This is a genomic window from Vreelandella profundi (assembly GCF_019722725.1).
GTDB lineage: Bacteria > Pseudomonadota > Gammaproteobacteria > Pseudomonadales > Halomonadaceae > Vreelandella > Vreelandella profundi.
Genome location: NZ_CP077941.1, coordinates 2,011,508 through 2,066,963 on the forward strand (window position 1 = coordinate 2,011,508; position 55,456 = coordinate 2,066,963).

General features: G+C 55.7%; 58 protein-coding genes, 1 pseudogene and 1 riboswitch (2 of these 60 cut by a window edge). Of the genes and pseudogenes, 21 read left to right on the forward strand and 38 right to left on the reverse strand.

Annotated features, from left to right (window positions below):
- A protein-coding gene (locus tag KUO20_RS09220) for a phosphodiesterase (RefSeq protein ID WP_235039587.1) crosses the window boundary here: on the forward strand, positions 1-529 show its 3' portion. Its footprint begins 338 nt before the window's first position; 529 of the gene's 867 nt are visible here — the last part of the coding sequence; its start codon lies off the left edge, out of view; its stop codon occupies positions 527-529.
- On the opposite strand, the gene KUO20_RS09225 is transcribed toward KUO20_RS09220, so the two are convergent.
- Positions 526-1,410 carry a bifunctional transcriptional activator/DNA repair enzyme AdaA gene (locus KUO20_RS09225; RefSeq protein WP_235039588.1) on the reverse strand — a complete coding sequence of 295 codons (885 nt, stop codon included), beginning with the start codon at positions 1,408-1,410 and terminating at the stop codon, positions 526-528. The two genes, KUO20_RS09220 and KUO20_RS09225, sit on opposite strands and share 4 nt — an antisense overlap.
- Before the next feature lie 202 nt (positions 1,411-1,612).
- Between KUO20_RS09225 and KUO20_RS09230 the strand changes: the two genes are divergently transcribed.
- Both KUO20_RS09230 and KUO20_RS09235 read left to right on the forward strand, forming a co-directional pair.
- The gene (locus tag KUO20_RS09230) at positions 1,613-2,533 is read left to right on the forward strand and encodes a glutaminase (RefSeq protein WP_235039589.1); all 921 of its coding nucleotides are present in this window, start codon (positions 1,613-1,615) and stop codon (positions 2,531-2,533) included.
- Positions 2,534-2,620: 87 nt separating this feature from the next.
- On the forward strand, positions 2,621-3,226 hold the full coding sequence (locus KUO20_RS09235) for a LysE family translocator (RefSeq protein ID WP_235039590.1): 606 nt from the start codon (positions 2,621-2,623) through the stop codon (positions 3,224-3,226).
- 6 nt (positions 3,227-3,232) lie between these two features.
- Here the strand turns inward: KUO20_RS09235 and KUO20_RS09240 are convergent, their stop codons facing one another.
- Positions 3,233-4,108: an AraC family transcriptional regulator gene (locus KUO20_RS09240; protein ID WP_235039591.1), complete on the reverse strand. Its 876-nt coding sequence runs from the start codon at positions 4,106-4,108 to the stop codon at positions 3,233-3,235.
- A gap of 157 nt (positions 4,109-4,265) precedes the next feature.
- Between KUO20_RS09240 and KUO20_RS09245 the strand changes: the two genes are divergently transcribed.
- Both KUO20_RS09245 and KUO20_RS09250 read left to right on the forward strand, forming a co-directional pair.
- Positions 4,266-5,084, forward strand: a complete 819-nt coding sequence (locus KUO20_RS09245; RefSeq protein ID WP_235039592.1) for a DUF1206 domain-containing protein — start codon at positions 4,266-4,268, stop codon at positions 5,082-5,084.
- 8 nt (positions 5,085-5,092) lie between these two features.
- Positions 5,093-5,695 (forward strand): YqaA family protein, encoded by a 603-nt coding sequence (locus KUO20_RS09250; RefSeq protein WP_235039593.1) that lies wholly within the window; start codon positions 5,093-5,095, stop codon positions 5,693-5,695.
- 52 nt (positions 5,696-5,747) lie between these two features.
- On the opposite strand, the gene KUO20_RS09255 is transcribed toward KUO20_RS09250, so the two are convergent.
- Together KUO20_RS09255 and KUO20_RS09260 are read right to left on the reverse strand one after the other, a co-directional pair.
- Positions 5,748-6,155, reverse strand: coding sequence for a DUF4019 domain-containing protein (locus KUO20_RS09255; protein ID WP_235039594.1), 408 nt, complete (start codon positions 6,153-6,155; stop codon positions 5,748-5,750).
- Positions 6,156-6,267: 112 nt separating this feature from the next.
- The gene (locus KUO20_RS09260) at positions 6,268-6,597 is read right to left on the reverse strand and encodes a DHCW motif cupin fold protein (protein ID WP_235039595.1); all 330 of its coding nucleotides are present in this window, start codon (positions 6,595-6,597) and stop codon (positions 6,268-6,270) included.
- Positions 6,598-6,753: 156 nt separating this feature from the next.
- Here KUO20_RS09260 and KUO20_RS09265 point away from each other — a divergent pair, with 156 nt between their 5' ends.
- Complete coding sequence (locus KUO20_RS09265) at positions 6,754-7,497, forward strand: class I SAM-dependent DNA methyltransferase (protein ID WP_235039596.1); 744 nt, start codon at positions 6,754-6,756, stop codon at positions 7,495-7,497.
- Between the two features lie 70 nt (positions 7,498-7,567).
- Here the strand turns inward: KUO20_RS09265 and KUO20_RS09270 are convergent, their stop codons facing one another.
- The 4 genes from KUO20_RS09270 to KUO20_RS09285 all read right to left on the reverse strand — a co-directional run bounded on the left by KUO20_RS09270 (position 7,568) and on the right by KUO20_RS09285 (position 9,863).
- Positions 7,568-8,047 (reverse strand): YehS family protein, encoded by a 480-nt coding sequence (locus KUO20_RS09270; RefSeq protein WP_235039597.1) that lies wholly within the window; start codon positions 8,045-8,047, stop codon positions 7,568-7,570.
- 93 nt (positions 8,048-8,140) lie between these two features.
- Complete coding sequence (locus KUO20_RS09275; protein ID WP_235039598.1) at positions 8,141-8,563, reverse strand: tetratricopeptide repeat protein; 423 nt, start codon at positions 8,561-8,563, stop codon at positions 8,141-8,143.
- A gap of 335 nt (positions 8,564-8,898) precedes the next feature.
- Entirely contained in the window at positions 8,899-9,321 is a 423-nt protein-coding gene (locus KUO20_RS09280; RefSeq protein WP_235039599.1) for a VOC family protein, read from the reverse strand.
- Positions 9,322-9,437: 116 nt separating this feature from the next.
- Complete coding sequence (locus KUO20_RS09285; protein ID WP_235039600.1) at positions 9,438-9,863, reverse strand: VOC family protein; 426 nt, start codon at positions 9,861-9,863, stop codon at positions 9,438-9,440.
- Positions 9,864-10,018: 155 nt separating this feature from the next.
- Between KUO20_RS09285 and KUO20_RS09290 the strand changes: the two genes are divergently transcribed.
- Positions 10,019-11,206, forward strand: a complete 1,188-nt coding sequence (locus KUO20_RS09290; RefSeq protein WP_235039601.1) for a DEAD/DEAH box helicase — start codon at positions 10,019-10,021, stop codon at positions 11,204-11,206.
- Between the two features lie 55 nt (positions 11,207-11,261).
- Here KUO20_RS09290 and rho read toward each other — a convergent pair whose 3' ends face one another.
- Positions 11,262-12,215 carry a transcription termination factor Rho gene (rho, locus tag KUO20_RS09295; protein WP_235039602.1) on the reverse strand — a complete coding sequence of 318 codons (954 nt, stop codon included), beginning with the start codon at positions 12,213-12,215 and terminating at the stop codon, positions 11,262-11,264.
- A 168-nt stretch (positions 12,216-12,383) separates the two neighbouring features.
- Here rho and KUO20_RS09300 point away from each other — a divergent pair, with 168 nt between their 5' ends.
- Together KUO20_RS09300 and KUO20_RS09305 are read left to right on the forward strand one after the other, a co-directional pair.
- Entirely contained in the window at positions 12,384-12,725 is a 342-nt protein-coding gene (locus KUO20_RS09300) for a type II toxin-antitoxin system RelB/DinJ family antitoxin (RefSeq protein WP_235039603.1), read from the forward strand.
- Positions 12,712-12,981 carry a type II toxin-antitoxin system RelE/ParE family toxin gene (locus KUO20_RS09305; RefSeq protein WP_235039604.1) on the forward strand — a complete coding sequence of 90 codons (270 nt, stop codon included), beginning with the start codon at positions 12,712-12,714 and terminating at the stop codon, positions 12,979-12,981. The genes KUO20_RS09300 and KUO20_RS09305 overlap by 14 nt, the downstream gene beginning before the upstream one ends.
- 93 nt (positions 12,982-13,074) lie before the next feature.
- Here the strand turns inward: KUO20_RS09305 and KUO20_RS09310 are convergent.
- The 7 genes and pseudogenes from KUO20_RS09310 to cbiE all read right to left on the reverse strand — a co-directional run.
- Positions 13,075-13,386 (reverse strand): annotated as a pseudogene (locus KUO20_RS09310) (transposase); the annotation flags it as partial.
- A gap of 181 nt (positions 13,387-13,567) precedes the next feature.
- Positions 13,568-14,476, reverse strand: coding sequence for a hypothetical protein (locus KUO20_RS09315; protein WP_235039606.1), 909 nt, complete (start codon positions 14,474-14,476; stop codon positions 13,568-13,570).
- A gap of 437 nt (positions 14,477-14,913) precedes the next feature.
- Positions 14,914-15,354 carry a YtoQ family protein gene (locus KUO20_RS09320; RefSeq protein WP_235039607.1) on the reverse strand — a complete coding sequence of 147 codons (441 nt, stop codon included), beginning with the start codon at positions 15,352-15,354 and terminating at the stop codon, positions 14,914-14,916.
- A 78-nt stretch (positions 15,355-15,432) separates the two neighbouring features.
- Positions 15,433-16,197, reverse strand: coding sequence for a precorrin-6A synthase (deacetylating) (gene cobF / locus KUO20_RS09325; protein WP_235039608.1), 765 nt, complete (start codon positions 16,195-16,197; stop codon positions 15,433-15,435).
- Positions 16,194-16,997, reverse strand: a complete 804-nt coding sequence (gene cobM / locus KUO20_RS09330; protein WP_235039609.1) for a precorrin-4 C(11)-methyltransferase — start codon at positions 16,995-16,997, stop codon at positions 16,194-16,196. The genes cobF and cobM overlap by 4 nt, the downstream gene beginning before the upstream one ends.
- On the reverse strand, positions 16,994-17,386 hold the full coding sequence (locus tag KUO20_RS09335) for a cobalamin biosynthesis protein (protein ID WP_235039610.1): 393 nt from the start codon (positions 17,384-17,386) through the stop codon (positions 16,994-16,996). Before KUO20_RS09335 ends, cobM begins: the two co-directional genes overlap by 4 nt.
- A 28-nt stretch (positions 17,387-17,414) precedes the next feature.
- Entirely contained in the window at positions 17,415-18,623 is a 1,209-nt protein-coding gene (cbiE, locus tag KUO20_RS09340; RefSeq protein ID WP_235039611.1) for a precorrin-6y C5,15-methyltransferase (decarboxylating) subunit CbiE, read from the reverse strand.
- On the opposite strand from cbiE, the gene KUO20_RS09345 reads away from it, so the two are divergent.
- Entirely contained in the window at positions 18,622-19,362 is a 741-nt protein-coding gene (locus tag KUO20_RS09345) for a cobalt-precorrin-6A reductase (RefSeq protein WP_235039612.1), read from the forward strand. The genes cbiE and KUO20_RS09345 overlap by 2 nt on opposite strands.
- On the opposite strand, the gene cobJ is transcribed toward KUO20_RS09345, so the two are convergent.
- From cobJ to KUO20_RS09390, 9 genes are read right to left on the reverse strand one after another with little or no spacing between them, the layout of a single operon-like run.
- Positions 19,351-20,124: a precorrin-3B C(17)-methyltransferase gene (gene cobJ / locus KUO20_RS09350; RefSeq protein ID WP_235039613.1), complete on the reverse strand. Its 774-nt coding sequence runs from the start codon at positions 20,122-20,124 to the stop codon at positions 19,351-19,353. The genes KUO20_RS09345 and cobJ overlap by 12 nt on opposite strands.
- Positions 20,121-20,882, reverse strand: coding sequence for a precorrin-2 C(20)-methyltransferase (locus tag KUO20_RS09355; protein ID WP_235039614.1), 762 nt, complete (start codon positions 20,880-20,882; stop codon positions 20,121-20,123). The genes cobJ and KUO20_RS09355 overlap by 4 nt, the downstream gene beginning before the upstream one ends.
- Positions 20,879-21,508: a precorrin-8X methylmutase gene (locus KUO20_RS09360; protein WP_235039615.1), complete on the reverse strand. Its 630-nt coding sequence runs from the start codon at positions 21,506-21,508 to the stop codon at positions 20,879-20,881. The genes KUO20_RS09355 and KUO20_RS09360 overlap by 4 nt, the downstream gene beginning before the upstream one ends.
- Positions 21,498-22,679: a cobalamin biosynthesis protein CobG gene (locus tag KUO20_RS09365; protein ID WP_235039616.1), complete on the reverse strand. Its 1,182-nt coding sequence runs from the start codon at positions 22,677-22,679 to the stop codon at positions 21,498-21,500. The genes KUO20_RS09360 and KUO20_RS09365 overlap by 11 nt, the downstream gene beginning before the upstream one ends.
- A complete protein-coding gene (gene cobN, locus KUO20_RS09370; protein WP_235039617.1) occupies positions 22,669-26,526 on the reverse strand; it encodes a cobaltochelatase subunit CobN in 3,858 nt (1,285 codons plus the stop codon). The genes KUO20_RS09365 and cobN overlap by 11 nt, the downstream gene beginning before the upstream one ends.
- Positions 26,526-27,623 (reverse strand): cobalamin biosynthesis protein CobW, encoded by a 1,098-nt coding sequence (cobW, locus tag KUO20_RS09375; RefSeq protein WP_235039618.1) that lies wholly within the window; start codon positions 27,621-27,623, stop codon positions 26,526-26,528. Before cobW ends, cobN begins: the two co-directional genes overlap by 1 nt.
- On the reverse strand, positions 27,614-28,987 hold the full coding sequence (locus KUO20_RS09380) for a cobyrinic acid a,c-diamide synthase CobB (RefSeq protein WP_235039619.1): 1,374 nt from the start codon (positions 28,985-28,987) through the stop codon (positions 27,614-27,616). Before KUO20_RS09380 ends, cobW begins: the two co-directional genes overlap by 10 nt.
- A complete protein-coding gene (gene cobO / locus KUO20_RS09385) occupies positions 28,987-29,580 on the reverse strand; it encodes a cob(I)yrinic acid a,c-diamide adenosyltransferase (RefSeq protein ID WP_235039620.1) in 594 nt (197 codons plus the stop codon). The genes KUO20_RS09380 and cobO overlap by 1 nt, the downstream gene beginning before the upstream one ends.
- A complete protein-coding gene (locus KUO20_RS09390; protein WP_235042457.1) occupies positions 29,577-31,328 on the reverse strand; it encodes an AAA family ATPase in 1,752 nt (583 codons plus the stop codon). Before KUO20_RS09390 ends, cobO begins: the two co-directional genes overlap by 4 nt.
- A 272-nt stretch (positions 31,329-31,600) precedes the next feature.
- Between KUO20_RS09390 and KUO20_RS09395 the strand changes: the two genes are divergently transcribed.
- From KUO20_RS09395 to KUO20_RS09405, 3 genes are read left to right on the forward strand one after another with little or no spacing between them, the layout of a single operon-like run.
- Positions 31,601-32,614 (forward strand): ABC transporter substrate-binding protein, encoded by a 1,014-nt coding sequence (locus KUO20_RS09395; RefSeq protein WP_235039621.1) that lies wholly within the window; start codon positions 31,601-31,603, stop codon positions 32,612-32,614.
- Positions 32,614-33,681, forward strand: a complete 1,068-nt coding sequence (locus KUO20_RS09400; protein WP_235039622.1) for a FecCD family ABC transporter permease — start codon at positions 32,614-32,616, stop codon at positions 33,679-33,681. The genes KUO20_RS09395 and KUO20_RS09400 overlap by 1 nt, the downstream gene beginning before the upstream one ends.
- Positions 33,678-34,445 (forward strand): ABC transporter ATP-binding protein, encoded by a 768-nt coding sequence (locus KUO20_RS09405; RefSeq protein ID WP_235039623.1) that lies wholly within the window; start codon positions 33,678-33,680, stop codon positions 34,443-34,445. The genes KUO20_RS09400 and KUO20_RS09405 overlap by 4 nt, the downstream gene beginning before the upstream one ends.
- Before the next feature lie 18 nt (positions 34,446-34,463).
- Here the strand turns inward: KUO20_RS09405 and KUO20_RS09410 are convergent, their stop codons facing one another.
- The 12 genes from KUO20_RS09410 to cobT form a co-directional block, all read right to left on the reverse strand.
- Positions 34,464-35,075, reverse strand: coding sequence for a Yip1 family protein (locus tag KUO20_RS09410; RefSeq protein ID WP_235039624.1), 612 nt, complete (start codon positions 35,073-35,075; stop codon positions 34,464-34,466).
- 139 nt (positions 35,076-35,214) lie between these two features.
- The gene (locus KUO20_RS09415) at positions 35,215-35,985 is read right to left on the reverse strand and encodes an ABC transporter ATP-binding protein (protein WP_235039625.1); all 771 of its coding nucleotides are present in this window, start codon (positions 35,983-35,985) and stop codon (positions 35,215-35,217) included.
- Complete coding sequence (locus KUO20_RS09420; protein WP_235039626.1) at positions 35,985-36,965, reverse strand: FecCD family ABC transporter permease; 981 nt, start codon at positions 36,963-36,965, stop codon at positions 35,985-35,987. The genes KUO20_RS09415 and KUO20_RS09420 overlap by 1 nt, the downstream gene beginning before the upstream one ends.
- Positions 36,965-37,888, reverse strand: a complete 924-nt coding sequence (locus KUO20_RS09425; protein ID WP_235039627.1) for a cobalamin-binding protein — start codon at positions 37,886-37,888, stop codon at positions 36,965-36,967. Before KUO20_RS09425 ends, KUO20_RS09420 begins: the two co-directional genes overlap by 1 nt.
- Positions 37,869-39,680, reverse strand: a complete 1,812-nt coding sequence (locus KUO20_RS09430; RefSeq protein ID WP_235039628.1) for a TonB-dependent receptor domain-containing protein — start codon at positions 39,678-39,680, stop codon at positions 37,869-37,871. The genes KUO20_RS09425 and KUO20_RS09430 overlap by 20 nt, the downstream gene beginning before the upstream one ends.
- 176 nt (positions 39,681-39,856) lie before the next feature.
- Positions 39,857-40,087: riboswitch (cobalamin riboswitch) on the reverse strand.
- Between the two features lie 83 nt (positions 40,088-40,170).
- Positions 40,171-40,596: a bifunctional adenosylcobinamide kinase/adenosylcobinamide-phosphate guanylyltransferase gene (locus KUO20_RS09435; RefSeq protein ID WP_235039629.1), complete on the reverse strand. Its 426-nt coding sequence runs from the start codon at positions 40,594-40,596 to the stop codon at positions 40,171-40,173.
- Positions 40,548-41,201, reverse strand: a complete 654-nt coding sequence (locus tag KUO20_RS09440) for a histidine phosphatase family protein (RefSeq protein WP_235039630.1) — start codon at positions 41,199-41,201, stop codon at positions 40,548-40,550. Before KUO20_RS09440 ends, KUO20_RS09435 begins: the two co-directional genes overlap by 49 nt.
- Positions 41,138-41,908: an adenosylcobinamide-GDP ribazoletransferase gene (gene cobS, locus KUO20_RS09445; RefSeq protein ID WP_235039631.1), complete on the reverse strand. Its 771-nt coding sequence runs from the start codon at positions 41,906-41,908 to the stop codon at positions 41,138-41,140. The genes KUO20_RS09440 and cobS overlap by 64 nt, the downstream gene beginning before the upstream one ends.
- 13 nt (positions 41,909-41,921) lie before the next feature.
- Positions 41,922-42,476, reverse strand: coding sequence for a bifunctional adenosylcobinamide kinase/adenosylcobinamide-phosphate guanylyltransferase (locus KUO20_RS09450; RefSeq protein ID WP_235039632.1), 555 nt, complete (start codon positions 42,474-42,476; stop codon positions 41,922-41,924).
- Entirely contained in the window at positions 42,460-43,554 is a 1,095-nt protein-coding gene (cobD, locus tag KUO20_RS09455) for a threonine-phosphate decarboxylase CobD (protein WP_235039633.1), read from the reverse strand. The genes KUO20_RS09450 and cobD overlap by 17 nt, the downstream gene beginning before the upstream one ends.
- Positions 43,551-44,567, reverse strand: coding sequence for an adenosylcobinamide-phosphate synthase CbiB (gene cbiB / locus KUO20_RS09460; protein WP_235039634.1), 1,017 nt, complete (start codon positions 44,565-44,567; stop codon positions 43,551-43,553). The genes cobD and cbiB overlap by 4 nt, the downstream gene beginning before the upstream one ends.
- A complete protein-coding gene (cobT, locus tag KUO20_RS09465; protein ID WP_235039635.1) occupies positions 44,564-45,613 on the reverse strand; it encodes a nicotinate-nucleotide--dimethylbenzimidazole phosphoribosyltransferase in 1,050 nt (349 codons plus the stop codon). The genes cbiB and cobT overlap by 4 nt, the downstream gene beginning before the upstream one ends.
- A gap of 281 nt (positions 45,614-45,894) precedes the next feature.
- Between cobT and edd the strand changes: the two genes are divergently transcribed.
- The 8 genes from edd to KUO20_RS09505 all read left to right on the forward strand — a co-directional run bounded on the left by edd (position 45,895) and on the right by KUO20_RS09505 (position 54,364).
- On the forward strand, positions 45,895-47,784 hold the full coding sequence (gene edd, locus KUO20_RS09470) for a phosphogluconate dehydratase (RefSeq protein WP_235039636.1): 1,890 nt from the start codon (positions 45,895-45,897) through the stop codon (positions 47,782-47,784).
- On the forward strand, positions 47,784-48,749 hold the full coding sequence (gene glk / locus KUO20_RS09475; RefSeq protein WP_235039637.1) for a glucokinase: 966 nt from the start codon (positions 47,784-47,786) through the stop codon (positions 48,747-48,749). The genes edd and glk overlap by 1 nt, the downstream gene beginning before the upstream one ends.
- Before the next feature lie 23 nt (positions 48,750-48,772).
- Positions 48,773-49,720: a carbohydrate kinase family protein gene (locus KUO20_RS09480; RefSeq protein WP_235039638.1), complete on the forward strand. Its 948-nt coding sequence runs from the start codon at positions 48,773-48,775 to the stop codon at positions 49,718-49,720.
- A 202-nt stretch (positions 49,721-49,922) separates the two neighbouring features.
- Positions 49,923-50,642, forward strand: a complete 720-nt coding sequence (locus KUO20_RS09485) for a FadR/GntR family transcriptional regulator (protein ID WP_235039639.1) — start codon at positions 49,923-49,925, stop codon at positions 50,640-50,642.
- 21 nt (positions 50,643-50,663) lie between these two features.
- A complete protein-coding gene (gene dgoD / locus KUO20_RS09490; RefSeq protein ID WP_096279399.1) occupies positions 50,664-51,812 on the forward strand; it encodes a galactonate dehydratase in 1,149 nt (382 codons plus the stop codon).
- A 16-nt stretch (positions 51,813-51,828) separates the two neighbouring features.
- Positions 51,829-52,806: a 2-dehydro-3-deoxygalactonokinase gene (locus KUO20_RS09495; RefSeq protein WP_235039640.1), complete on the forward strand. Its 978-nt coding sequence runs from the start codon at positions 51,829-51,831 to the stop codon at positions 52,804-52,806.
- Between the two features lie 40 nt (positions 52,807-52,846).
- Positions 52,847-53,449, forward strand: a complete 603-nt coding sequence (locus KUO20_RS09500; RefSeq protein WP_235039641.1) for a 2-dehydro-3-deoxy-6-phosphogalactonate aldolase — start codon at positions 52,847-52,849, stop codon at positions 53,447-53,449.
- A 30-nt stretch (positions 53,450-53,479) separates the two neighbouring features.
- On the forward strand, positions 53,480-54,364 hold the full coding sequence (locus KUO20_RS09505; protein WP_235039642.1) for an SMP-30/gluconolactonase/LRE family protein: 885 nt from the start codon (positions 53,480-53,482) through the stop codon (positions 54,362-54,364).
- Positions 54,365-54,447: 83 nt separating this feature from the next.
- Here the strand turns inward: KUO20_RS09505 and KUO20_RS09510 are convergent, their stop codons facing one another.
- Positions 54,448-55,456: the 3' portion of a solute:sodium symporter family transporter gene (locus KUO20_RS09510; protein ID WP_235039643.1), read on the reverse strand. The gene runs 587 nt beyond the window's last position; only the last 1,009 of its 1,596 coding nucleotides appear in the window; its start codon lies off the right edge, out of view — the gene reads right to left on this strand; it ends in the stop codon at positions 54,448-54,450.

Genomic DNA, 55,456 nt, shown 5'->3' on the forward strand with positions numbered 1-55,456 from the left:
GTTTCAGCACCGCGACTTTCTTCATTGGGTTATTGACGATTACCCGGTACGCCTCGTGGGGCTAGACTCATCGGTACCCGGAAAACCGTACGGGGAGTTAAGCAATGTCAGCTTAGAGTGGCTTGATGGCGTTCTAACAGATCAGCCCGAAAAACCTACCCTGGTCATGCTGCATCACCATCCGTTTGTCAGTGGCATCGACCACATGGACCAACAGCCGCTTAAGCACGCGAGCGCGTTAGAGAACGTCATTAGCAAACATGCACAAGTAGAACGCGTGCTTTGCGGACACCTTCATCGGAGCATACAGGCTCGCTTTGGAAATACCTTAGCCATTAGCTGCCCCGGTGTTTCCCACCAAGTTAGCCTTGACCTAACTTCAGGCGGCCCATCTCGCTTTCAGCTTGAGCCCCCCGGCTACCTACTGCACCAGTGGTCAGCGCCGCATGGCATGATTACTCACCAAGGATTTATAGCGAGCTACCCAGGCCCTTTCCCATTTTATGATGCCAACGGGCTCATTGATTAAGACGTGGCCATGGGAGCAAGCGCTGTATCGTTCATTGCTAGCTCCCAGGCTTGCACCATCTGCTTTTTCTCCGCCCCCCAGCGGTAGCCGCCTAGTGCGCCGCTTTGTTGAATCACTCGGTGGCAGGGAATCCACAGCGCGATGGGATTAGCGCCCACGGCGTTACCCACCGCACGGGAGGATTTAGGCGCGCCCAACGCCTGGGCTAGGTGGGAATAGCTGGCTAACTGGCCTTCAGGAATGGTCAACAGCGCTCGCCATACCGCCATTTGGAAATTGGTACCGGTCACGTGCAGCAACAACGCGGCCGCTCCCTCTTGGGGTTTAGAAGGTTTAGGTTTAGAAAATCTAGGTTTAGCAAATAACGCCTCTACGGCGAAGCGCGTGACGTCAGTATTGTGCTGCAACGTACTAAGCGGCCACTCCTTGGCAAGCCGTGCCAAGAGCGATTCTGCGCTGGTGGCATCAACAAACCCCATTCGGCAGATACCGCGGGGAGTCACGGCAACAAAGATGCGGCCAAACGGCGTTTCATGAACGCCATAAGCAATCTCAACGCCCTCACCTAGGCGCTTATATTCACCGGGAGTCGCCGCTTCTAGCTGCACGAAATGATCATAAAGCCGTGAGCCGCCGCTTAAACCCAGGCTATGGGCGACATCCAGTAGCGAAGATGAGGATTGAATCAGCTGCTTGCCGCGTTCTAACGTCAGCGCCTGCAAAAAGCGCTTGGGACTAACCCCCACGTAATGACTAAATAGGCGCTGAAAGTGAAAGGCACTTAAATGAACGTGATCAGCCACCGTCTCTAAATGAGGCTGCGCCGCCGCATGGGCCACCATGTAAGCCATGGCTTTTTCGATACGCTCATAATCGTTCATCTGTGTCTCTCTAGCGGTCAGTTTATTCGTTGTGCTGCCCTGCTGGCAGCCTAAGCGAGTTACCTGCGTTTGCCGACCCGAATCTTGCTCAGTACCTACACTCGGATGAAGCTGTCATTAGCGTTATAGTGAAGCTAAAGACATCCTCACACTTTTCCGCTAGGGTGTGGCCCCGCCTCAAATGACGGTACACGATACGCCCATGCAAGACTTGATCAATGATATTGCGAAAGCCATGGCGAACGCAGAAGAGCGTGGCAAAGTGGCAGACTATATTCCCGAGCTTGGCCACATTGACCCGAAGAAGTTTGCCATCTCACTCGCCACCGTAGACGGAAACGTGTACTCGGCAGGTTGTGCAACCACGCCGTTCTCCATTCAGAGTATCTCGAAAGTATTTACGCTGACCATTGCCCTTGGGCAGATGGGTGATGCGCTATGGAAAAAAGTCGGCCGCGAACCGTCAGGCGACCCATTCAACTCCATTGTTCAGCTTGAGCACGAAAGCGGCAAACCGCGTAATCCGTTTATCAATGCCGGTGCGATCGCGGTTGTCGATGCCATCATGATGGGCCATGAACCCAAAGAAACATTGGCCGAGATTCTCAATTTCGTGCGCTATATTGCCGATGACGACAGCATATGTTTTGACCATGCAGTGGCTGCTTCCGAGATGGCGCACCGAGATCGCAACGCATCACTGGCACACTTTATGAAAGCGTTTGGCCACCTGCGCCACGATGTTGATAAGGTGCTGGGGACTTACTTTCACCAGTGTGCTATTGCCATGAGCTGTCAACAGCTCGCTCATGCTGGCCTATTTTTGGCATCGGATGGCATCAATAAGCCCAGCGGCATTCGCGTGGTGGCTCCCCAGCGGGCTCGGCGTATCAACTCGCTGATGATGATGTGCGGGCACTACGATGCCTCTGGCGAATTCGCTTTTCGTGTTGGGCTTCCCGGTAAAAGCGGCGTGGGCGGCGGTATTCTTGCCATCGCACCCGGCCACGGCTCTATTGCGGTTTGGTCGCCGGGGTTAGATTCCTTCGGTAATAGTCTGCTAGGTAGCCAAGCCTTGGAGATGTTTGTGCAACGTACCGGCTGGTCGGTGTTTGGGCACTAACACCGTTTAAGAAGCCACCTCAATTTTGTTCAATACGAAGTCGTGGCTGCCATTGCAAACTCCTTGCTTTCCTTAAGGAGGATGACAATGAGCACGTCACTACTGCTACCTATAATGCTACCCATGTCGGCCTTTGCACTTGCTGCTTCTATTTCACCAGGGCCGGTGAATATCGTTTGCCTGAGCAGCGGCACGCACTACCCCATCGCTCAAGGGCTGAATTTTGTGACAGGCGCTACGCTGGGGTTTATTGCACTCTTTTTATGTATCGGTGCAGGGCTTTATTCACTTTTGAATGTGCTGCCACTGCTGGAAGCATTTTTACGTTGGGCAGGCTTGCTGTTTTTACTTTATCTCAGCTATCAACTGTTACAGCACGATGGCCGCTTGCAGGAAAGAAGCGCCGATAATGCTCCGGGCTTTATTGCGGGCGCCGTGATGCAGTGGCTCAATCCCAAAGCATGGCTAGCATCTGCCGCAGGCATTGCCGCTTATACCAGCGGTAGCGAGCCTTACCAACTATGGCTCTTCGCTGCCCTCTACCTACCTATTTGCTGGCTATCGCTTGCCAGCTGGGTATATGCCGGTGCCTTTCTCAAACGCTACATTCACCGTCCGTTCATTCTGCTAACAACTAACCGCATATTGGCGGGCTGCTTAGCTGCAAGCGCGCTATTTCTATTGTTTAACTAACTTCTGCTACTTGCTTGATGAATGGCGATACTGGTTCGGCGTAGCCGCAACTAACCGCTTAAACGTTCTTTGAAAGTGTGGCTGATCGTTAAATCCTGCATTAAGTGCGGCCTCAACGATAGGCTGCCCTTGCTTAAGCGCCTGTTGCCCCATCTGAATACGCTGATTTATCAAATAGGCATGTGGGGTCAAGCCAAAATGTTGTTTAAAAGTGCGAATCAGGTGCCCAGCGCTGTAGCCAGACTGCTGGCATAAGCGTTCAAGCGAAATATCAGTGGCGCAATTTACGCGCAAGTAGGCAGCAATTTTTTCCAGTTCACAAGACACTTGGGGCAATATCACAGGGGGATCTTGGGCAAGCGCCTGCATCATCAGAGATAGGCACTCCCTCAGCACCATTTGCTTATCGCCAATAGCTTGCTGATCATCCAGTAAGCATGCTGCCATATCGCAATACTCTGTATAGAGATTTGGCTGAGTCACCACGGCCGTCGATATGTCTTGCCATTCAGGCGCGTCGAGTAAACCTAGTTGATAACGCAGCTGGCTCAACCATTCGGCGTCGATATAGAGCATCAAATAGGCCCATGGCTGGCTCTCAATAGGATTACAGGCGTGCACCCAGTGGGGGTTCATCATAACCATGTCGCCCGCTTGAATCCGGTAAGATGCGTCACGATAGCAAAACGTGCTACGCCCTGCGGTAACGGCCCCGAGCGACCAATGCGAATGGCTGTGAGGGGCATAGCAAATTTGCCGCGCATCACTAATATGACGTAGTTCCACATAAGGCATGCGAGCATCGCGCCAGAATCTAGGTGACGAGTCAGTACTGGAGAACATCGTATTGGGTGTAAGTATCGATGACGAAAGTGTACTCATGTTCTGCTCGCATTATTGGCAAAAAAAGCGATGTGGCGTGTCATATGGACTCTGCTGGACAATAGCACAGCACAAGCACAGTATGGGCCGCCATTGAGCTCTACAGAGGCTAAATTGCAGAGGGATTAGCAACGCCATTATTTGTCAGGAGGACACCATGGCCAACAGTATGAACAACCCAGATCACCGTGATGCGATTACCCTTTTCGCGCGTATGGGCTACGCTGCTAGGGGGATCGTGTACGTATTAGTGGGCGGGCTTGCTGCCCTAGCAGCGTTTGGTCAAGGCGGCCAAACAGAAGGCAGCCGCGGTGCATTAGAGCGTGTATTAACCGCCCCCTTCGGAAAAGTGCTGCTAGGCATTATTGCAGTGGGTTTGGTCGGCTACGCGATGTGGCGAACCATTCAAGCGGTTAAAGACGCTGACCACCATGGCAACGACGTCAAAGGACTAGCTATCCGCTCAGGCCTAATGGTGAGTGCCGTTACGCACATTTTGCTGGCGTTTTTTGCCGCCACCCTTATCTTCCAATTTGGCGGCTCTTCTGGAGGTTCCGAGGGTGGCTCGCAGGGCATGGCGGGCTGGCTGATGCAGCAACCCTTTGGCCGCTGGCTGGTAGGAGCCGTTGGTCTTGTATTGATTGGTGCAGGCGTTGCTCACGCGATCAAAGGCTATAAAGCCAAGTTTCACAAGCATTTCGATATGCCGATAAAAACACAGCGCTGGGCCTACCCTATCTGTCGTTTCGGTTTAGTGACTCGTGGGATTGTATTTGCCATTTTAGGAAGCCTCTTTCTACTTGCTGCTTATCATATTAATCCCAGCCAGGCAGGCGGAACGGCTGAAGTATTTAGCACGCTGCGCAGTCAAGCATACGGACAATGGCTGCTGGCGATTGTTGCTGTTGGGCTATTTGCGTTTGGCTTATACAGCATATTAGCGGCTATTTATCGCAAAATTAATCCCGAGATGTAGCAACTCTCATGGCTAACAAATCCAATAGAACGAAACAGTGGTTTGAGCGCATCAATGGCTCGAAAAATATGCTGTGGTTACTCGCTACCCTTTCCTTTCTGGAAACCATCATTCTGCCCATTCCTATTGAGCTGGTGCTGATTCCCCTGATGGCGGCCAATAAGCAGCGGATCTGGCTGCTGGCCGCGGTGACTACGGCAGGGTGCCTCATTGCCGCTATTGTTGGCTATAGCGTTGGCATGCTGTTATTTCAGTCGCTGGGCACTTGGTTTATTGAATTTATGGGGATGGAACAAAGCTATCAGGCATTCCAGACCTTTTTCGACCAATACGGCTTTGTCGCCATCTTAGCTATCGGCATTCTACCCATTCCCTTTCAGGTAGCGATGATCACCGCGGGGCTTTCAGGCTACCCCATTCTGCTCTTCGTACTGGCGGCGTTAATTGCTCGGGGCCTACGTTATTTTGGCCTTGCTTGGTTGGTTCATCGTTTTGGCCACCGGGTACTGGCGCTTTGGAAGCGCCATGCGCTGATAACAAGCCTGGTGGTCGGTCTCATCGTGCTGGCATTAGGGCTAGGCATGCAGCTTTTAGCGGGATTGATCATCTAGTGCTGAACGTTAAAGGGCTGCTGCGTTAGCCGTTCTTAATTCACATACGTTCTTAATTCACATAATAACCGCTGACCTTCCAGGCATCGCCATCCAGGTGCGGCGTAATCGTTTCCGTGATTTGTGGATGATTTTCAAAACGCGTTTGGAAAGTGAATACCTTTAGATCGCCTAGCGGTGCGCCAGGCATCGAGGTCTCACTGATCACTCGCACACGCCTGCGCGACTGCATCGCACCAAAATCACGCCGGGCGGCGTTAATAGTGCGCGCTAACATGTTCGGCGAAAGCGGCACCTGAAGCAGCGTAGAAGACGCTTCCCAGGCTTGTTCATATTCGCCTCTGTCAATCGCCTCTAGCCATGCCAACGCTGCGGCCTCCGCTGCCTCTATCTGTGAATAAGCCTGAGTGGGCAAACAGAAAAGCAAGGTCGCAATAATGGCGATTAGTGTTTTAGGCATAGATAGCTCGATAGGTAATTAGCGGTGATCAGACAAACATGGGTCTTAAGTAACTATCGGTAAACGGCAGGATTTCTTTAGGGTTCGTGTGAATAACAGCGCGATAAATAGCTTAATCTACAATGAATAGCTTGGCGCCCTGCTGGGTAGAGGAGCGATGAGGCTCCGCATTATCAGCGACCTGATAGCTCATACCAGGGCTGAGTACGAACTGGCGGCCATCTTTTAATTCGGTGTGGAGCTCGCCTTCCAAGCAAAGCAATATGTGGCCCTTTACACACCAGTGGTCGGCCAAATAGCCGGGGCTATACTCGACCATACGAACCCGCATATCGCCAAAGTGCTGAGTGCGCCAGTAAGCCACTCCTTGCTCACCTGAATGCTCGGTCTTCTCAATCTCAGCCCAGTCAGTAATCCCAAAAGGTAGGTCTTTAATGTTCATCGCTGATCCTCTAGAGACACGAAATATTACGCTTCAATCGGTGCATATTATCATCTCAGAATGAGCCATCGCTGGCATGAAGCGGTACTTCCTTCTCAAACTCCACGCGCTCGTTTACTATGCGCCACCCACCCCATCGACCACCACTAGGCGACCATGTCTGTCAACGCGCTCTATACCGACCTTTCTGGCTACTACGACTTGATGTGCATGGATATCGACTACCAAGCACAAAGCGACGCCATTCGTAGGCTTCATCAGATTTTCGGCAACGGCGGTACGCGCCACCTGGATTTAGCCTGTGGTACCGGCCCACATGTACGCCATTTTATTGATGCGGGCTACACCAGCAGCGGCCTTGATATCAATCAACCCATGCTGGATATCGCCGCCAAGCGCTGCCCAGAAGCAGATTTCACACTGCAGGATATGAGCGACTTCACGGTTGATGAATCTCAGGACTTAATGACGTGTTTTTTATATTCAATTCATTACAACGATGGGATTGAAAAGCTCACAGCGTGTATTGCTCACGCCCACCGTGCCTTAAAAACGGGCGGCGCTTTTTATTTTAATGCGGTTGATAAAGACAAAATTAATAACGATTTATATGTTAAGCACACTGCCCACCATGAAGGCGATGTGTTCACGTTTCGTTCTGGGTGGCACTACGCAGGCCAAGGAGATAAGCAATCGCTTCGGCTCAGCATTGAAAAAACCAGCAGTGCAACGTCTCAGCAATGGAACGATGAGCATCCGATGGTGGCGTTCAACTTTGCAACATTATTAGCGCTGTTGAAGCCATACTTTGACGTTCACGTCTTTGAACATAACTACGAGACCATTACTCCTTGGGACGAAAACTCAGGAAATGCGATTTTCGTCTGCGTCAAAGTGTAACGTTCAAACTTAAATGACAAAGAGGCAGGCACACGTGGCCTTGCCTCTTTGTGTACTGGCTTATATAAACTCAGGCCTCGATATCACTCTGATTAGGCCGCTGCTGACGCTGAATGCCGAGTAAAAAATTGCGCAGCACCTGATCCTTGCACTCTCGATAATTCTTATGGCTGGGCTTGCGGAAAAATGCGCTCAGCTCGTGATTACTTAAACTGAAATCTGCCAGCTCAAAAATAGCAGCGATATCATCTGCTTGTAAATTCAACGCAATTCTCAGCTTCTGAAACACCATATTATTATTCAAATGATCTTCTAGCTTGGGTTGCGGACCATCACGCTTACCACGTTTGAAGCTAATAAAACCATTGAGAAATGCGGCTAACTCTTTGGCTCTCATATTGAGAAAGGCCTCATCCTCTTCCTTTTTCAACCAAGAAGACACTTGCTCTTCGCTGGCCTCAAAATCTGCCAAGGCGAAGATTTTAATCATAGTGCTATCTTTAAAATCAAAGGCGTACCGTATACGGCGCAAAATATCATTATTGGTCAAAATTACAGCTCCTAGTCTTAGGGAAATCAGCCCAGTCCTTTACCGTAAAAGACGGTGCTTAACATCAGCAATCTACCGATGACAACGTAACGCTTAGGCAGCCGTTAGCGTTGCCAGCAATTTATCTATTTCTTCTTTCAAATCATTATCTTCAATCTTATTCGCATTCAGTTTTGCCGCTTGAAGATTCTTGATAGCCGCATCTTTTTGACCTAGCTCAACTTGCAATGTCGCCATTGAAAAACCGATGGATGACATGTGGTCTTTCGAGTTAATAGCGACCGCTTTCTCTAGCGCTTTGTCATAGACACACAGCGCATCGTCTAACTCTTCTGTAAAGTCAGCCAGCGTTTCCCACTGTTCAGGGTGGTCTTTATCGGTGTTTTCGTTCTCGGTGCATATAGCCTTCAACTCTGCATAGAGTGACTCAAATGCTTCTCTATCATCTTTATCAGCCGCCCTCATTAGCTTTTCAGCCAACTCATAGACAGACTTGTATATTTTGGTATTAATCATTAACAACTACCTTTTCTTTCCTGAATTCAACCAATAAGTACAGCAAATTCCCAGCTGGGCTGCGCCATTATACCCTTGGTTGACAGGCATTCGGGTGGTCATTTTGCCACTTTCGGTATGGATAAACTGCTTTGCGGGCTTGGCGCCGCCCGGCCCGCCCCATATTTAGGCTGGCAGCACTCACAAACGTATATTCTATTCAGGCATTTATTCTACACAACGATGGTTCTAGCTCGACGATGTAGCATTTTTGCGAGATGCAGAAATAGCGAAGAAAACAGTGCCCAGCGCCATGAATAAGGGGCCGAGCACCCAAAATACCCTGCGGTTAGTAATTAAGCTTCCGAGGCTTCCACTGCTAAACCAATTTCTTGTCCATAGGATATCTCTAGAATATGACCATCAGGGTCATTGATAAATGCCCAATATCCAACCGGATCGCCTGAATCAGTCGCTTCTTTGGATAAAATACCTTCATGCCTAGCACGGTCGCATAGGTCATCCACTGCGCGTCGACTTTCACACCCCACACCCAAATGAGCAAAAGGCCCTAAAATAGGAACCGGCTGGCTATTTTGGACGAGAACGAGGACAAATGGGCGCGTTTTATCTGACAACCAGACAACGCGTTTGCCGGCTTCCTCATCGATTCGCTCGTGCATGACTGACATGTTGGCGTAGCGCCGATAAAACGCAATGCTGCTATCCAAGTTACTCGCTGATAATGCAATGTGGGTAAAGCCAATATCTTTTGCCATCGAAAACTCCAAAGCGATCTAGATAATTCAATAAGTATTACGGCTCTAGGCTTTAACAATGCCGAGCCAAAAGTTTCTTCACGGGCTCAAGCGTCACCGTCACTTCGCGCAATTGCCTACAACGCATCACGATTTAAATTGCGCTCCGCCGGGATGTCACTCAGGTACTCGACAAACTCGACTTCAAAACCTGCCGGGTCGACAAAATAAACGTTTTTGCGAAACGGCTCTGTCGCGCCGGGTTTGGCAATGGCAAAACCCGCGTTATTTAACCGGGCAACAGCGGCATCCAGGTTATCGGTCACATAGGCAAAATGCGCTAAGCCGACGCTATGCCCCGTCAAATCGCGATTCGCTCCTTCGCCATGGTCGCTTAATGCTAGGTAATGTCTATCGTCACCGAAGTGCACCCATTTGCGCGGCTTGCCGTACCACTCGCCTTGGCCCTCATCGCGTATCTGCCAGTGTGGGAAAGCGGCGCGGTAAAAGTCCAGCATGGCATCCATATTCGCAACGACCAGGTTAACGTGCTCTAAGTACATAGCGTTCCCCTTGTTTGATTTCCAATAAGAGGTTAAAACCTCAACCCATATTGAGGTAAAGCTTTTTTTATAAACGCCTAATAACCGCACGCCCACGCTATACTGCATCATCTTTTATTTTCGACACACCTTACGACAATCTGTCAGAGCTCCTTATGTCATTTGCAAAACTAGGCTTATCCAGTCCGCTTGTTCAAGCGATTACCGAACTCGGATACAAAGCGCCAACGCCCATCCAGGAACAGGCGATTCCTGTCATTCTTTCGGGTCAAGACTTAATCGCCACCGCACAAACGGGAACAGGCAAAACCGCTGCCTTTGTTCTGCCTCTGCTAGAACGATTCAGTAACGCGGGAACGTTACGCGGCAAACGCATACGTGCGCTGATTCTTGTGCCGACCCGTGAGTTAGCGGTTCAGGTTGAAGCCAATGTGGCTCAATACGCTAAACACACGCACTTAACGTCTATGGCGATGTATGGCGGTGTAGACACCGAAGCTCAAAAAGAGCGCCTAATCGCTGGCGTGGATATTCTGGTTGCCACGCCGGGCCGATTGCTGGATTTGGCGCATCAGCGGGCGCTGCACTTTGATGAGCTAAAAGTCATGGTGTTGGACGAGGCGGACAGAATGGTCGACATGGGTTTTGTCGATGACATCAAAAAAATCATCGACCGCCTGCCTGAAAATCGTCAGAACTTGCTGTTTTCGGCCACCATGACTGGCGACGTTCGGGCGCTGGCCTACGGCTTTTCAGATAGCAAAATGACCGACCTGGCGGCGGATATCTCCATTACGCCCAACGTTCGCGCCGCCGCCAATATCAAGCAATGGCTCATCACGGTAGATAAGGACACCAAGTCCGCACTGTTGAGTCACTTGATCACCGAGAACAAGTGGGATCAGGCGCTTATCTTTGTCGAGAAAAAACACAATGCCGCCAAGCTGGTGGCGCAACTGGAAAAACGCGGCATCATCGCGGACTCCATTCACGGCGGCAGAAGCCAGGCCATGCGCGAGCAGGTCTTGGCTCAGTTCAAATCCGGCGAACTCAAGTACTTGATTGCCACCGGAGTGGCCGCTCGTGGTCTGGATATTGACGAACTGAGCCGCGTGGTGAATTACGATTTACCGTTCCAGCCAGAAGATTACATCCACCGCATTGGCCGAACCGGTCGTGCGGGCGCCTCGGGTGAAGCTATATCTTTGGTCGATATCAGTGACTTCAAGAATTTGTGTGCCATTGAAAGGCGATTAAACGCAATCATCGAGCGCAAGGAAGTCGAAGGCTTCCCGGTTAAGAAGGCCGTGCCCGCTTCAAACTTGAATTATAAAAAGAAGTAACCGCTAATACGTAACCAGGAAGCTCACCTCTCAAGCGATCAAAAGGTGAGCTTCGCTAGTCGGATGTAAACGCATCTAGTAGTTCCGCATTAGTCGGATATTTCTCCAATAATGCAAGCAACTTCTGCGCGCCTTCTACTGGCTTAAGTGCTGTCAAACCTCTGCGCAATGTGCGTACTTTTTCAATATCTTTTTCATCAATCAAAAGCTCTTCACGACGGGTACTGCTTTTGGCAATATTTATCGCAGGGAAAATCCGTTGATTGGCCACGTCGCGAGATAACACGAGTTCCATGTTGCCCGTGCCCTTGAACTCCTCGAAAATCACCTGATCCATACGGCTTCCGGTATCTACCAGCACGGTAGCCAGAATCGTGAGCGACCCGCCGTTTTCGATCTTTCTCGCGGCGCCAAACAGCTTGCGGGGTATTTCCATCGCGCGGGAATCCAGCCCACCCGACATCGTACGGCCATTGCCCCGCTGCTCGGCATTATGAACGCGCGAGAGTCGCGTAAGTGAGTCAATCACAATCATCACATCATGCCCCTCCCCCGCTTGCTTACGCGCCGTTTCAAGGAGTTTATCTGCCATACGCACATGGTGTGTGTAGGTTTCGTCTGAAGACGATGCATGAACCTCTGCCGACACACTGCGCTTAAAATCGGTCACTTCTTCAGGGCGCTCATCAATCAGCAAGGCATACAGCTTTATGTCAGGATGAGCCTCAGCAACGGCCTGACAGATATGTTTTAGCATCGTCGTTTTGCCAGAGCCCGGCGGTGCAACAATCAACCCACGCTGCCCCATCCCTATGGGCGTAATTAAATCCATCGCCCGCACAGTACGCTCTTGAGAGCCAGGCGCTAAATAAATACGCGGGGAAGGATGAATAGCGACGCCATTTAAAAACCGCTGTTCGGGATCATTAGAGAATTGATCTTCCACTTCGTCGGCAGGCTTAGCGTCTATCTGTTTTTTCGCCTTCAAACCTAATGTTTTTCTAGCCATAATATCGATGGATCGCCTTGAATAACCTGGGTTTATAGAATACTGAATTTATAAAATAACTGCAGCACTTTGAAAATGGTATTGGTCGCTTGCCTGTGTATAACGCCCAGCGTATGCGTGCGAACGTCGCAGCAGCCGAAAACCGTGGATAACGCGGAGTGTTATGCGATGATTCAACTAAGTGCTACAATGTATGACATTGCAACACACTCTGGAGTGGTTATCATGAAAAGCGAAATGCTTAGCACACGCATAGATCATGACACAAAAGTCGCATTTACCAACATCTGTGATGACCTCGGGCTAAGTCCATCTCAGGCACTCAAGCTTTTTGCGCGTGCCGTTATAAATCATGGCGGTATACCTTTTGAGCTTAAAGCACGCCAACCAAATGAAACAACGGCGGCTGCAATTCAGGAACTAGTAGAAGGTAAAGGCCAGCGAAGCAAGTCTCTTGATAACATGTTAAATGACTTAACTGAAGGCAAAGTAGTCAATGCTTGTCCTTGAATATTCAGCTCAATTTAAAAAAGATTTCAAAAAAATTGCTAAAATGCCGATTCCTGAAATTTTGGAAGTTGGGGATATCATCTCCAAGCTTCAGCGCGGCGAATCACTCTCGCTAAAAAATGTTGACCATCCTCTGAGTGGAAATTGGCTCGGCTTTAGAGATTGCCACATCAAGCCAGATCTCGTTTTAATCTACCGAATTGATAATAGTACCCTGCAACTTGCTCGAATTGGCTCTCATAGCGAAGTTTTCTAGTTAATTCAAAGATCGCATAACGAGGCTGTAGCAACACCCAGTCTCTGGCCATCTATCCCCCTGCTACGCTAGTTTAGTTTCCCAGTTTTTAATGGTGAAGTGAGGCACGGTATCGCAGGAAAGGGCTTTGGAAATAATATTGGTCTCGCAGCTCCACTGCATTTCACGGCTGGAGGTAATGCCTTTTGAGTAAGCAAACAAGATGATCTTCGACAAGATAGTCGGATCACAGGCCAGCCGACCGGTCGCATCGTTGCGGTACTTGGGATGGAAAACGGACAAGTCGGGCTTGTGCTCGATCAGATAGTGCGCAGCGTGTTCAAAGGTGCCTGGCTGAAGCTGATCCTGGTAGTTGATCACCACCATGGCGTTCTGATCGTAGTTATAAGCCTTGAAGCGCGGCATGCTGACCACTCCTCGTTTGTTTTCTCGATCCTACCAAAACGTAGCCATAAGTGGGGTTTTTCTACAGCCTAACGCCGCGTTAAGCGACAGTAAAATTGGGCGATATTTTTGCGCTCTTTCTGTTTTTGCAAAAATGGCGCACGGTTTTAATGTCCGATTTAAACGCTTTGTTATGTGTTGATTACTCTAATAGGTAATTATATTGCTCCGGTAAAACCCCGAACTCTCCCCACCCTAAATTTCTAATACACAAACCGATACCACTTACTTCAACTGTACCGTATATCAGTACAACCTTCCCTTTTGAGTCATCAGTAATACCGTGCTCACTAGATTGCTGATCTGTTGCTTTAATACAGAAGTCCGTATATTCAGAGTTTCGATTATACTCAAACATAGTTTGCCTAATATTCTGAGGTGTAGAGCCACAGTTAAACGAATTTAAAATCCTGCCATAATATAGCCTTGGTGTATCATTTATCTCTGTAACTGTTGATATATCGACAAGTAAATCTTTCAATTGAACAGCATTATTTTTTCCAGGCAACGTATAATATTTATAAAAGTTGCGATCAAAATTTCGGCATATACCTCTAATTGTTGTTATTCGACTTGGAAGATTAAAAGATTCACCATTATGCCTCCCAATAGCTACCTCTGTTGTTTGACCATTACTATCTTCAACATGATCTCCATTATAAACTCGTTGTTCTCCATTTTCCGAAGCAGGTCTGTCAGTTAAGAAAGAACTTATGACAACAAGTTCTTCATCTTCAATAGCTTGTCTTGCTAATTCTTCATTAAGAAAAGTTCTGCCTTCTGCTCTACTAACTCTTAAGCTACATTCAGGTGAGAAAGATCTGGAATGAGCAAAAAACGCAGCAACTCCTCTAGAGTTAAAAGGTTTATCATGCGGAGATCTAAATAATGGAGCACAACATTCAGGACAAAATATATTACCTTGCATTTGCTCAGTATATTCTGTTGGCATGGCCCGAACAGCGGTTCTTCTTAAATTTCGTTTATTTCCTGTTTCATAGTTCCAATCCTCAAGGTACAACGCAAGTCTTACATCTGTATTATTTGGCATATTGGAACCTCATACTTTAAAAACACATAACAGGTATTAGACAGCGCATCTTATGATTGGATGAACACGACGGCATGTCTACTTAGCAAATACAGCCTTGTCTTTTCCACATAATCACATGATTTTAATATTAATTAATTTTAACTAGGCTGCATATCAAAAATTGGCGCTTCCGCTCGTTTTGCGGATCTAATCATACTCTATTCATAAAATTGGCTTAGGTCACGTGGCTTTTTAGAAATATTGAGCAGGTCAGACTTTGGACAGCTGGCGCTGCCGTCGCGGATGCCTTTGGCTCGTTCCTCGCCAAGCATTACGCCGCGCTACGGAGTAGCTAAATTACTTCTATGCCGGAGTCTTCGCGCGCTGAAGCCCTCCCGCAACACTTGTTCAACACCACTAGTGCAGTGGCTAGGTTTGTGGGAGGTGCTTTGGATTTAAGCTTTCAGCACGTACTTGAGGGTTTCCACTACTTGCTCAGTAGTAGTACACCAGGCTTGCGCACCGGCATCCACCTCTTTCAGCGGGTGAACGATGTCATCGCTGTGTAGCGTGATGTAGGGCTTGGCGAGGGCTGCACAGTAGCCTGCATCAAAGGCGGCGTTCCACTGCTTGTACTTGTCGCCAAAACGCACCACGACTAAATCGCTTTGCTCAATCAAAGTGCGAGTACGTATAGCGTTGACTTTAGACGACTGGTGGTCGCGCCAAAACTGATTGCTCTGCTCGCCCAGGTGATCGCCTGCGGCGTCACTGGCGTCGTGGTCGGTGACCGGGGCGGTGAAGACGATATCCAAGCCTGCGGCTTCAGCGCCACGCTGGATTTCATCGCGCCATTCGGTGTGGATCTCGCCGGATAGGTAAACGTAAAAGCTCATGGCTTGCTCCTTGAATGCTGACTATCAGGTAACTCGTAGAGCCATTTTATGGAAAAACATTCCAACTTAATACCGGCGTTACAGTAGCGGGTGTTTGGCCAGCAGATAGATATCCATAATCCAGCCATGTGCTTCACGCAGCGCGGCGCGGCGCTCAATAATCTCATCGTTTACTTCGCTTAGCGGGCCTTTGATCAAGCATTGCTTGTCCATCCCCAGGTAAGCGCCCCACCAGATGTAAGTATCTTCTTGCGGAAGCGTGGTGAACGCCCCGCCGCTGTCGAGCATGACGGCAACGGTGGCGGCATCGCTTGGCCAGCCGCGTTCGCGTAGGCGGCGGCCGGTGGTTATTTGAACTGGCTCGGCGAGCGCGTTGAGGGGAATTTTGTGCTCGGCGGTGAGCACTTGCAGGCTGGTGATGCCGGGCACTACCTTGACCTCAACGGCGCGGCCACTATCGGTCAAGCGCTGGGCAATACGCAGGCTGCTGTCATAAAGCGAAGGATCGCCCCACACCAACATGCCCACCCGGCCGCCGTTGGGTAGATGCTTATCCATAAGCTGTGCCCACACCCGCGCAATGGCGCTATGCCACTCGTCTACCGCGCTTAGGTAGTGGCGCTGCGCATCGCGGACGGGTAAATCAAACTCCACGATGTTGGTTTGAGTAGCGCTATCAAGCAGCTGTTCGCACAGCAACCGACGCAAGTCGAGCAGATCTGATTTTGCCTCGCCCTTGCGCGGCAGCAGAACCACATTGGCGCTGTTAAGCGCACGCACCGCGGCTAAGGTAACGTGATCAGGGTTGCCAGTACCGATACCAATTAGTGAAAGCGTGATCATGCGCGGCCCTCGTCATCATCCACGCTGCCCGCAAACGGTGAATCCGCAGACTGCGGCCGAAAGCGGCGGTCGTAACCTACCGCGTAAAGGCTGCTTTCCTGAAAATCGTCGTTTTCCAGCACCGGCCCCACCAGAATCAGCGCCGTGCGCTGCAGCGCGCCTGCGGCTAACGCTCCAATGCTGGAAAGACGGCCTCGCACCACTCGCTCATCGGGCCAGCTCGCCCGCCAAACGATAGCGACCGGGCACTGCGGGCCGTAAAACGGCGTCAAATCACTCACTACCTGCGCCAGATTATGCACGGAAAGGTGAATAGCCAGCGTAGCGCCGGTATTAGCAAAGTTAGCGAGGCTTTCACTGCTGGGCATTGCGCTGGCGCGGCCCGGCGTGCGTGTTAGCACTAATGATTGCGCCACTCCTGGCAATGTTAGCTCTTGGCCCAGCGTTGCCGCCGCCGCTGCAAATGAAGGCACGCCGGGGGTGACGCTGTAGGGAATATCCAGCGCACGCAGGCGGCGAAGCTGCTCGCCCATTGCCGACCACACCGACACATCGCCGGAGTGAAGCCGGGCGATATCCTGACCCTCAGCGTGGGCGGCTTGAATTTCATCAAGAATTTCATCCAGCGACAGCGGCGCTGTATTAACGATGCGCGCGCCTTTAGGGCAGTGTTCAAGAATCTGCTCGGGCACGAGTGACCCTGCGTAAAGGCATACCGGGCAGGCCGCGATTAAGTCACGCCCGCGCAGGGTGAGCAGGTCCGGTGCGCCGGGGCCTGCGCCAATAAAATGAACCGTCATGAAGTAACTCCTGTTGCCCGTGCCTTTGCCACCGCGGCCGTGGCTTTTCTGTCGGCTGAAATGATTCGCGGCCCCAGCAGCTGGGCACCGCGGCCCGCGGCTAAAAGCGCAACGGCTTCCGCCACGCTGCCGGTGCCCTTTGCCTGCTGGCTGTAAGCTGAGCGGGTAAGCGTCGCCATGCTGGTTAAGTCTTCGTCTGCCACCACGATAACCTCAAGGCAATGCTGGCGGCCGAGGCTTTCCACCAGCGGGCACATCGCGTGGGTAACGGCCAACCGGTCGATATCGCCATATTGCTGGCAAAGCTGCTCAAGCGCCTGTTCTAGCGATGCCAGCGTTGCCTCTCGGCGAAAACCAAACCCGGCTATGAGCATCGGCGTAGTGCTCATCGGCGTACCTTCTGCATTGCCCGCCCTTTCAACGCACCACCCGCCACTGCACAATCGGGTAGCTGGCTTTCCAGCCCCGGCGCTGGCCGATAGGCGCGGCAATGGCCAGTTCAAGGCGATAAAGATCGCCACCCACCGCCTGATGCCAGTGCGCGAGCAGCGCTTCTGATTCCAACGTAACGGCATTGACGACCACCCGCACGCCCGCTGGCAGGCGCTGCCATAACTGTTCTAAAAGCGTTTGAGAAAGCCCGCCGCCGATAAACACCGCCTGCGGCAGCGGCGCATTCGCCAGTGCTTCAAGCACATCGCCTTCTTTTAACTCTAGCCAGTCAACGCCAAGATACTGGGCATTGCTGCGCGCCCGCGCGGCCCGCTCGGCATTGTGTTCAAAGCCAATGGCCTGGTTGTCAGGGTGAGCTAGCAGCCATTCAATGGCGATGGAGCCTGAGCCGGTGCCGATATCCCACAGCCGCTCGCCGGGTTTAGGGGCCAGCGCTGCCAGCGTGATGGCGCGCACAGGCTGCTTGGTGATTTGCCCATCGTGGTCAAAAAAGCTGTCGGCAAGGCCGGGCGTGAGCGGCATAGACGGGCCGTCACCGGCCACAAGAATGCCCAGTGCTACCGGATGAGTGATATCCAGTGGCAGCGTCTCGCTCATGCTCAGCGTGCGGATTCGCTGGTTATCACCGCCTAACGATTCAAGCAGGGTTAGCTGAGACTCCGCAAAGCCAAACCGCACGACAAGCGAGGCCAGTTCGGCCACCGCATCGGCGTTTCTTACCAGCACCAGCAATCGCCTGCCGGCATGCAGATAAGGACGAATGCGGGTCAGCGGCTTGGCATGTAGGCCCAGACAGGAGCAGCGCTCTAACGGCCACGCCAAATGCGAGGCCGCTAGGCTAAACGTTGAGGGCGAAGGAATGGCCGTCCATTCGCTGGCAAGCAGATGACGCGCCAAACTTGTCCCGGCACCAAACCAAAACGGATCACCGGACACCAGCATCACGACTCGACGGCCTCGCTCGTTCAGCAGCTCGGCAATACCGTCGGCAAACGGCACCGGCCACTCGCGAATCGCCGCTTTTAGTGGCGGCAAAAGGCGCAAGTGGCGGCGCGCACCGAATACTACCTCGGCATCCGCCAGCTGCTGACGGCTTGCCGCCGTCAATCCCTCTGTGCCACTCTCCCCCCAGCCTAAAACTGTCAGCCAGGGAGTATTGTTAATCTCAGCCATGATAAACGTCCTGATTCTTGGCGGAACGAGCGAAGCCAGCGCGCTGGCCTGCGCGGTTGCCGAACGTGGGCTTCCGGCCATCTTTAGCTACGCAGGTCGCGTCAGTGCGCCAAAGCCCCAGCCGCTGCCTACCCGCGTTGGGGGCTTTGGCGGAGTGGATGGCCTTATCGCGTTTATTAAGCACGCGGGCATTACCCATGTCGTCGATGCCACCCACCCTTTCGCTGCCCAAATGAGCCGCAACGCGCTGAGTGCCGCGGCGCAAAGCGGAGTGGCGCTGCTGGCATTGACCCGCCCGGCTTGGCAGCCTAAGCAAGGCGACCAATGGCAGCCAGTGGCGAGCATTGATGACGCCGTGGCCGCGTTGGACGGCCCACCCCAGCGCGTGCTGCTGGCGATTGGTCGTCTACATCTGAAAGCGTTCAGCGCACAGCCCCAGCATCACTACGTGCTGCGTCTGATTGACCCGCCAACTGAAACGCCGCCGTTAACTCATTTTACCACCACGCTAGACAGAGGCCCGTTCACCCTTGATGGCGATTTAGCGCTGCTAAAAACGCAGCGTATCGAGCGTATAGTTTGCAAGAATTCTGGTGGCGAAGGCGCCGAGGCTAAGCTTGCGGCTGCGCGTCGCCTGAAGGTGCCTGTGATAATGATCGAACGGCCAATGCTGCCAGCGCGTCGTGAAGTTCATTGTGTCGATGACGTGCTTGCGTGGATTAACGCCTCAGCATACTGACCTTGGGGTATACACCAGCGGAGCCTTGTGCTCATCCGCGCCTGAGCTTTTCATTCGCTCAATTCGGCGCGTTTGACTAGAGCCGACAATCACCAGCGTGCGCATATCGGCCATTTCTGGCGTTGCTTCGGCCAGGGTCGTCACGCGAATCGACTCATCGGGCGTGGAAACCGCTCGGGCGAAGATGATCAAACGCTCCGGTTCACACACCTCACGCAATACCTTCAACGTACGCTCAAACCCTATCGGCCGAGCCTGAGAACGCGGGTTGTAAAACGCCATGGCGAAATCGGCCTCTGCTGAGAGACGCAGACGCTTTTCAATCAGCGACCAGGGCTTAAGGTTGTCGGATAAATTAATACAGCAAAAATCATGGCCGAGCGGCGCGCCTGCCCGTGCGCTGGCTGCCAGCATGGCGGAAATGCCCGGCAATACCTGAATATCTATTGAGCGCCAGCGTGGGTCGCCTGCCTCCAGCGCCTCAAACACGGCGGATGCCATGGCAAACACACCCGGGTCGCCGGAAGAAACCACCGCAACGCGATGCCCCTCAAACGCCAGCTGCAGCGCCTGTTCAGCACGATTAATCTCTTCGCGATTATCTGAACCATGGCGAATAAGCCCTTCACGTGGCGCGACCCGATTAACGTAGGGCACATAGCCCACCACATCCGATGCCTCTAACAGCGCGGCCGAGACCTCGGGCGTGATCATCCTCGCCGCCCCCGGCCCTAAGCCAACAATTTTTAGCCATCCGCTCATGGGCGCCTGCCGTTGCCGTGTATCAGCACAATCGAGAAATACGGCACGTTCTCAGTTCCTTCAGCTAGCAGATCAAGATCGCTTAGCGGCAGCACGCGCTGCTGCGCCATCGCCGCGTACTCGATTAGCCACGCCTGATGTTCACGGCCAGCCGTTACCAGCGCCCGTCGCAGCTTGTTAAGGTTGCGGCCGATTTTCATGACGACCAGCGCATCGGTCTGAGCAATCCGCTCCGCCAGCGTATGCTCAGGGAGCGTTGCCATGAGCACGGTCAGAATGTCATCGCCCCAGGTGATCGGCTGCCCGGTAGCGGTCCAGGCCGCCGACATACCGGTAATCCCCGGCACTACGGAAACCGAGACCCGGTTAAGTAGCCGCGTGTAGAGGTGCATAAACGAGCCGTAGAAGAACGGATCGCCTTCGCAGAGCACCACGACGTCGCAACCGGCGTTGGCCATCTCAATCAGCTGGGCAACGCTCTGCTCATAAAAAGACGACAGCAAGGCGTTATAGCGCGGGTCATCCACCGGAATTTCCGTGGTCACCGGATATTCCATGGGCAGCTCAATAACATCCGGCGCCAGCAGGCCTTCAACGATGCTGCGCGCATGGCCTTTACGGCCCTTCTTACGAAAATAGGCAATGTGCGTGGCCTGGCGAATCAACCGATCGGCCCGCACGCTCATTAAATCCTGACTTCCTGGCCCCAGGCCAACGCCCACAACGCTTCCCTGGATCGTTCGGGTTCCTTGGGTCATTCGCTACGATCCGCCAGCGCATTGAGGGCTGCGACCGTCACCGCGCTGCCACCTAGTCGGCCGCGCACGATACAGCTAGGAATCGCAAAATTCTCCCACAGCGCCTGCTTGGATTCCGCCGCTCCCACAAACCCGACCGGGCAACCGATCACCGCCGCCGGGCGCGGGCAGCTAGGATCTTCGAGCATATTTAAAAGATGAAACAGCGCGGTGGGTGCATTGCCAATCGCTACAACGGCGCCTTCAAGATGCGGGCGCCAAAGTTCAAGCGCTGCCGCTGAGCGGGTATTGGCCATCTGTTGAGCCATGCCCGGCACGCGTTCATCGCGCAGGGTGCAGATAACCTCGTTGTTAGCCGGCAAGCGCTTGCGAGTAATGCCTTCCGCGACCATATGCGCATCGCAGAGTATCGGCGCGCCCTGCTCTAATGCTGAGCGTGCGCGGTTAACCGCATCGTTTTGAAAATGAATATGCGCGGCAAGCTCGACCAGCCCGGCGGCGTGAATCATACGAACCGCTACCGGCTCTTCTTCTGGCGAAAAGCGGCTTAGTTCTGCTTCGCGTCGGATAATCGCAAAAGATTCCCGGTAAATCGCCGGTCCGCTTGTTTCGTACTTATAGGGCACCCAAATTCTCCAGATATGCAATTACCTCAGCATGACTGAGGCCTGTCTGAACCGGCGTGCTGTCGGCACGGCCGTTGACGATAAGATTAAATTTTCCAGCATGGCCCACTAAACAGACCGCTGCAGCCTGTTGGCGGGCACAGCCCTTGGCGCAGCCCGACACGTGAAGAGATGTTTCCACCATCCCACTCAATCGCTCGGCCAATGGCTGCGTGGCGACGCTTGCCTGTGCGCAATAAGGCGCGCCGGGGCAGGCATCCATCAATAGTCGCGAGTCACTGCTATCGCTGATCAATCCCTCTACCGCGGGCAAGGCCTCGCCGTCAGCCAGCGCCTGCTTGACCACCAAACGCCGCCAGGGCGTGACGCGCACGTGAGTCACTGACGCCGGCGTCACGGCTGCGCGCCAGGCGCTGGCCGGCGCACGGCCAAACGGCAGCCCATAGACTATCCCAAAGGGCTGTTTGCCAAGCGTGAGGCTTGCCGCTGGCTGCGCCGGGCGCACGCTGGCGGGCGCCCATTGGGGCAGCGCTACCTGATGTCGGCGCATCCGCCCGGCCTGGTTTCCGCCGCTTTCCACAAACCAATGCGTTAGGCGAATCAGGTGCTCTACGGCGGCCTCAATCGAGCCCACTGGCGTGCCACGCTGATGCCCCTCCGCGCGCGCCATCAAACCTCCCGATTCAGAGCGCTCAATGCGAAAATCTGCCGCAGCGTCGCTCAGTACCGGGGCGTCTCCCGCATCAATTGCAATGCCGACCTTGCCTGGCATGATGGCAAGCGCATCGCGCTTAGCTTGCAACAACCGTGCGCCGGTATGCGTGTCATCGCCTATTTGCCATCCGGGGGCCAGCATGATGGGCGGCAGGCGCTCGGCCTCCGGATTGGCATCCACCAGGGTGTTTTCGACCAGAAAGCTCATGAGCGCAGGCCAGCTAGCGTCGGTTACTCCGCGCAGCTGGATATTGGCTCGGCTGGTGAGCTCTATTAAGCCGTTACCAAACGTATCTGCCGCGTCACACAGGGCCAGCACCTGGGCACGTGAAAGCTCGCCCATGGGCGGGCGAACTCTTACCAGCAGACCATCGCCGGTTTGCATAGGCTGCCACGCGCCGGGGCACCAGCCTTTAATACGCGGGCTGAGCGCCTCTGCGCGCGTGTTAATGGCCATAGCGACCGGTCTCTTTGGCTTCATCTATTTCCAGCAGCAGGTCTTGCAGCGCCTGCCCCTGCTCGCCTGGGTCTTGCCACATACCGCGCTGGGCCGCTTCAAGCAGCCGTTCGGCCATTTCTTCAAGCGCAGCAGGATTATGCTCACGCAAAAACTGCTGGCTGGCCGGGTCAAGCACGAAGGCCTCGCTGATCTGGGCGTACTGATAGTCCGCAACTAAATCAGTGGTGGCGTCGTAGGCAAACAGATAGTCCACGGTGGCGGCCATTTCAAACGCGCCTTTGTAACCGTGCTCGCGCATCGCATTTATCCATTTAGGGTTCAGCACACGCGAGCGAATAACGCGGGCAAGCTCTTCTTTCAGCGTGCGAATCTTGGGGGCGGCCGGGTTAGCGTGATCAGCGTGATAAATGGTCGGCGCATGGCCGCTTAGCGCACGAGTGGCATTGGCCATGCCGCCTTGAAAAGCGTAGTAGCTGTTGGAATCAAGAATATCGTGCTCGCGGTTATCCTGGTTTTGCATCACCGCGTCCAGCCCTTTGAGCTGCTGTTCAAACGCCTTGCGTGCACCAACGCCCGACTCTTTAAACTGCCCATAGGCGTAGGCGCCTGCGCCTAGGTACGCCGCGGCCAAATCGTCAGCATTGTTCCAGGCGCGGCTTTCGATTAGCCAGTTAAGGCCGGCGCCGTATTCACCGGGCTTGCTGCCAAAAATACGATAGCGGGCCTGTTGAGCGGCGCTTTCAGAAGACATTCCTTGAGCTTCAAGCGTGCGCTGCTGGCCGAGCACGGCCGTTCGAATGGTATTGCTGTCGCCCGGCTCCTGATACTCGGCAACGGCTTGCACCGCGGCATCGAACAGCCGAATGACGTTAGGAAAGGCATCGCGGAAAAAGCCGGACACACGCAAGGTGACGTCGACGCGCGGGCGGTTCAGCAGCATCGACGGAATCACTTCAAAATCGAACACTCGCTGCGAGCCCAGCGACCATTTAGGCCGCACGCCCATCAGCGCAAAAGCCTGAGCAATGTCATCGCCGCCGGTGCGCATGGTGGCGGTGCCCCAAATCGACAGGCCCAGGCGGCGCGGATAGTCGCCGTTATCCTGCAGATAGCGCTCGACAAACGCCTGTGCCGATTTCTGCCCCAGCGTCCAGGCTGCCGGTGAAGGAATCGAACGGTTATCCACGCTAAAGAAATTACGCCCGGTTGGCAGCGTGTCCAGCCGCCCTCGGCTGGGGGCGCCGCTCGGCCCAGCGGGCACGAACAGGCCATCCAGCCCATCCAATAGCGACTGAATCTCCATTTTCACGCCGCGCTGCATAGCGACCCACAGATGTTCGCGGGCATAGCGCAGCTGCTGCGCGGTCGCGGGGTAAGCTTGGGCGAGTTCAGCAAGGCAGCCCTGGGCGAGCACGTAGTTGCTAATAAACTGCTCGGCCAATAGCTCCAGCCGCTCACGGGTATCCGCACCGGTTCGCCAAGCATCGGTAAGCTGGCTGGCCAATATGGCCGGGCGCGGGCCGTTCCAGGGTTCACTGCTGGCTGCAAGCGGATCAAAGGGGGAAACTTCGGATAGCTCAAGGTCATCGGCCAGATTATGCAGCAGGCCGCGCTGAGCAGCCGCCTCGCCACGGGGCAGCCTCAATAGCGCTACCAGCGTACCCGCCAGCTTCTCCTGAGGTGGCAGCGTGCCCAGAATATGCAGGCCGTGGCGTATCTGCGACTCTTTAATATCGCAAAGGAAGGTATCCAGCTCATTGAGAATCTCGCTGTCACAGCTGCTATCAACAGCGCGGGCAAGTTCCTGATCGATACCGGTTGCACGCAGGTGGCTCAAAATCTGCTCACGAATCAGCGCTTCGCGCCGGGGGTCCATATCCAGCGCCTGATAATACTCATCACACAGCGCTTCAAGTTCGGCCATCGGCCCGTACAGCTCAGCTCGCGCCAGGGGCGGCATTAGGTGATCAATAATCACCGCTTGGCTTCTACGCTTAGCCTGGGCACCTTCGCCGGGGTCGTTGACGATAAACGGATAGAAATGCGGCAGCGGCCCCAGCGCGATATCCGGCCAGCAGTCGGCACTTAGCGCCGTGCTTTTGCCCGGTAGCCATTCTAAATTGCCGTGCTTGCCCACGTGCACCACGGCATCAACGTGATAGTGCTCGCGAAGCCAAAGATAGAACGCCAAGTAGCTATGCGGCGGTACCAGCTGCATATCGTGATACGACTGCGTTAAGTCAATGTTCGGGTCTTCACAAAACTCACGCTCTGGCTGAATACCGACAAACGTTTCACCCAGGCGAACACCGGAAATCATCAGCCGCCCCTGCCGACACTTGGGGTCATCCGTTGGTGCGCCCCAGCGTGCCCACACGGTTTCTTGGAGCGTGGCGGGCAGCGTTTCAAACCAGCTTAAATACTCATCAATGCTAATACTTTGCCAGCAAGCGCGCTGGTCGAGGCTTTCGTGATCATTGGTAACCGCACCCTGCAGCAGGCGAATCAGCGCATCGCCATCGCCGGGGATATCGGTTACCGGGTAGCCCGAGGAAGCCAGCGCGTTTATGAGTTTTAGCGTTGAGGCGGGTGTGTCTAGCCCCACGCCATTGCCAATACGTCCATCGCGGTTGGGGTAGTTCGCCATAACCAGCGCGACACGCTTTTCAGCGTTGGGCGTTTGGCGCAGGTCGCAAAACCGACGTGCCAGCGTGGCGACAAAGGCCGCGCGTTCAGGGTGCAGCGTGTGATGCGTGACCGACAGCTGGCTGCGGGCATTGTAGTGTGCCTCGGCCTTAAACCCAACGGCGCGAGTAATGACGCGCCCGTCCATTTCAGGTAGCACTATCTGCATCGCCACGTCGCGGCTATGCAGCCCGGCAGCCATTCCCTGCCAGTCTTCGGCCGTGCTGCTGGCCATCATGGCCTGAAGCACCACGGGGCTGCCGACAAACAGGCTGCCCGACACATCACTGCCCTGCTCGCTGCTGAGGGCATCGACCTCGTCGGTATTACGGTTGACCGAAAAGCTGGTGGTATTGATCACCAGCATGGCACCGGTTTGCTCAATAAGATGATTGGCAAACGCGATACAGGGCCCCTCTTTTAGCGATGCCACCGCCACGGCTAACGGCTCAAGCCCCTGGGCTTTAAGCGCATCGATCATGCCGTCGGGCACGGCGGTATTGCCGCCCTGCAGATGGCTGCGATAAAACAGCAGCAAGCAAACAGGCCGCTCAGCAACACGCTGATCACGCCATTCACTTAAGCTCACCGCCTGGCGCCCGCCTGCCTGCGGCGCATAAATCACCGCTGCGGGGATCACCTTCGGCTCTTGCCACGGATGAGCGTGGGCTAAACACTCGCTGCCCACAAAGCGCAGCAGCTGCTCTGCATTGTCAACGCCGCCTTCGCGCAGGTAGCGCCACACGCGGTAGGCAGCGTCAAAGCTCACGCTCGAATCGTTCAGTAGCGCATCGTCCGGTGCATCGCAGCCGGGCACCATAATCAGCTGGCGCTCTGGGTTCGCTGCAGCCCAGGCCAACAAGCGTTCATGGCCGTAGGGCCAATAGCCCTTGCCGCCCAACACCGAAACGATGACCAGTTTGGCTTTTTCAAGCACGCGATCTTCATAAAGATCAAAGGCCGCAGGCTTTACCAGATTCATCCAATTCGCCAGCCTCACCGACGGGTAATCATCGCCCAGGCGGTCAACCGCCTGAGCCAGCGCCGACAAGTTACTGTCCGCCGCCGACATAATGACGACCTCGGCGGGGCTTTGTTGCAGGTCGACGATACCTTCATCGTCAACAAAGCCCCCGGGCTTGGCAGCGAAAAGATGCATTAAGCGCTGACCGTGCGCTCAGCGCTGGATAGCGCCGCCTGAATGTCGTCGCGATTAAGCGCTTTACCAATAATGACCAGCTGGGTTTGGCGGCGCTCATCCTGCCCCCAAAGCCTATCGAAGTAGCCGTCTAGCCGCTCGCCTACCGCTTGAATTACGCGGCGCATCGGCTTGCCGGGAACCGCCGCAAAGCCTTTAGTCCGATAGATTTCTTGTGTTTCTAGCAGCTGCTGAAGCTGGGTTGCCAGAACGTCGGCATCGACTTCGCCAAGCGTTATCACACAAGAATCAAAATTGTCGTGGGCGTGATCGTGGTGCGCGCCTTCGGCGTGATGTTTATCGTGGTGGTTGGCAATCCGGTCGATGTTCTCTTCGCTGGCCGCGCCAATGCCCATTAATGCCTCTAGCTGAGCGGTGTCGGTCGTCAGCGTTTGGTCGATAAACAGGATTTTGACCGACGCTGGCACCCGCGCTTTTACTAACGCCTCCACGCGGGTCTTCTCCTCTTCACTTAGAAGATCGGTCTTGGTGACCAAGACTAAATCCGCGGCGCTGAGCTGATCGTCCAGCAGTTCACGCAGGCTCGGGTCGTGATCAAGGCTTTCGTCAGCTAAACGCTGGGCCGCCACTTTACCTTCGTCGCTGGCAAAACGGCCGGCGGCCACGGCAGGTCCATCGATGACGGTAATAATCGCATCTACGGTGCAGTGGCTGCGCACCTCAGGCCAGTTAAATGCCTGCACCAGCGGCTTGGGCAGCGCCAGCCCGCTGGTCTCGATCAAAATATGGTCGATATCATTACGCCGCGCGACCAGCTTTTTCATCACCGGCAAAAATTCTTCTTCCACCGTGCAGCAGATACAGCCATTAGCCAGCTCGTAAATACTGCCGTCGTCGGTTGAAGCTTGCTCGCCCTCCTCACAACCCAGCGCACAGCTGCGCAGCAGGCTTGAATCTATGTCCTGCTCGCCAAATTCGTTGACGATCACCGCAATGCGCTTGCCGGTCACCTGGCGCAGAATATTGGCCAGCAGCGTCGTTTTACCGCTGCCGAGAAAACCGGTGACGACGGTGGCGGGGATTTTATTTAGCTGCATACGTTAAATTCCTCTGTGGCGCTAGGCTGCGCTGACGCTGCTGAGCCGCTGAACAGGCTTGCGACCGCGGCAGGATTATTAGGAAAGAAAAAATGAAGATACGATGCGGTTAGCTGGCGCTGGCGATAAATCGGCTCGCCCGGTGCGGGGTGGCGCTGACGGCGACCGTGGGCAATGGGTTCGGGCGTTCCATCCGCCATTGAGCGATGATGCGCATGCCCGCGAAGAGCGCCTTCCGGCAATTCGGCGGTCTGCATCCCCTGGCAGCCTCTTCGTCCGCGCATGGCGCCTTGTCCTGGCAGCAGGCCCAGCATCGTATGGGTGTTTTCGTCGTAGTCGGTCAGCGTATCCATGCAGTAGAGCATGCCGCCACACTCAGCAAGGATGGGCTTGCCTGCGCGATAAAAGCGCTGAATATCCTCGCGCATGCCGGCATTCTCAGCAAGCGTAGACGCATGTAGCTCGGGATAACCACCGGGTAGCCAAAGCGCATCACAAGAAGGCAAACGGCGCTCGCTCAGCGGCGAGAAAAAACATAGCTTAGCGCCCATCTGCTCAAGCAAGTCTAAATTCGCCTGATAGATAAAGCTAAACGCCGCATCTTTAGCCACGCCGATGGTCTGGCCCGCCAGCGATGATGGCACTGACGGCGCATGATCTTGCGCAGCGGTGAACGTAACGGGCGCCATTTCCATCAGCGCCGTCGCAAGCCCAGCGGCGTCTAATGCGCTGGCGGCGGCTTCAAAGCGCGCTTCCAAATCGTCACGAATCTCGGCTGCCTGCACTAGCCCCAAATGGCGTTCGGGAAGCGTTAAGGCGGCGTCGCGCGGCACTGCGGCCAGTAGCGGAATTGAGGGTGGTAGCGCTGACTCAATCAGCTCGCGATGGCGCTGCGTGCCGCAGGCGTTGGCGATCATGCCTGCGATGTGAAGGTCATCGCGAAAGCCTGCAAGGCCCGACATCAGAGCAGCCGCCGTTTGTGCCATGCCTTTAACGTCCATCACGATCACCAGCGGCAAATCGAACAGCGCAGCTAAATCAGCGCTGGAAGGCTCGCCATCGAAAAGGCCCATGGCACCTTCCACCAAAATAATATCGGCACTCACCGCCGCTTGATAAAAGCGCTGGCGGCAGTACGACTCACCGGCCATCCACAGATCTAACTGGTCCACAGGCTGGCCCGATGCTTGCGCCAATATTTGCGGGTCCAGGTAGTCAGGGCCGGTTTTAAATACTCTGACCACTTTTCCCTGGTTGCGCAGCAGGCGTGCAAGCCCCGCCGTCACGGTTGTTTTACCCTGACCTGAAGATGGTGCGGCGATAAATAGCGCCGGGCAGCTAGCGCTTGGCAAAGATGTCGTCATCAGTACTCGATCCCCGCCTGAGCTTTAACACCGTTACGAAACGCGTGGCGCTCATCCTGTACGGTGCTGATGGTATCGGCGATTTCCTGCAGCGGCAGCGCCATGGTACGGCCGGTGATAATTACGTTTTGATGAGCGGGTCGGCGTAAAAGCGCCTCGACAATGGGCGCCGTGTCTAAATAGCCGTATTTGAACATGTAGCTCATTTCGTCCAATACGATAATGTCGTAGGCCGGATTTTCTAACAGTCCACGGGCGATTTCCCAGGCGGCCTCGGCGGCTTCGATATCGCGCTCGCGATCCTGAGTTTCCCAGGTAAAGCCCTGGCCCATAATGTGCCAGTCAAGCTGAGGGTGGTCGCGAAAAAACAGATACTCACCGGTCTCGCGGCGGCCTTTAATGAACTGAATGACCGCGCCTTTTTGACCGTGGCCTAACGAGCGCGCCAGCGTGCCGAAAGCAGAGCTGCTTTTTCCTTTGCCGTTTCCTTTTAGCAAAATCAACACACCGCGCTCTTCAGACGCACGCGCGATTCGCTCGTCGATCATTTCTTTCTTACGCTGCATACGGTTTAGGTGGCTGCTATCGCTCATGCTGGCTCCTGAGTGGGCGGTGTCCAATAGAGTGCGCCAAGCTGCTGGGCAAGACGCGCTGCCTGGCCCCGTTTGACGAAGGACTGTTCGGCATCCATAACCACGCAGTCGCCAAGCGGCGGCAGGCCCGCAACAGATTCACGAGTACGCCCATCGGTCATTAGGTAAGTACGGATAAGTAAGCCAGGATCACGTCGCTGCCACTGGCGAATCAACTGACCGGCGTGGGCAACCGCTTTGCGTAGCGGTGTGCCGCCGCCGCCATCGGTGGCATTCAATAAAGCTTGCACACTTTTGGGAGCACGCTGTCGTGGCAGTAGGCACGTCAGCGTGTCATTACCAAACCCGACGACCGCCATTTGCTCACGAGCGGAATAAGCTTGGCGGGTAAGGCTATCAACCCACCCTTTGGTCTGACCCAAAAGCCGCTTACCGAGCGTCGAGCCGGAGGTATCAAGCAATACCAAATGCACCAGCGGCTGACCGGTTCGCGCCTTGCGATAGCGCAGCTGACGCCAAGGCCACTGACCGCGATTAGCGATCAAAGTGCCAAACCAATCGGGGCGAAACGCCGACGCTGGCGGCTTATTGGCTCGGCCCTGCCCCAGCGCACTGCCCTTTTGGGTGCCGCCGTTAGAAAACGCGTGTTTCGCGGTGGGCCGAGCTAATAATGCAGGCAGCGAGAGCGGCTGATGTTCTAGCATGTTCTGCGCTATGGGCGGCATGGCGCCCCACTGCCCGTGTGAAGCTGGGCGCTCGTTAGTATTGCTTGACGACGCTGAGCTGCCGGGATCTTGTCCCGATTCTGGGGGCGGTGATGATGGTGAAGATGAAGGGGGTGAAGATGGCGGCGGTGAAGTTGGCGGCTCAGCCGACTTGTCTTCAGCGCGCGTACGCCGATGGGCCAGCACCCACGGCTCGACGCTATCGACATCTTCTTGGCTAATCGTCGTGTCACCGCGCCAAGCGGCGTGGGCCTGGGCGACGCGGTGCCAGGTGACGTCGGCGCGCATACCTTCAACGCCTGCCGCTTCGCAGCGCTTAGCGATGTGCTCATATACCCAGGCAGATGCCGTTACCGTCGCCAGCCCCCGGCGCGCCTGCTCTATACGGCTGACGAGCGCAGCTTGCTCGGCGGCAAATCCTGCGACAAACCCAGCGGGATCGCGATCAAAGGCATCGCGCTGCTGCACAATGGCAATGCGCGCGTCAATACTGACGTTAGGCGGCTGCTCAAGGCACAGCCCAAAGCGATCAAGCAACTGGGGGCGAAGCTCTCCTTCATCGGGGTTCATGGTGCCGATTAGGCTAAAGCGCGCCGGATGCGAATGGCTAATGCCATCGCGCTCGACGATGTTGATGCCGCTGGCCGCCACATCAAGCAGTAAATCGACCAGCGTATCGGCCAGTAGATTCACTTCATCGACGTAGAGAATCCCGCCATCGGCTTTGGCCAATAGCCCTTCATGGAAAGTGGCTTCGCGCTCAGCGAGTATTTTTTGCAGATCAAGGCTGCCGATTAGGCGGTCTTCGCTGGCGCCAAGCGGCAAGGTGACAAACGGTGGTTTGCGCTTCTCGCTCTCAGGCAAAATAGCCGCTAACGCACGCGCGAGGGTCGATTTTGCGCTACCGCGTGGCCCGCTAATCAGCACCCCGCCAATACGCGGATTAATCACATTTAGCAGCAGCGCTGTTTTAAGCGACGACTGGCCGACGACGGCGGTAAAGGGAAACTCAACCACAGGCATCACCATGGGCAAAAGGAGCCAAGTTAATACATTAAACGGCCTAGGGACACCGCCTCACGCGTGAAAATTATTCATACCAGACAAGAACATAACGATAGAGCCAAACGTTAAGAAAGTGACTACAATGACCGCCCAGTATAGTGGAAGGCGTTAGGTAGAGGCCAGCCTATCACGCCAGCACGTCGCCAAGCGCAAAGGCCTTGCGTGCTTTATTCTCTCGTCTTCGGCAGTCTGTCGAGTCTTTCCTCAATCGGCATCTGGAACTCCGTCCCATGAAACTTGCCCACCCGTTATGCATTGCTTTGGCTTTTCTACCGGCCCACGCAGCCTTTGCTGATAACACGGCTTATCCGCTCACGCTGACTAATTGCGGTGTAGAGGTAACGTTTGATGCGGCCCCCGAAAGCACGGTAACGGTCGGCCAATCTGCGACCGAGGTACTCTATCGCCTGGGGCTTGCCGATAAGGTGAGCGGCACGTCGGTCTGGTTTAATCCAGTATTGCCCGAGTTCAGCGATGACAACAGCCGCATTGAGCGTATTGCTGATAACGATCCAAGCTTTGAATCTGTAGTGAACAAGCGGCCTGATCTCGTCGCGGCTCAATACGAATGGCACGTCGGCCCTACCGGCAGCGTAGCTACCCGCGAGCAGTTTCATGAGTTGGGCATCGCGTCTTACATCATGCCTGCCGACTGCGATACTAAAGACAATGCTACCGGCGGTGATGGCACCCGGGTAGCGGCATTCTCAACCGACTCAATTTATAAAGGCATTCACGAGCTGGCGGCTATTTTCGACGTACAGAACGCCGGCGTTACGTTAGTGGCCGATTTGCAGGCCCGTGAGGCGCGCGCTATCGAACTGGCGACTAGCCTTGCGCTGCCCGACGACCTGTCGGCCGTGTTTTGGTTTTCCTCCTACGATTTAGCGGCCGATCCTATCGTTGCCGGCCAGCTGGGCGCGCCTGGCTATATGATGGAGCAACTCGGTATCCAAAACGTAGTCACCTCTAATGAAGAATGGCCGACCGTAGGCTGGGAATCGATTGCTCGGGCCAATCCTGACGTGATCGTTGTGGCACGCATGGACCGGCGCCGCTACCCAGGCGATGACCTGGCTACCAAACTTGAGCTTCTGCAAAGCGACCCGGTTACTCGCGAAATGGACGCCGTGCAAAACGGCCGCATCGTGGAGATGGATGCACATGCGATGAGCGCCACGATGCGCAGCATTTATGGCCTTGAATCTCTTGCCCAGGCGTTATCGACCATGTCGTTTAACTAATGCCTATCGCGCTCAAGCGATCATGTGCGGAGGGCTTTGGGTGGCGCTGGCTATGGTTAACGCCGCTGGTGCTGTTCATAGCGCTAATGGCGGGCACCGCGATTGGTGAGACATCTATTCCTATTGATACGATTTTCAAAGTGCTGGCTAACCAGCTGTTCGGGGCTGACTATGCCGTTGATCGCATTGATGCCGGCATTATTTGGAACTATCGGCTAAGCCGCGCCATTGTCGCCGCCTGCTGCGGCACGGGTCTGGCCTTAGCGGGGGTGGTGCTGCAAGCCCTGCTGCGCAATCCTCTCGCCGACCCCTACCTGATGGGCATATCGGCCGGCGCTTCTACCGGCGCGGTCGCCGTAGCCGTGGCGGGCGTTGGCGCGGGCGTTATAACGCTTTCAATTGGCGCTTTCGCAGGTGCGGGATTGGCGTTCGGGTTGGTGATACTGCTTGCTCATGCCGCGAGCAGCGGCGCCGGCGGCGGGCGCGGCATTCAGGCGGCGGGGGCTATAATTTTAGCGGGCATTGCCGGCTCGCAGCTATTTAATGCCCTGACCGCTTTCATTATTACTAAATCAGCCAGCGCGGAGCAGGCCCGTGGGATCATGTTTTGGCTACTGGGCAACCTTTCCGGCGTGCGCTGGGACAATGTGTGGATGGCGGTTCCCGCCGCGCTGTTTGGCCTTATTATTTGTCTATGGCACCGGCGAGCCCTGGATGCCTTTACCTTCGGTACCGATAGCGCGGCTTCCATGGGCATTGCCGTGCGGCCGGTGCGTGGCCTATTGATTACCACGATGGCGCTGGTGACGGCGATCATGGTGTCTATGGTGGGGGCCATCGGCTTTGTAGGCCTGGTGATTCCGCATGCCATGCGCTTTATTGTCGGCAGCCGCCATACGCGGCTGGTACCTGCCGCGGCGCTGGCGGGCGCTGTGTTTTTGATTTTTTCAGATATCCTGTCACGCATTTTGGTCACAGGACAGGTGCTGCCGATTGGTGTAATCACATCGCTTATTGGCGCGCCGGCCTTTGCCCTTATCCTGATACGCGGGACGAGGACACGATGAAGATCACGGCCGAACAACTCACCTGGCGCGTTCATGGCAGCCAGCTGCTGACCGACGTTTCGCTGTCGGTAGCCCCTCGCCAAACCTTTGGCCTAATTGGTCCTAACGGCTCGGGTAAAACCACCTTGCTTCGGCTTCTCGCGGGGCTGCGCAAACCGAAGCAAGGTCGCGTGCTGCTGGGTGATCGGCCGATGAACACCATGCGTCAGCGGGATATCGCCCAGTCGGTTACGTTAGTGGAGCAGCAGGCGGAAACCACTGATCGCATCAAAGTGCGCGATGTAGTGGCGCTTGGCCGTACGCCGTTTCTGTCTGCGCTGCGCCCCTGGTCCAACCAGGATGAGCTGATTGTGGCGCAAGCGCTAAAGGATGTGGACATGGCCCATATGGCTGACCGTTTTTGGCATACGCTGTCAGGCGGGGAACGCCAGCGCGTGCATATTGGTCGGGCGTTGGCTCAGCAGCCTAAAATCCTGCTGCTTGATGAGCCGACGAACCATTTAGACATTCGCCATCAGCTCTCGATTCTTGAGCTGGTCAGGCAACTACCGATCACGGTGATTATTTCTCTTCACGATCTTAACCACGCCATGGAGTGCGACCGAATAGGCGTCATGGAGGGTGGCCGTCTGGTCGACACCGGCCCACCTCTAGACGTACTAACGCCTGATCGCTTACGTCAGACGTTTGGCGTTTATGCCGATATTTTTGCTGACCCTATCGACGGCAGCCAGGTGATGCGTTTTCGTAGCGCCGTTTCATAACAGCCCGTGACTGAACCCTTACCTAAAAAAATCCCAGACGACGCTGTGCTCAGTGCCCATGCTCCACAGCAGCACCGTGACGACGAGCAGCGCTTCTAGCACCAAGACACCAATCCCCAATGTTTTGATTGAAAGAATAAACCCACGCTGATTGCTAATGCCTAGAAAACTTGGCGTCCCTTTGTAGAGCAGGTAGCCGGAATACACTAGCCCAATCACCATACCCAGCATACAGAGCCAGAAAACCGGATACAGCGCAAAAATCCCGCATATAAACATGGGGGTCGCAATGTAGCCCGCAAAGATAAGACAGTCGCGGCGACTGGGACGCTGCTCTATATCGCGGGCCATCCAATAGATCACGCTACCTACAATGCCTACGGCCAGCAGTATCAGTGCATAAAAAGCCACGCCTAGCGCAATGCCGTTTGAGAGAGATACTTTATAGGTGCCACTGCCGCCATAGGTCCAGCCAACCTGAGTGGTTCCAATCAGCGCACAGACGACGGGGATAGCAGCAAGCAAAAGAACGTGATGGGCATAAAGATGGGTGACCGTTTCATGCTCGCCACTGATCTTATGCCATTCTCGTTCAGGATGATGGAGAAGCCCCCAAACATGATGGATCATAACGACCTCCCGTTTTGCAGATGCAATATCGATAGGATCATTCATTAACCGACCGGGCCAGCAGTGGCCCGCGTCAATATTCAGTGTAGGCCAAGAATCAGGTGTGAAGCGGTTTATCGCTGGAGGTTCTAGAAATAGATTATTCGTTGATGGGTACAAACACCGGTGCGCCTTCCACCTCAACCACCGCTAGCCGCTGACGATACAGCTTTTCCAATGCGCTAGGCACCAGCATGCTATCCCGCGTGCCCCAGCACGCCTCGCCATTTGGATAAAGCAGCAGCACGTGGTCACACCAACGAGCGGCTAAATTGAGATCGTGCAGGCACATCATTACCGCATGGCCGGAAGCGGCCTGCTCGGCCATGAGGGTCATCACTGAGCTTTGATGATGAAGATCAAGATGATTGGTGGGCTCATCGGCCAGCCACACGCTGGGCGCCTGCGTTAGCACGGTGGCAATGGCCACGCGCTGGCGCTCGCCGCCCGAAAGCGTGCTGACCAAGCGGTCACGTAAATGCACCACGTCTAAGCGCTGCAGCGCTTCTTCCGCACGCTGATAGTCCGCGGCGCCCTCCATTTGCCAAGCAGATAGGTACGGATGACGCCCAATCAGCGCGGTCTCTAATACCGACGCAGGAAAGCCATCCTGGCGGTCTTGAAATACCAGCCCCAAGCGCTGGGCAATGTAGCGGCGACGGCATTGATGCATGGGCTCCCCATCCAATCTAACCTCGCCGGATCGAGGCGCTTGCAGCCCTGCCAGAGTATGCAGCAGCGTCGTTTTACCCGCGCCATTGGGACCCAATACGCCCCAGCGCTGACCGGGCTGAATGGTTATATTAAGCGGCGTTCCGCCTTCTCTACCAGGCACATCGATGATGAGGTCATGGGTAGAAAGTTCGCTCATCAGCGGCTCCGATAGAGCAGAAACAGAAAGGTAGGAACGCCCAGTAGCGCAGTGATCACGCCGACCGGCAGCTGTTCTGGCGCGATCATGGTGCGCGCCAGCGTGTCGGCCAGTACTAACAGCGTGCCACCCGCTAACGCGCAGGCAGGCAGTATCAGCCGCTGATCATTACCCAACAGCAAGCGCAGCATATGCGGCACCACTAAACCCACAAAACCAATGCTACCCGCGGTCGTGACCGCCGCCGCCGTTAGCAAGCTGGCGGCAACGTAGATACACCACTCAAGCGGTTTAACCGCAACGCCCAGCGCGGCGGCCTGCTGCGGGCCACGCGCCAGCACGTTTAAGCTACGCCCAAGCGGAATCAGCACCACGCAGGTGGCTAATAGCAGCAGTAGCGGCGGCCACGGCGTTCGGGCGTAGGAAAGATCGCCCATCAGCCAATAGAGCATACCCGGAAGACGCTCGGCCGGGCTCAAGGCCAACATCAGCGTAATCACCGCGCCCCACCCAGCCGCAACGACGACCCCCGTAAGCAGCAGCCGAGAAGGCGTCCAACTGCCGCTGCCGTGCGCCAGCCCAAACACAAGAAAGGTAGAAAACAGCGCGCCGCCAAACGCTGAGCTTGAGATAGCCAACCCCCCTAGCCCTGCCAGCATGGCCGCCAGCGCGCCAATCGAGGCGCCTCCAGAAAGCCCAAGCACATACGGATCGGCTAGAGGGTTACGCAGCAACACCTGCATCAAAGCTCCAGCTACCGCTAGCAATCCACCCACCGCAAAGGCCGAAAGCGCGCGAGGCAAGCGCAGTTCTAGCACCATGGTCCGCGCTAAGGCATCGCCCTGCCCGCCATCTCCTGTCACCACTGTCCAAATTTGCGCGGGGGAAATCTGTGCACTGCCGACACTCAGCGCTATCAGAAGCGCACCCAGCGCCGCCAGCAGCAATAGGCTCAGTGGCAGACCCAGGCGCGTTAACATTAAGTATTCCTGCGATTTTGGCGGGCGATATCAAGCTTCTCACAGAGCAGCTGAGTGCCCTCCATGAGGCGTGGCGTGGGTCGCTGTATGAGCGATGGCGGTACGAAAAACAGGTTATCTTCAGCCACGGCCATCAAGCTGGAATACTGCTCCCAGTGCGTGAGCCAGTGACGATTTTCTTCCCCCATGCCGCCAGCCACAATGACTTCAGGATTCGCGGCCAGCACAGCTTCATCGTCGATGCGTGGGACAAGCCGTGACTGCTCGCCGAAGACGTTAACACCGCCACACAGTGTGACCACTTGGCCAATAAGATGCTGGTCATTAACGCTCATTAATGGCTCGTCCCACACTTGGTAGAACGTCGGCACCGGTTCGCGCTCGCTGTAGCGCTCGGCAAGCGCGGTCATGGTCGTGCGAAAATTATCGGCAACGGCCTGCCCGGCAACTTCAGTACCAGCCAATCGTGCCAGGCGTTCGATGGCGCTGGCCACGCCTTCCATGCTGCGTGGCTCAATGTAAAACACCGGCATCCCCAGTGTTTTCAGCGTTTCAAGCTGCTCTGCCGGGTTGCCTGTTATCCAGCCGATCACTAAATCGGGCGCCAGACCTACCAGCGCTTCTAAATCAATGCGGGTATGACTACCTACTGAGACCACGTTTTTAGCGTCAGGCGGGTAATCGCTGTAAGACACCACGGCCACCACTTGGTCGCCGGCACCTGCTGCGTAAGTCAGCTCAGTAGCCCCAGGCGAAAGAGTAGCAATACGCTGGGCGGCCGAGTGAAGGCAGACCTCACGGTCTCGGTCATCAATGGCGCAGCGCGCAGGATTATCGGCGAACGACGCGCCCGATGCTGCTAACAGCGCGAGGCCCAAGGCCCCGCGCAGTAGTTGATTTTTTCTATTGGCCAAAATGCACACTCAAAAATCCTGCTCGGCCTGCGTTAATGTAGTCCGCGCCGTCAAAGGAACGCGTGGTGATGTAGTCTTGATCCAGCGCATTTTCAACCGTCACACGGGCGCTCCAAAGCGGAGCGAACTGCCAGCCAGCACGAAGGTTAACAAGCCCATAGCCACTAAGGCGATCGTTATTTTGCGCATCACGATAGCGATGATTTTGCACTATCCAGGAGCCTCCCAACGACCACTCGCCCAGCTCGCGATCAGCGTCTAAGCGCACACTTTGCGTGGCGCGATTTTGCAGACGATTACCCGTCAGACGATTTTCCGGATCGGTATAGGTCAATGCGGCGGCCAGCGTCCAATCATTAATCTCAACGCCGCTTGCAAGCTCAGCACCGCGAATGCGTGACGTGGGCACGTTGAACTGAACACCCTGCCCTGCGATCAGGTTATCGATATCCGTTTGATAGATAGCGGCATCCCAGAACCAGTTTGCGTACTGGCCGCGCACGCCGACTTCAATTGATTCAGACGTTTCCGACTCTAAATCAGGATTGCCAAAGCCAGGGAAATATAGCTGGTTATAGGTAGGGGCATTAAACGCCGTCCCGTAGCTCGTGCGTAACGTATGATGGCTATCTACGTCGTAACCCAACCCCAGGCTACCCGTTACTTCATTGCCATAGGCTTCGTTGTCGTCAAAGCGTAGGCTGGCCTGAAGCATAAGCGGCGAAAAATCCAGCAGCGCTTGAGAGAAAACAGCGGCGTTGCTGCGGCTACTTTCATCGTAGGCCGTCGTGCCGCTTACCCGGTCTTCGCTGTACTCACCGCCGGCGATTAGCTCGTGTACTCCCGCCGTGAAGGTGTTTTCCCAGCGAGCGGTACGCACTTTGGTATTAAAGACTGACTCCCCCGAATCAGCGACGTTATCGCTTTCATCCCGGGATTCGCTGAGCGTCAGCCGACTCCGCCAGTTATCCATCAGCGGTAATTCGCCGTAAACACCCGCCACCTGCTGAACAAAATCGTTTTCACCGCCGTCATATTCATTATTACCGCGCGCACGGAGCGCCAGCACGCCCATTTCAGCGCCACTCTCAAACGTATGCGAAACTCTCGCCAGCGCGGACGTATTGTCGTAACCCTTATCGTCGCCGCTGCGCCGTACGGGTTGGCCATCGGTATTGAAATGACTGCCGGCAAAGCTATAGCGCGTACCGCCTTCACGACCACTCATGCCAGCACTTAGTCGCTGGGTATTAAAAGAGCCCCCGCCTACCGATATACGCGGCTGCGGGCCCTCTTCTTCACCTTGCGGTGTAAAAAGCTGAATGACGCCACCAATCGCATCGGCACCGTAAAGGCTGCCACGCGGACCGCGCACAATTTCAGCACGGTCAAACATGCGCGGGTCAAGATACGACCACGCTGCACCGCCGCTAGTGGCCGAGCGCAAACGGATACCGTCAATTAACAGCACGTTTTGGCCGCTACCGGTGCCACGAATAAAGACGCTGCTGTTTTTTCCGAAGCTGCCGTTGGAAGACACATCAACGCCCGGCTGGCCGCGGAAAAGGTCGGTAATACTGGTAGGGTCCTGGCGGCGAAAAGTCGCTTCGTCGATCACGGTCACCGACGACAGGCTTTCATTCGCCGTACGCGGGGCCAGTGCTGCGGTGATCACGACAGGGTTAAGCGATTCAGCCGCTGCCGGCGTATTTTGCGCCGTGGATTGGGCCTGAACGGCCAGCGGCAGCGCAGATATAGCTAACGCCGCAAGCGTTGCGGCGGTATTAGAGCGATGGTTCATGTGAGATCCCTTGCGCGTCGTGCTCACCCGCACAACGTATTTTTTTGGCCGAGCGCAGGGCATAACTAGGCATGGCTAGGCATAACGAGGCAAGAACGGTCACGCTGCATGATCGCATCGTGGCGCCGTCGATCACCCTGAGAGCGCCCACCGCGTCTCGGTATAGTTTGGTTCTGTTGAACCGCTACTCTCGGGCCGGTCTCCGGGCTGACGAGCGAAAGGCGCACCTAAAAAGGCCCACTCCTTTCTGAACGACCACCTTCCCATGCCAAAGCACAGTGGCGTTTTAGCCGTTCCTATCTCGATCACCGTTGCGGGGGCAGCGTTGGAATCACGCAGGGCGTTCACCAACTTCCCGTTTCACTAGCGGCTTTTACACCGCCAGCACCTGAGAGTGCGCGTAAGCTAGCAACTTGCTATGAGGAGGTCAATTTAAAGAGAAGCTCAATTAAAAATGCCGTGAGATGGCTTTTAACTAAACATTCAGCGCTTATTTAATCGCCATCACCAGCCCGTGACGGACATACCAGACCCGCTCAGCGTGGGCGGTCATATCTTGAGTGAACCAGCCGTTTACATCACGCAGGCGGCGCTGCTCGGGCTGCATGGGCACAATGCCGCGCCCAACGTCAGTAGCGATGATAATTATAGCTGCACTGAGTGTTTCAGCGCGCAGGCAGAGCTGTTGTATATCGCCCTGCCAGCGCTGGCGCAGCGTGTCGCTATCGGTTGTTTCTAAATCTGCGCTAAGCCAATCAAGCACACCATTAATTACAAGCGGCGAGTGGGCACAAAGCGCTGACTGACAATCACTCAGCGGCTTATGGGCTTTTAGCCGCCAGCTAGTAGCCCCAGGAAAGCGAGCGGCTACGGCGTCGCGTTTGCCAGCGCAGGCACCGCCGATGAAGAGCTGCATTGCCATTCTCCTTGTCCCTTTTCATCAACGTGGTACGTAAGCTTCCAGCGCCTACCTTGGGCTTGAAGTAGCGTGCCTTCCCAAAAGTGGATAGTTTCAAAGCGCCTGCGCAGTTCGCGAATAACGCCGCCGTGGGTCACTGCCAGAATCTTTCGATGACCGCTGCCCTGGGCATCAGCCGCCAAATCAGATAGCCAGGCATCCAAACGCTCACGCAGCTGGGCGGCAGACTCGCCGCCGGGGATTTGCAGCTCACCCACGCTGTCAATCCAGGCGCGGTAGTGCGGCAGGTCTTTCAGCTCGTCGTAAACCTTACCTTCGTAGTCGCCAAAATCTAGCTCACGAAGACGCGGATCAAGGTGCAACGGCGCGCCCGCCTCTGCCGCCTGCGACCATTCCAGCGTTTGCTGGCAGCGGTGTAGATCGCTTGAGTAAATGGAATCAAACGACTCAAGCGCCAGCGCTTCACGCAGGGTTATCAGCCCCGCCTGCGCGTCGGGGAAAAGCAGCGGAATGTCGCGCTGGCCTTGATAGCGGCGTTCTAAATTCCAAGCGGTGATACCGTGGCGAACTGCCACCAGCTCCACAGTAAGATCAGTAGCCAAAGCTCTCCTCCTTCAATAGTGGCACCGACCATATCGCCGTTAATGCCGTTGAATAATCGCATCATGGCCCCGCGCATGAGCACCACAAAGGCCGCAACCGCTAGCAGCATTAACACAACAAGAGGCGCTAGCAGGGCTAACAACGCCAGCGGCAACAGCGCTAGCGCAACGTCCTGGGCGCTAAGCGACTGCTGCCAGCTCCATGCCAAGCCTTTTGATTGAGCGCAGGGTGTTAGCACCAGTAAAGCAACGCCCGCCCAGCGACCCAGCGCGGGCAACGCCACTAGCCACCAGAGTGGTGCCTGATAATCAATCAGCGCCCACAGTAAAATGCCTTTCCAGGCGAGTAAAAACACCAGCGCCAATATGCCGAAGCTGCCGACCTGCGAGTCCTTCATGATCTCCCAGCGGCGCGCCAGCGGCTGATTGCTGCCCAGCGCATCCGCGATATCCATCACACCGTCTAAATGCAGGCCACCCGACAACGCCACCCACACGCTTAACGCGGCCAGCGCGGTTATCGGTGCCGGCGCGTTATGCAAAAGAACTGCGACTAGCGCCAGTATGCTGCCAATCAATAATCCCACTACCGGATAAAAGCGCACGGCCCAGCGGCGGGTGTCTGGCGTCCATGGGCACGCAACGGGAAGTGGAATGCGGGTAAGAAACTGCAGTGCTAACACCAGACCCCATAGGGCATTTTTCATAATGGCCGTCCGTTCATAAACAGCATCCACGGGTCGGTTTCCACTCCACCGCGCAGCCTGCCACGACCTCTATCACTGAATCCGCCTCTGCTGCCACCCAGCGATGAACGCGCTGCAGAAACGCAAGGTAGCGCCAGGTCTCGGCATCGGTGGGCGGCAGCGCTTCATTGATGTCGTTAGAGACAATCACTAAATGCATGCTGCGCGCTCGGGCATCACAAAGGCTATTCGCCAACAGCGCCAGACCCTCCTCCTCACTGAGTTCACTGCCATACAGCACTTGGCTGGCCCATAGCGTTAAGCAATCAAGCAGCACAGCGCCGTTAGCGGGCAGCGCGGCAATCGCTTGATCGATAGCCAGCGGCGCTTCGATGGTTTGCCACTGCGCGAATTGGGACAGTGCGTGCCTGGACTGCTGATGACGAGCCACCCGCTCGGCCATCTCTTCGTCATACACGCTGGCGGTGGCCAGGTAATAACAAAGTCTACCAGCCGCCGCCTCTAGCACTTGCTGTTCAGCGATGGCGCTTTTACCTGAGCGCGCCCCGCCGCTAACGAAGACAATCATGCAAGACCTTAATCAACCGTTGATTAGCAGGCGCATCGCGTAGCGCCACGCGCAGCCAGCCACCGTCTAGCCCGGCAAAGTTATGCGTATGACGTACCAGCACTCCCCTGCACAACAGCTGTTCAAACAGCGCATCGCAGGTAATATCCTGCTGAGCGTTGGGCCTAATCAAAAAGAAGCAGGCATGGCTAGGCACGACGTCAAGCCCTAGCTCAGCCAGCGCTTGAATCATGCGCGGGTGCTCGCTGGCCATCCATCGCTGAGTGCGTCGTGCAAAGGCATCGTCTGCGAGCAGCGGCGCCACCAGCTCAGCCGCCAAGTGATTAACGCTCCAAGGTGGCTGGTGGGCCTCTGCCGCGCTGATAGTGGCTTCATCCGCCAGCAAATAGCCCATGCGAAGACCCGGCAAGGTATAAAACTTGGTCATTGAGTGCAGCAGTATCAAATGTGGAAAACGCGCCAACAAGGGAGTCAGCGACGCCGTTTGCTGGGTGTTATCAACCATATCGATAAAGGCTTCATCAACCACCACGCGACAACCAAGCGCCGCGGTGCGCTCTAACAAACCCAGCATGGCCGGAGTATCGATAAGCGTCGCCGTTGGATTATTGGGCCGACAAAGAAACAGCACATCGTGACCGGCTAGCGCCTCTAAAAGCGCATCATACTCCAGCGTAAAGTTCGGCGCGGCCAGTGGTAACGTCGTGACAGGAAGCCGGTGAGCGTGACAAGCGCGGTCATACTCGCCAAAGGTGGGCGTAATGATGGCGGCTCGCTGGCCGGCGTGCAGCGCGGCAGCGAGAAAAATCGCCTCGGCCCCACCATTGGTCAGCAGCACTTGTTCGGGCCGGAGCTGATGATATGTCGCGATCGCCTGACGGGCAGCGTGGTAATCCGGTGCCGGATAGCGTTCAACGCCGGTCAGTTGTTCCGTCAACCAATCGCGAACCCAGGCGGGTGGGCCCATAGGGTTCAGGTTGGCACTAAAATCTTCCAGGCGATGATCTGCGGGCAAATTAAAGTGTGCTAACAGTGCATCGGCTTGGCCGCCGTGGCTGGGCCATTCAGGCTCACTCATATTACCCCCGAGAAGATAGGCGTCTTGATCGCTATCGGTACGACAACCAGAAGAACAAAGAGTAGCGTAAACAGCAGCCACGCACCGTGCATTAAACGCACCGTGGCACTGATGTGTGCAACCCGCAGCACGTTAATGGGCTCGCCTAGCGTCGCGCGATGCGATGCCAGGCCTTGGTAGAAGCTCGTGCCGCCCAGCTGCACGCCCAACAAGCGTGCAACCATGGCTTCTGGCCAGCCAGCGTTTGGGCTTAGATGGCGCGGCGCATCATGAAAGGTACTGCGCAGCGCACCTTTCCAGCGCAGAGGTAACACCCCCGCAGTGCTTAATAGCAGGCCCGCAAGCCACAGACACAGCGCCGTTAAGCGCGCCGGAAGCCAGTTGGCGATATCGTCTAGCTTGGCAGAAAAAAATCCAAAGTCGCTGTAGCGCTGGTTTCGATAGCCGACCATTGAATCCAAGGTGTTCACTGCTTTATAGGCCAGCGCTAGCGGCGCGCCGCCGATGAAAGCGAAAAATAACGGTGCAACAATACCGTCTACGGTATTTTCTGCCACGGTTTCCACCGTGGCGCGCGTAATCCCTGCTTCATCTAACTGCTGGGTATCGCGCCCTACAATCATACTCAGCGCTTGGCGCGCTGCGGGTAAATCACCGTTAGCCAGCGGCGCGGCAACGGCGCGCGCGGCATCACCCAGACCCTTAATAGCCAGCGTGGTAGAAAGCAGCCAAAGCTCAGCGATAAGCGCCAGACCTGGGTGCAGCTGTGCTAATGCCCAAAGCAGCAGCCAGCTGACCCCCAACACGCCGCCGACCACGCTGACCGTTAATAGCAACCCGCTAAATCTGCGCGCAGCAGCAGAACCACGATTCCAACGCCGCTCAAAACCGCTTATAAAGCGCCCGATGAGAACCACCGGATGCGGCAACCAGCGCGGATCGCCGACGATTAAATCAATCACAATGGCCAGCATAATCAAACCTGCCCCACCGAGCGTGGCGCCCGCGATCATGGCTTTGCCTTGTCACTAACGCCCGCCGAATCAAACGTGGCCATTTCGCGCATCATGGCAGTTGCCGCCTGTAGCAGCGGATACGCCAGCGCCGCACCGCTGCCTTCGCCTAGCCGCATATTCATATCCAGCAATGGCGTTGCTTCTAGGGCCGCTAAGGCAATATCGTGCCCTGGCTCTTGGGAGCGATGGCCGAAGATGAGATAGCCGCGCACTGCGGGGCAGAGTCGGCAGGCGGCCAGGGCGGCAACGGTCGCAATAAAGCCATCGACAATCGCCGGTAGCCGCAGGGCACCCGCCGCCAGGTAAGCGCCCGTCATGGCGGCAATTTCCAGCCCCCCCAGTTTAACCAGCACGTCAAAAGGTGCCTGAGGGTCTGCGCGTCGTGCGGCAATAGCACGCTCAATTACTGTGATTTTATGCGCTTGCTGGGCGCTGTTAATCCCCGTGCCTGTCCCTACTAGGCCTGCCACTGACTCACCGGTCAAAGCCGCTAACATCGCGCTACTGGCGGTGGTGTTAGCAATGCCCATTTCGCCAATAATCAGGCAGTTGGAACCCGCTTGCTGGGCTCGGTCAACGGCCGCAATGCCCGCATCAATCGCGGCCAGGGCCTCATCCGTTTGCATCGCGTCTTCGATCAGTATATTGCCGGTGCCATGGCGTACCTTGGCATTAACCACACTGGGCTCTATTAACTGGCTTGCCACACCCACATCGACTATTTCAACGCGGGCGCCAATCTGCCGGGCGAAGACATTAATAGCCGCGCCGCCGTGTACAAAATTGGCCACCATCTGCGCGGTCACCGCCTGAGGAAAGGCCGAAACGCCTTCAGCGGCGACGCCATGGTCTGCCGCGAAGACAATCACTGCTGGTGCTGCAACGCTGGGCTTTAGCTCGCCCGTCATTGCGCTCAGCTGAATCGCCAGTTCCTCCAACGCACCCAGACTGCCGATGGGCTTGGTCAGCGTATCTAAATAGCGACGCGCCTCCTCACCCGCTAAGAAATTAACAGGTTGAATGCGGTTAACAATGGCATGCATGCGGGCTCCAGCTCAGGGATGGCTCATTCAATAATCAAATGCGAGGTATAAAAGGGTAGCAAAAGCCCGAGTGCTATACTTGCTATTTCACTGGCGGCTAGCACACCCTGTGAGAATTTTATAACGCCATTGAGGCCATTGCTGGCGATCTACTCCGGCCTAATTTGAGGTAATAAAACTACAAGCAGTGTTTTTATTGCCGTAAAGTCTCTTATATCGACACCAAAGAATGTAAAATAACTACAATCTTCACACACCGTCTCTATCATGCAGAGGTCACTATGCCGAGTTCAACACCTGCCCCATTAAACGCCGTTGTTGCTGAGGTCACCCAGCGCATTCGTGAGCGTTCTGCCGAACGTCGTGCTCTCTACGAGCAGCGCATGGCCGACCAGCACAAGCGTGGCGTGCATCGAGGCGAGCTTAGCTGCGGTAATCTGGCTCATGGTTTCGCTGCATGCAACCCGCGTGACAAGGGCGAACTTAAGCTGATGAACAGCGCTAACCTGGGCATTATTTCGTCTTACAACGACATGCTCTCAGCGCACCAGCCGTTTGAAACGTTTCCTGAAACCATTAAAGCCGCCGCGCGGGATATGGGCTCGACCGCGCAGTTTGCAGGCGGCGTACCGGCGATGTGTGACGGCGTTACCCAGGGCCAGCCAGGCATGGAGCTTTCGCTGTTTTCACGCGATGTGATTGCGATGTCTGCAGCCATTGGCCTGTCACACAATATGTTTGATGCCGCTCTTTATTTAGGCGTGTGCGACAAAATTATTCCGGGGCTATTTATTAGCGCGGCGCGCTTTGGCCATCTGCCAGCGATGTTTGTACCCGCCGGCCCAATGCCCAGCGGCTTACCCAATAAAGAGAAGGCGCGTGTACGCCAGCTCTACGCAGAAGGTAAAGTGGGCCGAGAGGAGCTGCTCGAAGCCGAGTCAGACTCCTATCACAGCCCCGGCACCTGTACCTTTTACGGCACCGCAAACTCCAATCAGCTGATGATGGAAATGATGGGGCTGCACTTGCCGGGCACGTCGTTCGTTAATCCTGGCACCGACATGCGCGAAGCATTGACACGCTACGCCACCGAGCAGACCATTCGCAATACAGAGCCTGGCGGCAACTATCGTCCGTTCTATAAGCAGATTGATGAACGCGCTATCGTCAACGCTCTGGTGGGACTGCTGGTCTCCGGTGGTTCAACCAACCATACGCTGCACCTGATCGCGATGGCTGCCGCTGCAGGCATCACCCTCAACTGGGACGACTTCACGGCGCTTTCCGCAGTGACCCCCAGCCTGATGCAGGTTTATCCCAACGGCCAGGCGGATATTAACCACTTCCAGGCCGCAGGCGGCATGAGCTACCTGTTCCGCGAACTGTTAGCGGCAGGCCTTATTCATGGCGATATTCCTACCGTCTTCGGCACCGACTTAACCGCCTATACCCAAGAGCCTTTCATTGAGAACGGCAAAATCGTCTGGCGTGAAGGCCCTGAGAAGAGCCTTGATGAGGACGTTCTACGCCCGGTAGCAACACCCTTCGCACCCACTGGTGGCCTGACGGTAATGAAAGGCAACCTGGGCCGCGGCGTCATCAAAGTCTCTGCGGTGGCGGAAGAGCATCGTATTGTTGAAGCACCCGTCAAGATTTTTGAAGACCAAAACGAAATGAAGGCCGCTTTTGAATCCGGCAGCCTGGACCGCGACGTCATCGTCGTCGTGCGCTTCCAGGGCCCAAAAGCTAACGGCATGCCCGAGCTTCATAAGCTGACGCCGTTCTTAGGCGTGCTGCAGGATCGTGGTTTTAAAGTGGCGCTGGTCACCGACGGCCGCATGTCGGGTGCATCAGGCAAAGTGCCCGCTTCCATTCATATGAGCCCCGAAGCCTTAGACGGCGGCCCGCTGGCCAAGCTGCGCGACGGCGACATCGTGCGCTTAGATGCGAATGCCGGCACGCTGGAAGCAAAGATTGATCCCGCTATCTGGGCGAAGCGTGAACTGGTGGTGGCCAATTTAGATCATTACCACGTAGGCCTGGGTCGTGAGCTATTTGGCGGTTTCCGCCATTTGGCCATGCGCGGCGAAGAAGGCGCCGGTGTGTTTGGTGGGTTTGAAGCCGATGATCTCGCTCGCCAGCAGGGGCAAATTTCACAAGAGGATGCCTGATGCGACCGGCATTAATCGGCGATATCGGCGGCACTAACGCGCGCTTTGCGCTGGTGTCGCCGGGCGAAATGACCCCGCACGATATTTTAAACCTGCCCTGCGCCGATTACCCCGGCGTAGTAGACGCGATTCAAGACTACCTGAGTCGCGTAGGCGTTAGCGCAGCAGGCGCGCCTCAAGAAGCATGCCTAGCCTTCGCCTGCCCGGTTCACGCTGAGCGGGTAAAAATGACCAATAACCACTGGGACTTTATGAAAAGCGACGTTCAGCAAGCGCTGAATTTATCGCTATTTAAAGTCATTAACGACTTCACCGCTCAGGCGCTGGGCGTTCCCCACGTGGCGGCAGGTGATTTGGTAGAGATCCAGCCTGGGATCCCCCAGTCGCACTCAACCCGCTTAGTCATCGGGCCGGGTACTGGGCTAGGCGTTGCCGGCGTGTTTCCCGGTCAGCACGCCTGGATTCCGCTGCCCACCGAAGGTGGTCACATTACCTTCGCCCCCACTGACGATACCGAACGCGCGATTTTAGATATTTTTAAGCAACGCCGTTCGCGTGTTAGCGTTGAGCGCCTACTTTGCGGTCAGGGCTTATTAGAGCTTTATCAAGCCTACTGCGCTCTTGAGGGCGTCGAGCCGAGCTTGACGAGCCCTGCCGACGTCACGGAGGCCGCCAATAATGGTGATAGCCTTTCCACCGCTGCCCTGCTGCGTTTCCTTAAGATTTTAGGCGATGTTAGTGGCGATGCCGCCTTAACCATGGGCGCACGCGGCGGGGTTTATTTGTGTGGCGGCATTCTTCCACGGCTGCTGGAATGGCTGCCGAAAAGCGAGCTACGTACAGCCTTTGCGAACAAAGGCCGCATAGGTGCTTATAATGCGGATATTCCCATATGGGTTGTTACCGCCCCCTGGACAGGCCTGCTGGGCGCCGCAGAAGCGCTATATAACGAAGAAGTTTTCTAACAATATCAATAAAGAGGCAGCTTATGACGCCAGTCATCGCATTTGGAGAAGCGCTCGTTGACATGCTTTCCAATCGCTTAGGGGCTTCAACGGCTTCCCAGGAAACCTTTACACCCTATGCCGGGGGTGCCCCCGCTAATGTCGCCGTCGCCTGCGCACGTTTAGGTGTGCCCAGCCAGTTTTTAGGCATGCTGGGCGATGATACGTTTGGCCATTTCCTGGTGCGAGAGCTTAATAGCCACGGCGTAGATACGGGTGGCGTAGTATTCACAAAGCAAGCACGCACGGCGCTGGCTTTTGTTTCCCGTGATGAAGCCGGCGAGCGTACGTTTGATTTTTACCGCCCGCCCGCCGCAGACTTGCTTTACCGCCTTGAACATCTACCTGCGGGCGTTTTCGAGAATCCTGCCATTTTGCATCTCTGCAGTAACAGCCTTACCGACCCCGATATAGCCGCCGTGACCATTGCGATGGCCACCATGGCTAAGCGAGCTGGCTGTTTGGTCAGCGTAGACGCTAACTTGCGCCACAACCTGTGGCCTGAGGGGCAGGCGGACATCAGCTTAGTAACCCAGCTGCTCGACGGTGCAGAGCTACTTAAGCTGTCCCAGGAAGAGCTTGACTACCTGCGCGCCGATCATGGCGAAGAGCCGTGGCTATCGGAACGGCTAGCGGCGGGAGTAAAGATTATTTTGATCACCGATGGTCCCAACAACGTCGTACTCAAGGGCATCGATATTGATCGGCGCATTGCGCCACCCAGCGTTGAAGCCGTTGACACCACCGCGGGGGGCGACGCCTTTATCGGCGGCCTGCTGGCCGAACTCTCGGCTCACGGCATTCACGAAAACTGGCAAACGGATAGCGGCTTTCTAACCCAAGCGGTCGACACCGCCTGCCGCTGTGGCGCCTTTGCCGTGGCCCGGCCAGGCTCCTATGCAGCACTTCCCACGCGAGCAGATATTGTCTAACGTCCCCTAGTCAGGCATTAAGCTATCGGTGCGCCTATATCAGGCGCGCTGCTTTGCTGTTCCTCCCCCTTTAACTCTCTTAAGCGTTTTCTCCAGCCGTCTTTAACATCAAACCACTAGGACTTATGTCTATAGCGGCTTGCTTGTGGAAATGTCAGACATTTAATAAACTGAGTTGAATACGGTCATTTAGAGACGTGCCATGACGCTGGACTCCCTGCCACCCCACCAGGGTGGTGCCGAACATTTAGCACGCTTACTGGCGCAGGCATTGCTGGCAGGCCGTTGGCAGCCGGGCGATGCCTTTCCCCGCGAACTGGATATCGCTAGGCACTTTGCGGTTAGCCGTAATCAGGTGCGCAACGCGCTAACCACTCTCACCTCGGCGGGGCTATTAGAGCGCACGGCAGGCCGTGGCACGTTGGTCCGCGAGATGGGTGACTGGCACCTGCTCGACCCGCTAATGAGCAAGTGGATGACAGGCCTGGTCAACATTGACCCGCAGTTAGTACGCGCCATCTATGCCTTTCGCTACTCAGCCGAACCCATGGTGGCTGGGCTAGCGGCTCAGGCAGCCCTACCTGAAGATATTGAACGCCTTGAAAGCGCCTTTGCCGGTATGGAAAAAACCGCTACCAGCACTGATTTACGTGGCGAGCACGCCGAGTACGACGTCGCCTTTCACGATGCGACCTACCGGGCTACTCACAATCTCGTCTGGCGGCAAATGGGGCATCTGCTGCGCCCTTCTATCATGGCCCTTGTGTGGGGCTCGCAAGACCGCACTGGCACCTTAGACGACAGCCTTTCACGCCATCGCCAGGTGCTTGAAGCGATACGCAACCGAGACATCAGCGCCGCAGAGTCAGCAGCGCGCGAAGTCCTTCGCCGTACGGCTATCGATCTTGGCATCGTCAGTTAACCATTAAGAGGAAGATTGAATATGAAAATCACCCGTCTCAAGACCTGGCAGGTTCCGCCTCGCTGGTTATTTCTTAAGATCGAGACTGACGAAGGCTGCTACGGATGGGGCGAACCCGTCGTAGAAGGTCGCGCCGCTACAGTTGAAGCCGCCGTGCATGAGCTTTCTGACTATCTGATTGGCCAAGACCCACACCGCATCGAACATCTCTGGAACATGATGTATCGCGCTGGTTTTTATCGCGGCGGCCCGATTCTGATGAGCGCAATCGCCGGGATCGATCAGGCGCTTTGGGACCTTAAAGGTCGCGATCTTGGTGTACCGGTTCACCAGCTACTCGGCGGTGCCGTGCGCGACAAGATGCGCATGTACGCCTGGACCGGTGGCGACCGCCCAAGCGACGTAGGCGCGGGGGCTAAAGCGCTGGTCGAAAAAGGCTTTACCGCGTTCAAAATGAACGGCACGCCTGAAATGCAGATTGTTGACTCGCACCGTAAGGTCGACGAAGCCGTGGCACGGGTCGCAGAAGCTCGCAATGCCGTGGGCCCTGACGTAGGTATTGGCATCGACTTTCACGGCCGCGTACATCGGCCAATGGCCAAAGCGCTGCTACGCGAATTAGAGCCCTTCCACCCGATGTTTGTGGAAGAACCGGTCGCCCCGGAACACCTGCCCTGCTTGAAAGATATTGCGGGTGGGCTGGGTTATCCGCTGGCGACCGGTGAGCGCCTGCACACTCGCTTTCAGTTCCGCGATCTGCTCGCCGATGGCATGATTGATATCATTCAGCCCGATATTTCCCACTGCGGTGGTATCAGTGAAGGACTTAAAATTGCCGCCCTGGCATCTGCCTACGATGTGGCCCTGGCGCCGCACTGCCCGCTTGGCCCGCTGACGTTAGCCGCCTCGCTCCAGCTGGATGCGGTAAGCCACAACGCCTTTATTCAAGAACAAAGCATGGGCATTCATTACAACCAGGGCAACGATGTACTCGACTACCTGGTCGATAAATCCGCTCTCGCCATTGAAGACGGTTTCTGCGCGATTCCCCAAGGTCCAGGGCTTGGCGTGGAAATCAACGAAGAGTTCGTTGAAGAGCGCTCCAAGGTAGGCCATCGCTGGCGCAACCCGGTGTGGACCCACGAAGACGGCTCTATTGCAGAGTGGTGAGCATGAGGTTATTCCAATGAACACAACGGCTACAGAAATAGCGCATCAGCTAGCTTGGATTGCGGTGGACTGGGGCTCCAGCAACCTGCGCGCCTGGGGGCTGGATAAGCACGACCACATCATTGCCCACGCCAGCAGTGAAAAAGGCATGCTGTCGCTAAAAGCCGATGAGTACGAAGTAGAGCTGCACCGGCTGGTGGCTGACTGGCTGCCCGACAGCGGCCAGATCATCAACGTGATGGTGTGCGGCATGGCCGGGGCTCGCCAAGGGTGGCGAGAAGCCGCTTATTTGCCGGTGCCCACGCGCCTTGACCAGCTTAGCCAGGGCGCTGTGATGCCCACGCTGTCTAACGACCGGCTGCGCGTGCATCTGCTGCCTGGCTTGAGCCAAACCCGCAGCGCATCCGCTCATTTTGATGTCATGCGCGGCGAAGAAACCCAGCTGGCGGGCCTGGTGGCAGATAACGCCAGCTTTTCGGGCCTTGCATGCCTGCCCGGCACCCACGCCAAATGGGCGACGCTTGAATCCGGTGCTGTAACCGAGTTTACGACCTACCTGACAGGTGAGCTCTACCAGCTGCTGGCACGCCAATCTGTTTTGCAGCACTCCATCGGTAACGACGATCTTAACGATCCGGCTTGCCGTAACGCGTTTATCTCAGCAGTCAGCGAGATATATGAAGCGCCAGAAACATTGAGCAGTCGCCTGTTTGGTCTGCGCGCACAAGATTTGCTTGATGGACGCCTCCCCTCTGGCGAGAAACGGGGAGCGGTGCTTGCAGCACGCCTTTCAGGGCTCGCCATCGGTCTTGAATTATCTGGCGCTTGCCATGAGCGAGCCAATGACGCTTCGATCACCTTGATTGGCAATCAAACACTTTGCCATCGCTATACGTTGGCGCTGAATGCGGTCGGCTATCAGACCCAGCACCTTGATGGGGATGGCGCCGTGCTCGATGGCCTTCGCCTCGCTTACCGTGCTTTGAAGGCTTGATGCTGGCCCCTTACGCTGCTTGATAACGGAGAGTTTACCTATGACACTGCCACTAATCGGCATTTTACGCGGTGTAGCGCCCGATGAAGTCGTTGATATTGCGGCTTCAGTGTTGGCGGCGGGCATTACGCAAATTGAGGTGCCGCTCAACTCACCCGATCCGCTGGAAAGCATTCGCCGATTGGTCGATGCATTTGGCGACCGCGCGGTGATTGGCGCAGGCACGGTGCTGACTGAGGCTCAAGTGCGCGACGTCCACGCCGCCGGGGGGCGTTTGATTGTATCGCCTAACTGCCGTCCAACGGTCATTGCAGAAACGCACCGGCTTGGCATGGCAAGCTGGCCGGGCATTGTCACGCCCTCCGAAGCCTTCGATGCGTTAGAGGCAGGCGCCACGGGGCTTAAACTATTTCCCGCCGTTCAGGTAGGTTTAGAAGGCATGAAAGCCGTTCGCGCCGTACTACCGGCAGGCACCCTGCTATATGCGGTGGGCGGCGTAGGTATCGATAATTTTGTCCAATGGCGCGCCGCTGGCGTTGACGGTGCAGGGCTTGGCAGTGCGCTATACAAGCCGGGCCAAACGGCTGCGCAGGTGGGGCAACAAGCGCAGGCGCTGGTTGATGCCTGGCTAGCAGGAGAATAAAAGGAGTTACAAATAACAATGAATACCAACATGCGCGCTCCCACTTGGAAGGCAGATTTAGCCGTAGACTGCCGCTGCACGCTGGGGGAAGGCCCCCAGTGGGATGTTGCAAGCCAGCGGCTCTACTGGTGCGATATTCTTGAAAAGCAGTTGCACTGGCTCTCCCCCAGCACCGGGGAAAAAGGCTATTATCAGCTTGATCATAGGGTATCGCTAGCGACTCCCCTTGAAGAAGGCGGGCTGCTGTTAGTGGGTGAAAATCGCTTAAGCCGCTTCGATCCAGGCAGCGGCAGCGTAGAAACATTTTGTGATTTCGAGGCCGACAACCCGATTACCCGCAGTAACGATGCCCGGGTTGATCGCCATGGGAGCCTGTGGCTTTCAAGTATGGGCAAGGCTGCCGAGAAAGGCGCCGGCAGTCTTTATCGCCTGCATCGCGGCCAGCTCACGCTCTTGCGCTCTCACCTCACAATCCCCAACGCCATCTGCTTCTCTGAAAACGGCGAGTTCGCTTGGTTTACCGACACCGCTACCGGCGTAGTGATGCGCTGGGCGTTAGATAGCGATGGATGGCCAACGGGTGAGCCATTGCCCTGGGCTGATTTCTCATCCGCACCGGGCAACCCAGACGGCGCCGTGGTGGATAGCGAAGGCTGTCTGTGGCTCGCTCTTTGGGGGGCAGGCCAGGTAGTTCGTCTCGATCATGACGGCCAGATCATTGCTCGCGTTGAGCTTCCCGTCAGCCAGTCCTCCTGCCCCGCATTTGCAGGCCCAGATCTGACAACGCTATACATCACCACGGCCCAGGAAGGCTTCAGTGCCGCACAGCTTGCCCAGGAGCCCACCGCTGGCTCGCTTTACGCGGTAGACACCGGCATTGCCGGTTTGGCCGAGCTGCCGCTTCGCCTGGCATAACGCAAAGGCCCCGCCAGCAGATGCTAGCGGGGCCTTGGTTTTGCGGCTTAAGTTTCTGGTTTGCTAGTTACACGGCATCACCATTAACCCGCAAAGCTTATATACATCACGATCACTAACACCACCAAAACGATACCAGCGGGCACCGCGCCTTTCCAAGGCGTTAGGTCAACATCACCGGTATGCTCCTGTACCCAGTCAGTCTCACGGGGGCGCAGCTTACCGATAATAAGCATCGTCACTACCAATAACACAAACACCAACGCTACGAAGTGGAACTCGTTCATAACCTGTGGGAGCAAGTTAAAGGGCGGTACAAAGTAGCCAGCGGCAATCAGTAAGCAGCCACCCACCAGCGCGATTTTAGCCGCCATGGGAGGAACGCGCTTCGTCAGTAGGCCCACCAGCACAACGGCAAGAATGGGAATAAAGTAGATCGCGTTCATCTTCTGCAGATAGCCAAACAGGCTCTCTTGACCTGCCAGCAGCGGTGCAATGATCATGGTAAGCACTGCCATGATCCAACCAAACACCTTGCCCGATTTGACGATCTGCGCTTCAGTGGCTTCTTTGTTGAATACGCCTTTATAGATGCCCAAGCTGAAAATAGTCGTCGTGCTGTTAAGAGCCGAGTTAAACGACGACAAAATCGCCCCCACCATTACCGCAGCGAAAAAGCCGGTTAAGTAAGGCGGCAATACGTTAAACACCAAGTGCCCATAGGCTTCATCGGCACGCACGCCCTGATCAGCATAAAGGTGATAAGCAATAATCCCTGGCAGTACCAGATAAAGCGGCCCTAAGAGCTTGAATAAACCGGTTAGCAAAACGCCTTTCTGGCCTTCAGCCAGATTTTTCGCGGCAAAGGTACGCTGAATAATCTGCTGGTTGGTGCTCCAGTAGAACAAGTTAATCAGGAATACGCCGGTAAACAGTGTAAAGAACGGCACCTGCTGATCCGCACCGCCAATCGAATTAAGCCTGTCGGGGTCGCTCTCTTTAAGAATGCTCCAGCCTTCCATAATGCCCGTGCCACCGCTCACGGCCTGTAAGCCGAAATAGACAATGACAAAGCCGCCTATCAGCAGCCCC

Excerpts from the sequence above, each read along its gene's own strand:
- KUO20_RS09225 (WP_235039588.1), bottom strand. The coding sequence starts at position 1,410 with ATGAACGATTATGAGCGTATCGAAAAAGCCATGGCTTACATGGTGGCC.
- KUO20_RS09230 (WP_235039589.1), top strand. The coding sequence starts at position 1,613 with ATGCAAGACTTGATCAATGATATTGCGAAAGCCATGGCGAACGCAGAA.
- KUO20_RS09235 (WP_235039590.1), top strand. The coding sequence starts at position 2,621 with ATGAGCACGTCACTACTGCTACCTATAATGCTACCCATGTCGGCCTTT.
- KUO20_RS09240 (WP_235039591.1), bottom strand. The coding sequence starts at position 4,108 with ATGAGTACACTTTCGTCATCGATACTTACACCCAATACGATGTTCTCC.
- KUO20_RS09245 (WP_235039592.1), top strand. The coding sequence starts at position 4,266 with ATGGCCAACAGTATGAACAACCCAGATCACCGTGATGCGATTACCCTT.
- KUO20_RS09250 (WP_235039593.1), top strand. The coding sequence starts at position 5,093 with ATGGCTAACAAATCCAATAGAACGAAACAGTGGTTTGAGCGCATCAAT.
- KUO20_RS09255 (WP_235039594.1), bottom strand. The coding sequence starts at position 6,155 with ATGCCTAAAACACTAATCGCCATTATTGCGACCTTGCTTTTCTGTTTG.
- KUO20_RS09260 (WP_235039595.1), bottom strand. The coding sequence starts at position 6,597 with ATGAACATTAAAGACCTACCTTTTGGGATTACTGACTGGGCTGAGATT.
- KUO20_RS09265 (WP_235039596.1), top strand. The coding sequence starts at position 6,754 with ATGTCTGTCAACGCGCTCTATACCGACCTTTCTGGCTACTACGACTTG.
- KUO20_RS09275 (WP_235039598.1), bottom strand. The coding sequence starts at position 8,563 with ATGATTAATACCAAAATATACAAGTCTGTCTATGAGTTGGCTGAAAAG.
- KUO20_RS09280 (WP_235039599.1), bottom strand. The coding sequence starts at position 9,321 with ATGGCAAAAGATATTGGCTTTACCCACATTGCATTATCAGCGAGTAAC.
- KUO20_RS09285 (WP_235039600.1), bottom strand. The coding sequence starts at position 9,863 with ATGTACTTAGAGCACGTTAACCTGGTCGTTGCGAATATGGATGCCATG.
- KUO20_RS09290 (WP_235039601.1), top strand. The coding sequence starts at position 10,019 with ATGTCATTTGCAAAACTAGGCTTATCCAGTCCGCTTGTTCAAGCGATT.
- rho (WP_235039602.1), bottom strand. The coding sequence starts at position 12,215 with ATGGCTAGAAAAACATTAGGTTTGAAGGCGAAAAAACAGATAGACGCT.
- KUO20_RS09300 (WP_235039603.1), top strand. The coding sequence starts at position 12,384 with ATGATTCAACTAAGTGCTACAATGTATGACATTGCAACACACTCTGGA.
- KUO20_RS09305 (WP_235039604.1), top strand. The coding sequence starts at position 12,712 with ATGCTTGTCCTTGAATATTCAGCTCAATTTAAAAAAGATTTCAAAAAA.
- KUO20_RS09315 (WP_235039606.1), bottom strand. The coding sequence starts at position 14,476 with ATGCCAAATAATACAGATGTAAGACTTGCGTTGTACCTTGAGGATTGG.
- KUO20_RS09320 (WP_235039607.1), bottom strand. The coding sequence starts at position 15,354 with ATGAGCTTTTACGTTTACCTATCCGGCGAGATCCACACCGAATGGCGC.
- cobF (WP_235039608.1), bottom strand. The coding sequence starts at position 16,197 with ATGATCACGCTTTCACTAATTGGTATCGGTACTGGCAACCCTGATCAC.
- cobM (WP_235039609.1), bottom strand. The coding sequence starts at position 16,997 with ATGACGGTTCATTTTATTGGCGCAGGCCCCGGCGCACCGGACCTGCTC.
- KUO20_RS09335 (WP_235039610.1), bottom strand. The coding sequence starts at position 17,386 with ATGAGCACTACGCCGATGCTCATAGCCGGGTTTGGTTTTCGCCGAGAG.
- KUO20_RS09345 (WP_235039612.1), top strand. The coding sequence starts at position 18,622 with ATGATAAACGTCCTGATTCTTGGCGGAACGAGCGAAGCCAGCGCGCTG.
- cbiE (WP_235039611.1), bottom strand. The coding sequence starts at position 18,623 with ATGGCTGAGATTAACAATACTCCCTGGCTGACAGTTTTAGGCTGGGGG.
- cobJ (WP_235039613.1), bottom strand. The coding sequence starts at position 20,124 with ATGAGCGGATGGCTAAAAATTGTTGGCTTAGGGCCGGGGGCGGCGAGG.
- KUO20_RS09355 (WP_235039614.1), bottom strand. The coding sequence starts at position 20,882 with ATGACCCAAGGAACCCGAACGATCCAGGGAAGCGTTGTGGGCGTTGGC.
- KUO20_RS09365 (WP_235039616.1), bottom strand. The coding sequence starts at position 22,679 with ATGGCCATTAACACGCGCGCAGAGGCGCTCAGCCCGCGTATTAAAGGC.
- cobN (WP_235039617.1), bottom strand. The coding sequence starts at position 26,526 with ATGCATCTTTTCGCTGCCAAGCCCGGGGGCTTTGTTGACGATGAAGGT.
- cobW (WP_235039618.1), bottom strand. The coding sequence starts at position 27,623 with ATGCAGCTAAATAAAATCCCCGCCACCGTCGTCACCGGTTTTCTCGGC.
- KUO20_RS09380 (WP_235039619.1), bottom strand. The coding sequence starts at position 28,987 with ATGACGACATCTTTGCCAAGCGCTAGCTGCCCGGCGCTATTTATCGCC.
- cobO (WP_235039620.1), bottom strand. The coding sequence starts at position 29,580 with ATGAGCGATAGCAGCCACCTAAACCGTATGCAGCGTAAGAAAGAAATG.
- KUO20_RS09390 (WP_235042457.1), bottom strand. The coding sequence starts at position 31,328 with ATGCCTGTGGTTGAGTTTCCCTTTACCGCCGTCGTCGGCCAGTCGTCG.
- KUO20_RS09395 (WP_235039621.1), top strand. The coding sequence starts at position 31,601 with ATGAAACTTGCCCACCCGTTATGCATTGCTTTGGCTTTTCTACCGGCC.
- KUO20_RS09400 (WP_235039622.1), top strand. The coding sequence starts at position 32,614 with ATGCCTATCGCGCTCAAGCGATCATGTGCGGAGGGCTTTGGGTGGCGC.
- KUO20_RS09405 (WP_235039623.1), top strand. The coding sequence starts at position 33,678 with ATGAAGATCACGGCCGAACAACTCACCTGGCGCGTTCATGGCAGCCAG.
- KUO20_RS09410 (WP_235039624.1), bottom strand. The coding sequence starts at position 35,075 with ATGATCCATCATGTTTGGGGGCTTCTCCATCATCCTGAACGAGAATGG.
- KUO20_RS09415 (WP_235039625.1), bottom strand. The coding sequence starts at position 35,985 with ATGAGCGAACTTTCTACCCATGACCTCATCATCGATGTGCCTGGTAGA.
- KUO20_RS09420 (WP_235039626.1), bottom strand. The coding sequence starts at position 36,965 with ATGTTAACGCGCCTGGGTCTGCCACTGAGCCTATTGCTGCTGGCGGCG.
- KUO20_RS09430 (WP_235039628.1), bottom strand. The coding sequence starts at position 39,680 with ATGAACCATCGCTCTAATACCGCCGCAACGCTTGCGGCGTTAGCTATA.
- KUO20_RS09435 (WP_235039629.1), bottom strand. The coding sequence starts at position 40,596 with ATGCAGCTCTTCATCGGCGGTGCCTGCGCTGGCAAACGCGACGCCGTA.
- cobS (WP_235039631.1), bottom strand. The coding sequence starts at position 41,908 with ATGAAAAATGCCCTATGGGGTCTGGTGTTAGCACTGCAGTTTCTTACC.
- KUO20_RS09450 (WP_235039632.1), bottom strand. The coding sequence starts at position 42,476 with ATGATTGTCTTCGTTAGCGGCGGGGCGCGCTCAGGTAAAAGCGCCATC.
- cobD (WP_235039633.1), bottom strand. The coding sequence starts at position 43,554 with ATGAGTGAGCCTGAATGGCCCAGCCACGGCGGCCAAGCCGATGCACTG.
- cbiB (WP_235039634.1), bottom strand. The coding sequence starts at position 44,567 with ATGATCGCGGGCGCCACGCTCGGTGGGGCAGGTTTGATTATGCTGGCC.
- cobT (WP_235039635.1), bottom strand. The coding sequence starts at position 45,613 with ATGCATGCCATTGTTAACCGCATTCAACCTGTTAATTTCTTAGCGGGT.
- edd (WP_235039636.1), top strand. The coding sequence starts at position 45,895 with ATGCCGAGTTCAACACCTGCCCCATTAAACGCCGTTGTTGCTGAGGTC.
- glk (WP_235039637.1), top strand. The coding sequence starts at position 47,784 with ATGCGACCGGCATTAATCGGCGATATCGGCGGCACTAACGCGCGCTTT.
- KUO20_RS09480 (WP_235039638.1), top strand. The coding sequence starts at position 48,773 with ATGACGCCAGTCATCGCATTTGGAGAAGCGCTCGTTGACATGCTTTCC.
- KUO20_RS09485 (WP_235039639.1), top strand. The coding sequence starts at position 49,923 with ATGACGCTGGACTCCCTGCCACCCCACCAGGGTGGTGCCGAACATTTA.
- dgoD (WP_096279399.1), top strand. The coding sequence starts at position 50,664 with ATGAAAATCACCCGTCTCAAGACCTGGCAGGTTCCGCCTCGCTGGTTA.
- KUO20_RS09495 (WP_235039640.1), top strand. The coding sequence starts at position 51,829 with ATGAACACAACGGCTACAGAAATAGCGCATCAGCTAGCTTGGATTGCG.
- KUO20_RS09500 (WP_235039641.1), top strand. The coding sequence starts at position 52,847 with ATGACACTGCCACTAATCGGCATTTTACGCGGTGTAGCGCCCGATGAA.
- KUO20_RS09505 (WP_235039642.1), top strand. The coding sequence starts at position 53,480 with ATGCGCGCTCCCACTTGGAAGGCAGATTTAGCCGTAGACTGCCGCTGC.